Genomic DNA, 55384 nt, shown 5'->3' with positions numbered 1-55384 from the left:
AGCGACAGACTCATGCGCACCTCTCCCGTCGGCTCGCCCGTCGACCCCGACTCCGGGGCCAGCCGGTCTCTCGATCGAGCCACACTGCCCACCCTCCGGTCGGGAGCCAGCCCTGGTCCGCTGTCGGGACCGCTGCGGCTCGCTCGCTCCGCTCGCTCATTGTCGTACTACTTCCGCAGCTCGATGACGGTCTTGCCGATGCGGATCGGAGCACCCAGGGGGATCGGGGTCGGGGTGGTGAGTCGGGTCCGGTCGAGATACGTGCCGTTGGTGGACCCGAGATCCTCGACGATCCACTGGCCGTCACGGTCCGGGTAGATCCTGGCATGCCTGGAGGACGCGTAGTCGTCGTCCAGCACGATCGTTGAATCGTGGGCGCGGCCCAGCGTGATGGTCTGCCCCTGGAGGGCCACCGTGGTTCCGGTGAGGATGCCCTCGGAGACGACCAGCTTGCTCGGCGCTCCCCGGCGCTGCCTGTTTCCCCCCTGCTGCTGGCGCTGTTGCGGCGGAGCCGCGTTCTGGCGGGCCTGTTGCGGTCTGGCGTCGCTGTTGCGGCGTGAGCCGCGCTGCGTGACGCGCGTTCCGAACAGGTCGCTGCGGATGACCTGCACGGCCACGATCACGAACAGCCACAAGACGGCCAGGAAACCTAGCCGCATGACCGTCAGGGTCAGCTCTGACATTGCCCCCGCTTCACCCTTCGGCTTGCCGATAAACGATGGTGGTTTGGCCCACGACGATCCGGGAGCCGTCGCGGAGCGTAGCGCGGGTGGTGTGCTGTCCGTCTACCACGATGCCGTTGGTGGACCCGAGATCCTGGATGGTCGAGGGCGTTCCGGCCCGGATCTCGCAGTGCCGGCGCGATACGCCGGGGTCGTCGATCCGCACGTCGGCGTCGGTGCTGCGGCCGAGCACCAGGGTCGGACGGGAGATCTGATGGCGGTTGCCGTTGATCTCGATCCACCGCCGGACCTGGTTGTTCGGCAGCGCGCTCGGCGCCTGTGGCGGCGCCTGCCGGCCGGCCGCGGGCGGCTGGTGGCGGGCGCCGGGCGGCGGGGCCGCCGGCATGGGCGGAGCGGACGGCACGGCGCTGGGCGGATAGCCGTAACCGCCGGGAGCACCGGCCTGCGGAGCAGCGGGGCCGCCGGGGCCGCCGCCGGGTCCTGCCTGCGACGTGCTCGATGCGAGGGTGCGGCTGCGCACCCGGTAGAGCCCGGTGTCGAGGTCGTCGGCCTTCTCCAGATTGACCTTGATCGTGCCCATGAAGGTGTAGCGCTGCTGCTTCGCGTAGTCGCGCACCAGACCGGCCAGTTCGTCGCCGAGCTGGCCGGAGTACGGGCTGAGGCGCTCGTAGTCGGGCGTGCTCAGCTCGACGATGAAGTCGTTCGGTACGACGGTCCGCTCGCGGTTCCAGATCGTTGCGTTGTTGTCGCATTCGCGTTGCAGTGCGCCGGCGATCTCGACCGGCTGGACCTCGGACTTGAACACCTTCGCGAAGGTGCCGTTGACCAGACCTTCGAGGCGTTGCTCGAACTTCTTCAGGACTCCCATGAGGCACCTCCTCGGTAGTTCTCGGCGTCGGTGGCCGGATCGGCGTCGACGCTGTCGCTGTCGTGCTTACTGATCGTATCCACGCGTCGGGAAATCGGCTGGTTCCCCTTGTCTGCCCCGTCGATGAGTGTCACCTCTCACACGGATCGTAGAGGGGGCCTCCTGACAGTGTCCCGCACCCCGGGTGCACTCAGGAGGAGTGGGGGGCGACGGCTCTCCGTTCCCTGTTCCGTGTGCGGACTGCTCAAACAATTGGATGTGAACCCACCCTCCGCTGCGTGCTAATCTTCTCGATGTCGCCAGGAGCGCACACCGGCAAGACCGCAGGTGAAGCACCGGACGGCACACCCAATGCGCGGGTGGCGGAATAGGCAGACGCGCTGGATTCAGGTTCCAGTGCCCGAAAGGGCGTGGGGGTTCAACTCCCCCCTCGCGCACAGATGGAAGCCCCGTAGGTCATCGACCTACGGGGCTTCCTCGTGTTCCGGATCAGGCGTCGCGCGCGATCAGGTGTCGTGCGCGATTCAGGATGTCGCTCGCGATCAGGCGGCGAGGCGGGAGGCGAGGGCCTTGGCCTTCGTCTCGGCGTCCTCGCGGGCCTTGGCGCGGGAGGCCTCGGCGAGCGGGATCAGCTCGGTCATCGCGGGCACGGTGTGGGCCAGCGTCAGCTCGGGGACGATGAACTCCAGGTCGGTGACGCCGAACATGCCGGTCAGGACCTTCTCCAGGTAGTTCTGGACGAACTCGAAGTCCTCGCGCGGGGTGCCGGGGGCGTACGAGCCGCCGCGGCTGGCGACGACGGTGAAGGGGGTGCCGGCGACCGGGCTGTTCTCCCCGGCGTTGTGGCCGTTGATGATGACCAGGTCGAGCCATGCCTTCAGGGTGGAGGCGATCGTGAAGTTGTACATCGGGGCGCCGATCAGCACCGCGTCGGCGGCGGCCAGCTCGTCGGCCAGCTCGGCGCGCAGGGCATGGCCCGCGCCGGCCGAGGCGGCGGCGACGTCGAGGTGGGGCAGCGGGGAAGCGGCGAGGTCGCGGTAGACGACCTTGCCTTCGGGGTGCTGCTCCAGCCAGCTCTTGACGAACACCGAGGTGATGTCACGGGAGGCGGAACCCTCGGGGAAGACGGCGGAGTCGATGTGCAGCAGCGTGGCCATGGGGATCTCCATACGTATGGGAACGGGGGTGGAACGGGATGGAACGGGGGTTGAGCAGTGAGCGGATTTTCCGTTCGTACCTATGGATAACATAGTCGCTTACTTTTTTTCATCCCGGGTCGGGGGACCAGTACTCTGTGGACATGACGGAGCACAGCGAGGGCGCGTGCAAGAAGGTCGACGTAGGGATCTCCCGCGTCTTCGAGCTGTTCGGCAAGCGCTGGACCGGCCCGATCGTCTCCGTCCTCATGCAGCGCGCGGTCCACTTCGCCGAGCTGCGGCGGGCGATCCCGGGCATCAGCGAGCGCATGCTCTCCGACCGGCTGACCGAGCTGGGGGCGGCGGGTCTCGTGCTGCGCGAGGTGGACGAGGGGCCGCCGCTGCGGGTCTCGTACCGGCTGACGGAGGCGGGGTCCGCGATGGAGCCCGCGCTGAAGGAACTCTCGACGTGGGCGCAGTCATATCTGCGCGAGCCGCCGCAGTCGCCCTGCTAGGCCCTGTCCGGCCGGACAGGGCCCAGGCGCGGAGCCGGCGGAGGGCCGGCGGGCTGTGGACAACCGTCTCGACCGGGTTATCCACAGGGGGCGACGGCTGTCCTTGACCGACGGTACGGTCAGGGGCAGTTGATGTTGGTCCGGCGCAGGCCGGCCGAGTACGGGGGAGGCGGCGCGCCATGGGCGAGGTCGAATCGGCGGTGTCCGGGCAGCTGACGGCCGAGCCGCGTGGGTCCGAGCGGCCGACGGCGGGGACGGCGACCGGGACCGGGCGGATCCCGGTGGTGCCCGGTTTCGCACCGCCCACGGCGTCCGGCTCGCCCAAGGCGGCGGGGCGCGAGCTGCGCAGCAGGGTGCCCCGCTCCTCGCACGACTCGGTGGTGTTCGCCGCGGCCCGGCCCGACGCCGTGCGCGCCGTCGAGGAGTCGAGCAGGGGCCGGGTGCCCGGGCTCGCGCCGCTGCGGGTCGGCAGGATGGCGGCGTCGCCCTTCGCCTTTCTGCGCGGCGCGGCGGGGCTGATGGCCCATGATCTGGTCGGCACCCCGGTCACCGGGGTCGCCGCGCAGATCTGCGGTGACGCGCATGCGGCCAACTTCGGCCTGTACGGCGATTCGCGCGGCCATCTGGTGATGGACCTCAACGACTTCGACGAGACCGTGGCGGGTCCGTGGGAGTGGGACGTCAAACGTCTCGCCGCCTCCCTGGTGCTGGCCGGGCGTGAGGCGGGCGCGGACGAGGACAGCTGCCGGGGCGCCGCCCACGACGCGGTGGGGGCCTACCGGCGCACGATGCGGCTGCTGGCCAAACTGCCCGCGCTCGACGCGTGGAACGCGATCGCGGACGAGAAGCTCGTCTCGCACGCGGACGCCCGCGATCTGATGGGCACGCTGGAGCGGGTGTCCGAGAAGGCGCGGAAGAACACCAGCGCCCGGTTCGCCGCGAAGTCGACCGAGGCGGTTCCCGAGGAGGACGGTTCGCCCGGCGGGCGAGGGGCGCGGCGGCGCTTCGTGGACGCGCCGCCCGTGCTGCGCCGGGTGCCGGACGCCGAGGCGGCGGCCGTGGCCGCCTCGCTCGAGGAGTACGTGGGCACCCTCGCCGACGACCGGCTGCCGCTGCTCGCCCGGCACGCGATCCATGACGTGGCGTTCCGCGTCGTGGGCACCGGCAGCGTCGGCACCCGGTCGTACGTGGTCCTGCTGATCGACCACAGGGGCGAGCCGCTGGTGCTCCAGGTGAAGGAGGCGCGCGCCTCGGCGCTGCTGCCGTATCTGGCCGCCGCCGGTTTCCGGTCGCCCTCGGTCGCGCACGAGGGGCGCAGGGTGGTGCTCGGGCAGAAGCGGATGCAAGTCGTCAGCGACAATCTGCTGGGCTGGACCACGGTTGACGGCAGACCGTTCCAGGTACGGCAGTTCAGGAACCGCAAGGGGAGCGTGGACCCGGCGGCGCTGGCGGACGGACAGCTGGACGACTACGGCCGGATGACCGGCGCGCTGCTGGCCAGGGCCCATGCGCACAGTGTCGATCCGAGGCTGGTCGCCGGCTACACCGGCAAGAGCGACGAGCTGGACTCGGCGGTCGCCGCCTTCGCCGTCACGTACGCCGACCGTACGGAAGCGGATCACGCGGAGCTGCTGGCGGCGGTCAGGAACGGGCGGATAGCGGCCGAGCTCGGGGTGTGACCCCCGTACGGCCCCGTAGGCTGGTGCGGTGATGCAGGACGTCCCCGGGGAGCCGACGATCCGTAACGACGACAAGCAGGACGTGCCAGACGTGCCGGATGTGACGCAGCCCACGACCCCGTCGTCGGATGCCCCGCCTCGTCCTGAGGCGCGGCTGGAGAAGGCGGTGCGGGCGGCCGAGCAGGCGCTCATCGAGTTCGAGATCGCGCTGGAGACCTTCCGGGTCGAGGTGGAGAACTTCTCCCGGCTGCACCACCAGCGGCTCGGCCCGATGTACTCCAGGCTCGACGAGCTGGACGCGCTGATCGCCGAGGCGAAGGCGAAGCACTCCGGCGATCCGGAGGATCTGCGCAAGGCCCAGGAGGCCCGCGCGATGGTCCAGCCGATGCCCGGGGTCGAGGAGCTGTTCCACGACTGGCTGGACTCGGAAGGTCTGTCGCCCGAGGCGGCCGCGATGCTCACCGATCAGCCGGTCCGGCCGCCCAAGCGGGTACGGCCGAGTGACGAGGCCCGCAAGCTCTACCGCGATCTGGCCCGCAAGGCCCATCCCGACCTCGCGCAGGACGAGCCGGAGCGGGCGCGGCGTGAGGAATTCATCACACGGGTCAACGCGGCGTACGGGCGCGGCGACGAGCCGCTGCTGCGGGAGCTGGCCGAGGAGTGGGCGGCGGGCCCTGCCCCCGCCGAGCCCCGGCTGAGCGAGAGCGACGAGCTCTACGCCCGGCTGGACTGGCTCTCGCAGCGCAAGGAGCTGCTGACGCTGGTCGCCAAGGATCTTGAGGAGAGTGCGATCGGCTCCATGCTGCGGATGGCGCCCGACGACCCTGACCGGCTGCTCGAAGAGATCGCCGAGCAGCTGCTGGCGCAGGTCGCCGAGCGTGAGGCCGAGCTGGCCGCGCTGGTGGGTTAGGTTTTTTGCGGACGTTTCGTGCCGGCCGGTCCGCCCGGTCCGGTTTGGTTTTCCGTACGAGAGAAGGCACCACCCATGAACTTCGCCCCGCTGCCCTCGGTCGATGTCGCGGCGGTCCCGTCCGACGGCTTCGTGCTGGACGTCCGCGAGGACGACGAGTGGGCGGCCGGTCATGCCGAGGGCGCCCTGCATATCCCGATGAGCGACTTCGTGGCGCGCTTCGGCGAGGTCACCGAGGCGGTGTCCGACGGACGCAAGGCCTATGTCGTCTGCCGGGTCGGCGGGCGCTCGGCGCAGGTCACCCAGTATCTGGTCCAGCAGGGTGTGGACGCGGTGAACGTGGACGGCGGAATGCTCGCCTGGGACGGCGCGGGACGCCCGATGGTGACGGACGACGGCAGCCCGGCGTTCGTGCTCTGAGCGCCCGTCAGGGGCCCTTGGAACATGAACGAGAGGCCTGGGCAAGGTCGTTGGGAGCAGCCCTTGCGGACACGGCCTAGCGGTCGAAGTCCAGTTCCACCTCGGCCGTCGCCGGGTGGGACTGGCAGGCCAGTACGTAACCGGCGTCCGTCTCCTCCGGCTCCAGGGCGAAGTTGCGGTCCATCCTGACCTCGCCCGAGACGAGGAACGCCCTGCAGGTGCCGCACACGCCGCCTTTGCAGGCGTACGGGGCGTCGGCGCGGCTGCGCAGCACCGTCTCCAGCAGGGATTCGCCTTCCCTGACCGGCCAGTTGCCCGAGCGGCCGTCGAGCGTCGCGGTGAGCGTGCTGCCCTCGGGCGCGCGCGCCGCCGCGGTCGAGGGCGACTTGGCGATGGCGGTGCCGCCGGCCGTCGCCTCGTCCACGTGGAAGATCTCCTGATGGATCAGGCCCCGGGGGACGCCGAGCCCGCGCAGCGCGCGGTCAGCCCCGGCGACCAGACCGAGCGGGCCGCACAGGAACCAGCCGTCGACATCGGCCACCGGCAGCAGCGCGGGCAGCAGCCCGGTCAGCCGCTCCTGGTCGAGCCGTCCCGAGGGCAGCCCGGTCTGCTGCTCCTCCCGTGAGACGACGGTGACCAGTTGGAAGCGGTCGGGGAAGCGGTCCTTGAGGTCGGCGACCTCCTCCAGGAACATCGTCGACGCCACGGAACGGTCGGCGCGGACCAGACAGAACCGGGCCGCCGGCTCCCGCGCCAGCAGCGTGGCGGCGATCGACAGGACGGGAGTGATCCCGCTGCCGCCGACGACGGCGGCGAAATGCCCGGCGCGCGGCTCCAGGACGAACCGGCCGGTCGGCTCCATCACGTCGACCGTGTCGCCCACGGCCAGTTCCTTGAACGCGTACGTCGAGAACTCGCCGCCGTCGACCAGCCGGATCCCCACCCGCAGCACGGGCTCGGCCCCGGCGGGCGCGCAGATCGAGTACGTACGCCGGATCTCCGTGCCCGCCACCGTCCTGCGCAGGGCGACATGCTGGCCGGGGGTGTGCCGGAACGTCTCGCGCAGCGCGGGCGGTACGGCGAAGGTCACGGCCACCGCGTCGTCGGTGAGCCGCTCGACCTCGCTGACCCGGAGCGGATGGAACATCTACAACTCCTTGAAGTGGTCGAACGGTTCGCGGCAGGCCGCGCAGCGGCGCAGTGCCTTGCACGCGGTGGAGGAGAACCGGCTGAGCAGTTCCGTGTCGGTGGAGCCGCAGTGCGGGCAGCGGATGGCGAGCGAGAGCGGCACGGGGCCGGCGGCGCCCTGCGGGCGGGGTGGCGCGATGCCGGACTCGGCGAGCTTGCGGCGGCCTTCGGCGCTGATGTCGTCCGTCGACCAGGGTGGGGAGAGCACCGTGACGACGGAGACCTCCGGCATCCCGCGCGCGTGCAGCGCCTCTTCGATGTCCGCCGACATCGTCTCGATCGCCGGGCAGCCGGTGTAGGTCGGGGTCAGCTCGACCCGGACAGAGCCCGGGCCGCTGACCCGTACAGAGCGCAGGACGCCCAGCTCCTCCAGCGTGACGACGGGCAGTTCGGGGTCGGGTACGGCGCCGGCGAGCCGGCGCAGCTCGGCCTCCAGCGCTGTCGGGGCGGTCGCCGCCGCCGGGACGGTCGCCGGGGTCGGGGTCGCGGTCGGGGCTGCCGGGGGATTCACCATGACGCCCCCGGGTGGCTGCGGTGCAGATGCTGCATCTCGGCGAGCAGCCGGCCGAACGGCTCGGTGTGCAGCCCCTGCCGCCCGGCGCCCGCCGTCCAGGCCCCCGAGTCGGGTCCTGTCGGTACGGACAGGGTGGCCCGCTTCAGGACCTCCGTGACGGACTCGGTCCAACTCGCCCGCAGGGCCGCCCAGTCGACGTCGAGCGTCTCCAGCCCGGCCGCAGGCCGGAACATCTCACCGGTGAAGCGCCAGAGCGCCTCCAGGCCGCGCGTCATTCGCTCGTGGCTCTCCGCCGTGCCGTCACCGAGCCGCAGCGTCCACTGCTCGGCGTGGTCCCGGTGGTAGGTGACCTCTTTGACGGCCTTCGCGGCGAGCGGGGCCAGCTCGCCGTCCCCGGCGGCCAACTGCCCGTACAGCAGCAGTTGGTAGGTGGAGAAGTAGAACTGGCGGGCGATGGTGTGCGCGAAGTCGCCGTTCGGCTGCTCGACCAACTGCAGGTTGCGGAAGGCGCGCTCCTCCCGGAGATACGCCAGCTCGTCCTCGTCACCGACGAGGGAGAGCAGCACCCGGGCCTGGCCCAGCAGGTCGAGCGCGATGTTGGCGAGCGCCACGTCCTCTTCCAACACCGGGGCGTGGCCCGCCCACTCCCCCAGCCGGTGCGAGAGCACCAGCGCGTCGTCGCCGAGGGCGAGGGCCGCGCTCACAGGTGCTTCACCCCGTCCGGGATCTCGTAGAACGTCGGGTGCCGGTACGCCTTGTCGGCGGCCGGGGCGAAGAACGGGTCCTTCTCGTCGGGCGACGACGCCTCGATCGCGGTGGACGGCACGACCCAGATCGAGACGCCCTCGCTGCGCCGGGTGTACAGATCCCGGGCGTTGCGCAGGGCCATCTCGGCGTCCGGGGCGTGCAGGCTGCCCGCGTGGGTGTGCGAGAGCCCGCGCCGGGAGCGTACGAAGACCTCCCACAGGGGCCAGTCGGTCGAGCCGCTCATGCCGCTGCCTCTCCGCCGTGCGCCCGGGGTGCCGTGTGCTTCGCCGCGTAGGCGGCGGCGGCGTCGCGGACCCAGGCGCCCTCGTCGTGCGCCCGCCGGCGCTGGGTGAGCCGCTGCTCGTTGCAGGGGCCGTTGCCCTTCAGGACCTGCTGGAACTCCGTCCAGTCGATCGCCCCGAAGTCGTGCTTGCCCCGCTCCTCGTTCCAGCGCAGGTCCGGGTCGGGGAGCGTGAGACCGAGGGACTCGGCCTGCGGGACGGCGATGTCCACGAACCGCTGGCGCAGCTCGTCGTTGGAATGCCGCTTGATGCGCCAGGCCATGGACTGCGCCGAGTGCGCCGAGGCGTCGTCGGGCGGGCCGAACATCATCAGCGACGGCCACCACCAGCGGTCCACCGCGTCCTGCGCCATCGCGTGCTGGGCGGGGGTGCCCTTGCTCAGCGCCAGCAGCAGCTCGTAGCCCTGCCGCTGGTGGAAGGACTCCTCCTTGCAGATCCGGACCATCGCGCGGGCGTACGGCCCGTAGGAGCAGCGGCAGAGCGGGACCTGGTTGGTGATCGCGGCGCCGTCCACCAGCCAGCCGATCGCACCGACGTCCGCCCAGGTCAGAGTCGGATAGTTGAAGATCGACGAGTACTTCTGGCGGCCGGAGTGCAGCTTGTCCAGCAGCTCGTCACGGCTCGTGCCGAGCGTCTCCGCCGCGCTGTAGAGGTAGAGGCCGTGGCCCGCCTCGTCCTGGACCTTGGCCATCAGGATCGCCTTGCGGCGCAGCGAGGGCGCGCGGGTGATCCAGTTGGCCTCCGGCTGCATGCCGATGATTTCCGAATGGGCGTGCTGCGCCATCTGGCGGACCAGCGAGGCGCGGTACGCGTCCGGCATCCAGTCGCGCGGCTCGATGCGCTCCTCGGCGGCCACGGCCGCGTCGAACGCGGCCTCGAACGCCTCCGCCACTCCCGCCGTCGTTTCCGGCGCGGCCTCTGCCGTCATCAGGACTCCTACCGACCGATCGTTCGGTTCATGGACTTCAATGGTGGGTCGGCGGCCCGTAGGGTGTCAACCCTTGGATGGCTCGCGGGGGGCGCGACGGCGATCGGGGCGGGATGGTTTCGTACGACGACGAGGGTGCGCGGGAGACGCCGCCCCCGCCAGGCCCCGGTATCGCGGGGCTCTCCTTCCCCTTCCAGGTGGCCGCCGCCGTCGCGCTCGCCGTCGTCGGACTGCTCGGCTGCGCGCATCTGGCCATGGTGTTCCTCTACGTCGCCCCCTCGAACACGGTGACCAAGGAACACGGCAAGGCCGTCGCCGAGTGGGTCAATCCCGAGTTCGAGCAGAACTGGAAGCTGTTCGCCCCCAACCCCCTCCAGCAGAACATCCACGTCGAGGCGCGTGCCGAGGTCGAGACCGCGGCGGGGGAGCGCACGCTCAGCCGCTGGATCGACCTCTCCGCCGAGGACGGCGCGGTGATACGGGGCAATCCCCTGCCCAGCCATGTCGACCAGAACGAACTGCGCCGCGCCTGGGACTTCTACACCGGCTCCCACGACGACAAGGACCGTCCGGTCGGCACGCGCGGCCAGCTCTCCGAGGGCTATGTCCGGCGCATCGTGATGCTGCGGCTAACGGGACACGACCTCGGCGGGTCCGTGGCCCGCGTCCAGCTCAGGTCGTCCACCAGCACCGTGCCGGCCCCGCCGTGGAGCGACGAGAAGATCAACACCCGGCCCGTCCTGCACACCTACTCCTGGTGGACGGTGAACTCCGCCGACCTGCCGGCCGGCGCGGGCGGCGTCCGTACGAGGACGGCGCGGTGAACGCGGCACGCGCGGTCCAGCGGATCACCGGCGCCGCCCTCGGCCCGTACCAGAGCGCGGTCGTCCGGATCGGCTTCGCCGGCACCTGGCTGGTCTTCCTGCTGCGCGAGCTGCCGCACCGCCGCGAGCTGTACGGACCCGACGCGCCGTGGAGCTGGGACATGGCGAGCCAGCTCATCGCGGGCAACGGCGCCTTCAGCACGCTCATGTGGTCGCGGAGCACGGTGTGGTTCGAGATCGTCTACGCCGTCGCCGTCGTGTCAGGGCTGCTGCTGATGCTCGGCTGGCGCACCCGCGCCATGTCCGTGGTGTTCATGCTCGGCGTGCTGTCGCTGCAGAACCGCAGCGTCTTCGTCGGCGACGGCGGCGACAACGTGATCCACGTGATCGCGATCTACCTCGTCTTCACGCGCTGCGGCCAGGTCTGGTCGCTGGACGCCCGTCGGGCGGCGCGAGCCGCGCGTGCCGGGGAGGAGCGGGGCGGGCAGGAGCGCGCCGCGGACCGGGCGGGGCCCGTGCTGTGGGCGGTCCTCGGGGCCGTCCTCCTCGGCGCCACGCTGCTGGGCCGGGTCCAGGGGGAGGGCTGGCTGCGGGTCCTGCTCTGGGGGCTGTGGGGCACGGCGGCCCTCTGGTGGGCGCTGAACCGCTACGCGCCCGGCGGCCAGCCGCGCGCCCTGCTGGACGTCCTCGCCAACATCCTCCACAACACGGCCCTCGCCGTGATCATGGGCCAGGTCTGTCTCGTCTACGCCACGGCCGGCTGGTACAAGATCCAGGGCTCCCGCTGGGGCGACGGCACGGCCCTGTACTACCCGCTGAAGCTCGACTACTTCACGCCTTGGCCCGCCCTCTCCGACCTGCTCGCCGCCAACGGCACGATGGTGATGCTGGTGAGCTACGGCACCGTCATCGTGCAGGTGGCCTTCCCGTTCACGCTGTTCAACCGGCGCGTCAAGAACGTGCTGCTGGTCGCGATGATGCTGGAGCACGCGGGCATCGCCGTCCTGCTGGGGCTGCCGTTCTTCTCCCTCGCGATGATCGCCGCCGACGCGGTGTTCCTGCCGACGGGCTTCCTGCGCAGGCTCGGCGGCCGGGCCGAGACCGGCCGTGGCCGGCTGCTGACCCGGGGCAGAGCCGTACTGCCCGGTCAGCGCGACGGCAGCGACGAACAGCCCCGCGCGCTCGCCGACGAGCGGCCCGTAGGCTGAGGCGATGAACGACGCCGACGCCGCCGCCCGTGCCGTACGGCAGTGGCGGGAGGCAGGCCCCGAGCTGGTCGTGCTCGACGGCTTCCACGCACTCAAGCACGCGCTGCGCTTCGGCGCCGACGTACGGTCGGCCGTCACGAGCGACAAGGCGGCGGCCCTGGCGCTGGCCGCCGAACTCGCCGACGACCTGACCGAGCAGATCGGCGACTCCCTCGTGGAGGTGCCGGCCCAGGTCCTGAAGGAACTGGTGCCCCGGGTCCACGCCACCCGGATCGCCGCCCTGGCGGTCCGGCGCGAGCGCCGCGTCAATCTGGCCGAGCTGTCCGCGCTGCCCCGCCCGTCCCCCGTGGTCGTCCTGGACAACCCGCGCAATCTGGGGAACGTCGGCGCCGTCGTACGGCTCGCCGCCGGTTTCGGGGCGACCGGGGTGGTCACCACCGGCGATCTGGACCCCTGGCACGCCAACGCCGTACGGGCGGGCGCGGGGCTGCACTTCGCCACCGCCGTCGAACAGCTGCCCCTCGACGACTTCCCTCCGGGCCCGCTGTACGCGCTCGACCCGGAGGGGGCCGACATCAGGTCCGTCACCCTGCCGGACGACGCCCTGCTCGCCTTCGGCTCCGAGCGGCACGGGCTCTCGGCCGAGGTGCGGGGCAGGGCGGCCGGACTGCTGTCGCTGCCGATGCGACCGCAGGTGTCCAGCTACAACCTCGCGACCAGTGTGGCCATGACGCTGTTCCACTGGACGGGCCCGAAGGCCTGACGGCGGCGCCGCCGTCAGGCCTGGCGGCGGACCTCCACCACCCGGAAGCGGTTCGCCACGAACGCCGCGTCGCACAGCGCCGCGTTGGCCGCGGGATTGCCGCCCGAGCCGTGGAAGTCCGAGAACGCCGCTGTCTGGTTCACATAGACGCCGCTGGTGAGATTGAGCGAGAGCTGCGCGCGCTCCTCCAGACAGACGTCCTCGATCGCGCGCTCCGCCTCCTCCGAGGTCGTGTACGCGCCGACCGTCATCGCGCCCCGGTCGCGGACCGTGCGCCGCAGCAGCTCCACCGCGTCCTCCGTGGAGTCCACGGCCACGGCGAACGACACCGGGCCGAAGCACTCAGCGAGATACGGGACGTCGTCCCCGCTCTCCCACACCTTGCGCGCGCCGTCGCTCTTCACGATCACCGGCGTACGGACCACGGCGTCGGGGAAGTCCGGGTGGGCGATCTCACGGGACGCAAGCGCCACCTCGCCGAGCCCGGCCGCCGCTTCCAGCCTGGCCTTCACGTCGGGGTTGACGAGGGCGCCCAGCAGGGCGTTGGCCCGCGCGTCGTCGCCGAGCAGGCCGTCGACCGCCGCGGCGATGTCGGCCACCACCTCGTCGTACGACTTCTCGCCCGCGTCCGTCGTGATCCCGTTGCGCGGAATGAGCAGGTTCTGCGGGGTGGTGCACATCTGGCCGCTGTAGAGCGACAGCGAGAAGGCGAGGTTGGCGAGCATGCCCCGGTAGTCGTCGGTCGAGTCGATGACGACGGTGTTGACGCCCGCCTTCTCCGTGTAGACCTGCGCCTGCCGGGCGTGGGTCTCCAGCCAGTCGCCGAAGGCCGTCGAGCCCGTGTAGTCGATGATCCGGATCTCGGGGCGCACGGCGAGCGTCTTGGCGATGCCCTCGCCGGGCCGCTCCACGGCGAGCGCCACCAGATTCGCGTCGAAACCGGCCTCGGTGAGCACCTCGCGGGCCACCCGGACCGTGAGCGCGAGGGGCAGCACGGCGCGAGGGTGCGGCTTGACCAGCACCGGGTTGCCGGTGGCCAGGGAGGCGAACAGGCCCGGGTAGCTGTTCCACGTCGGGAAGGTGTTGCAGCCGATCAGCAGGGCGATGCCGCGCGGGACGGCCGTGAAGGACTTCCGCAGCTCCAGCGGGCCGCGCTTGCCCTGCGGCTTGGACCAGTCGGCCACGGCGGGCGTCCTGGTCTGCTCCTGGTACGCGTACGCCACGGCCTCCATGCCGCGGTCCTGCGCGTGCGGTCCGCCGGCCTGGAACGCCATCATGAACGCCTGGCCGCTGGTGTGCATGACCGCCTGCGCGAACTCATGCGTCCTGGCGCTGATCCGCGACAGGATCTCCAGGCAGACCAGCGCGCGCGTCTCGGGCCCCGCCTGCCGCCAGGCAGCGCCGCCCGCGCGCATCGCGGGCAGCAGCACGTCGATGTCGGCATGCGGGTACTCGATGCCGAGCGCGGGTCCGTACGGCGAGATCTCGCCACCCGCCCAGCCGTCGGTCCCCGGCTGGTCCAGCTCGAAGCGGGTGTCGCGCAGCGAGTCGAAGGCGGCGAGCCCGTCGGCGGGGGCGCTCTCGCCGTACGCCTTCGGGTGCTCGGGGTGGGGGGACCAGTAGGCGCGGCTGCGGATCGCGTCGAGCGCCTGGTCGAGCGTGGGCCGGTGGGCCTCGGCGAGCTTCTGGGGGGTGAGCTGAGCGGCCATGACGGACCAACTCCTCATCGAGCTGGGGCAGGGACACGAGCAGAGACACGTACGGAAGGACAGGGTTAGAGTAACCGAACGATCGGTCGGTGCCAGGGGGCCCGCAGAATCTGTGGACAACTCACCTGTGGATCAGGCATGCGAGAGGATCGCGACCATGACAGCTATCGAGACCTCGCGGACCGTCGCGGTCGTCGGGGCGGGCACCATGGGCCAGGGCATAGCCCAGGTGGCGCTGGTGGCGGGCCATCCCGTACGGCTCCACGACACCGCACCGGGCCGCGCAGAGCAGGCGGCGGCCGCCATCGTGGGCCGCCTCGACCGGCTCGTCGACAAGGGCAGGCTGACCGGGCAGGCGCGGGACGCCGCACGGGACCGGCTGCGGCCGGCCGCCGACGTCGCCGAGCTGGCCGACGCCGCGCTCGTCGTGGAGGCCGTCGTGGAACACCTCCCCGCCAAACAGGAGCTGTTCGCGGCCCTGGAGGCCGTTGTCGCCGACGACTGCCTGCTCGCCACCAACACCTCGTCCCTGTCCGTCACGGCCGTCGCCGGCGCGCTACGCCTGCCGGGGCGGCTGGTGGGACTGCACTTCTTCAACCCGGCGCCGCTGCTCCCCCTGGTCGAGGTCGTCAGCGGGTTCGCGACGGACGAGGCGGCGGCGGACAGCGCGTACGCGACAGCGGCCGCGTGGGGCAAGACACCGGTGCGCTGCGCCGACACCCCAGGCTTCATCGTCAACAGGATCGCCCGGCCCTTCTACGCCGAGGCGTTCCGGCTGTACGAGGAGCGGGCCGCCGATCCCGCCACCATCGACGCCGTGCTGCGCGAGGGCGCCGGTTTCCGGATGGGCCCCTTCGAGCTGACCGACCTGATCGGCCAGGACGTCAACGAGGCCGTGACGCGCAGCGTGTGGGACTCCTTCTTCCACGACCCGAAGTTCACCCCCTCGCTGGCCCAGCGCCGGCTCGTCGAGTCGGGCCGGCTCGGCCGTAAGACGGGCCACGGCTGGTACCCGTACGGCGAAGGCGCCCCTGCCCCCGAACCCCACACGGCCGAGCCCTGCGACCCCCCGGCGGCCGTGGGGATCCGGGGCGATCTCGGACCCGCCGCCGCGCTGCCCGGGATGATCGGGGAAGCCGGCATCAAGGTCAGTGACGACGAGCGGGAGTACGGGCCGGACAGCCTGATCGTGCTCCCCGGCGGTACGTATCTCGGCCTCGCCTCCGGCGCCGCCGCCTCGGACGGCGCCGACGGCACGTACATCCACTTCGACCTCGCCCTGGACTACCGCTCCTGCACTCGGGTGGCGCTCGCCCCCGGCGCGGGCGTCGACCCCGCGGACCTGCGGGCCGCCATCGGCCTCTTCCAGCGGCTCGGCAAGAAGGTCAGCGTCATCGAGGACGTCCCCGGCATGATCGTCGCCCGTACGGTCGCCATGCTGATCGACTTCGCCGCCGACGCCGAGGGGCGCGCGGTCGCGAGCGCCGATGACATCGACACCGCCATGACGCTCGGCGTGAACTACCCGGGCGGCCCCGGAGAGTGGTCCCGGCGGCTCGGCGCGCACTGGGCGGAGGACTTCCTCACCGAACTCGCGCAGATGTATCCGGGGGGCCGCTACAGCCCCTCCCGGGCCCTGGTCAGGCTCGGCGGGAACCGGCGGCAGGGCGGTGGGCGGTCATGACCACGGCGCGGCGCGACACGTACACGCCGGAGACCCTGCTGACGGTCGCCGTGCGGGTCTTCAACGAGCGCGGCTACGACGGCACGTCGATGGAGCATCTCTCCAAGGCGGCCGGGATCTCCAAGTCGTCGATCTACCACCATGTCGTCGGCAAGGAGGAGCTGCTGCGGCGGGCGGTCAGCCGCGCCCTGGACGGCCTGTTCGGGATCCTCGACGACGAGGGGGCGACGAAGGGGCGGGCGGTGGCGCGCGTCGAGTACGTCACCCGCCGCATGGTCGAGGTGCTGATCGCGGAGCTGCCGTACGTGACGCTGCTGCTGCGGGTGCGGGGCAACACCGAGACCGAGCGCTGGGCCATGGAGCGGCGGCGCGAGTTCGACCAGCGGGTGGCCGAGCTGCTGAAGGCGGCGGCGGCCGAGGGCGATCTCCGTGACGACCTGGACAGCAGACTGGCGACCCGGCTGCTGTTCGGCATGGTCAACTCGCTGGTGGAGTGGTACCGGCCGCACGCGCCGGGCGGCTACGAGGGCCGGCAGGTCGCCGACACGGTCGTACGGCTGGCCTTCGACGGCCTGCGCAAGCCGTAAGGCTCACACACCGAGACTGGTCAGAGCGCGGGACCCGGGTCCAGGTCCGTCTCCTCGAAGACCAGCAGCGTGCGGGTCGAGAGCACTTCCGGCATGGACTGCAGCCGGGTCAGGACCAGCTCGCGCAGGGTTCGGTTGTCCGGGGTGTGCACCAGCAGCAGGACGTCGAAGTCGCCGCTGACCAGCGCGATGTGCGCGGCGCCCGGCAGCTCCTGGAGCTGTTCGCGCACCGTGCGCCAGGAATTCTGGACGATCTTCAGGGTGATGTAGGCCGAGGCGCCCTGACCCGCCCGCTCATGGTTGATCCGGGCGCTGAAGCTGCTGATCACGCCGTCGTCGAGCAGCCGGTTGATCCGGGCGTACGCGTTGGCGCGCGAGACGTGGACGCGCTCGGCGACGGACCGTATCGAGGCGCGCCCGTCCGTCTGCAGGATGCGCAGGATGTCGCGGTCGATGTCGTCCAGCGGGCGCGGCGGCTGCGCCGGCTCGGCTCTTTCGCCGCGTGCCCCGCCGTCGCCTTCGGCCATTTGTTCAGCTGCCATGTCCCCCTGCCTCTCCGCCGTGGACGCCCTGTGTCCATCCCAAGCTGTGCAGAACCGTTTGTCCACAGGCTGGCGGCCCATGTAGCCAAAATGCGCCCGCGACCGAACAATCGGTAGGTGAGACGTGCCACATCCCGGCACTGCCCTCGCCCACTCCCAAGAGGAGGTGCACGCGTGAAGAAGAGCAGTACGCCGGTCCAGGAACCGCCCGCCACTGCCGCGTCCCGCCGGCCCACCCCGCCCCCGGCGTGGCAGCCCCGTACCGCCGCCGCGCCGCTGCTGCCGGACACCGAGCCGTACCGCGTGCTGGGCACGCCGGCCGCCGCAGCGGCCGATCCCGCGCTGCTGCTGCGCCTCTACGGCGAGCTGGTGCGCGGCCGCAGGTTCAACGCGCAGGCCACGGCCCTGACCAAGCAGGGCAGGCTCGCCGTCTACCCGTCGAGCACCGGCCAGGAGGCCTGCGAGATCGCCGCCGCGCAGGTCCTGCGCGAGCAGGACTGGCTCTTCCCCAGCTACCGCGACTCGCTGGCGGCGGTGGCCCGCGGCCTCGACCCCGTCGAGGTGCTCTCCCTGCTGCGCGGCGACCGGCACACCGGCTACGACCCGTACGAGCACCGCGTCGCCCCGCTGTCGACGCCGCTCGCCACCCAGCTCCCGCATGCCGTGGGCCTCGCGCACGCCGCCCGGCTCAAGGGCGACGACGTGGTCGCGCTCGCCCTCGTCGGCGACGGCGGGACCAGCGAGGGCGACTTCCACGAGGCGATGAACTTCGCCGCCGTATGGCAGGCGCCGGTCGTCTTCCTCGTCCAGAACAACGGCTTCGCGATCTCCGTACCGCTCGCCAAGCAGACCGCGGCGCCCTCCCTGGCCCACAAGGCCGTCGGGTACGGGATGCCGGGCAGGCTGGTCGACGGGAACGACGTACTGGCGGTGCACACGGTGCTCGGCGAGGCCGTGGAGCGCGCCAGGCGCGGCGGCGGACCGACCCTGGTCGAGGCCGTCACGTACCGCATGGAGGCGCACACGAACGCCGACGACGCGACGCGCTACCGCGACGACAGCGAGGTGGCGGCCTGGCGCGCGCACGATCCGGTCCGGCTGCTCGAACGAGAGCTGAGGGAGCGCGGAGTGCTCGACGACGAAGGTGCGGGCAAGGCGGCGCAGGCCGCCGACGAGATGGCGGCGGGGCTGCGCGAGCGGATGAACGCCGATCCGGTGCTGGACCCGATGGACCTCTTCGCACATGTCTACGCCGAGCAGACCAGCCAGCTCCGCGAGCAGGCCGAGATGCTGCGCGCCGAGCTGGACGCCGCGGGTGAGCCGCGATGACCACGGCAGCGGTAAAGCCGGCGCTGAAGCCCGCCACGATGGCGCAGGCGCTGCAGCGCGCCCTGCGCGACGCGATGGCCGACGACCCGTCCGTGCATGTCCTCGGTGAGGACGTGGGCACCCTCGGCGGGGTCTTCCGGATCACCGACGGTCTCGCCGCCGAGTTCGGCGACGACCGCTGCACGGACACCCCGCTCGCCGAGGCGGGCATCCTGGGGACGGCCGTCGGGATGGCGATGTACGGGCTGCGGCCCGTCGTGGAGATGCAGTTCGACGCCTTCGCCTATCCGTCGTTCGAGCAGCTGATCAGCCATGTGGCGAAGATGCGCAACCGCACCAGGGGCGCGATGCCGCTGCCGATCACGGTGCGGGTGCCCTACGGCGGCGGGATCGGCGGCGTCGAGCACCACAGCGACTCGTCCGAGGCGTACTACATGGCGACTCCGGGGCTCCATGTCGTGACGCCCGCGACGGTCGACGACGCGTACGGCCTGCTGCGTGCCGCCATCGCCTCCGACGATCCGGTGGTCTTCCTGGAGCCGAAGCGGCTCTACTGGTCGAAGGCGTCCTGGTCGCCGGACGCGCCGTCGGCGGTCGAGCCGATCGGCCGGGCCGTCGTGCGGCGTCCTGGCAGCAGCGCCACCCTCATCACCTACGGGCCCAGCGTCCCGGTCTGTCTGGAGGCCGCCGAGGCGGCTCGGGCCGAGGGCTGGGACCTGGAGGTCGTCGACCTGCGCTCGCTGGTGCCGTTCGACGACGAGACGGTCGCCGAGTCCGTACGGCGTACGGGCCGGGCGGTCGTCGTGCACGAGTCCAACGGGTTCGGCGGGCCCGGCGGTGAGATCGCCGCCCGGGTCACCGAGCGCTGCTTCCACCATCTGGAGGCGCCGGTGCTGCGGGTGGCGGGGTTCGACATCCCGTATCCGCCGCCGATGCTGGAGAAACACCATCTGCCGGGTGTCGACCGGGTGCTGGACGCGGTCGCGCGGCTCCAGTGGGAGGCGGACAGCTGATGCCCCAGGTGTTCGAATTCAAGCTGCCCGACCTCGGCGAGGGACTGACCGAGGCGGAGATCGTGCGCTGGCTGGTGTCGGTGGGCGATGTCGTCGCCGTCGACCAGCCGGTGGTCGAGGTCGAGACGGCCAAGGCGACGGTCGAGGTGCCCTGCCCGTACGGCGGCGTCGTGACGGCGCGGTTCGGCGAGGAGGGCAGTGAACTGCCCGTCGGCGCCGCCCTGATGACGGTGGCGGTGGGCACGCCGGACGGCGCCGCCGCCGAGCCGCCCGACGCCGAAGGTGACACGTCGGGCAATGTGCTGGTCGGATACGGCACGGGCGCACCGGCCCCCCGCAGGCGCCGGGTCACCCGCGAGCCGATCGGCGCCGCGAGCCGCGTCGCCGCGCGCCCCACACCCGCACCCGCACCCGCGTCTCCGCCCGCGTCCGTGCCTGCCGTGAACGGTACGGCGGTCGGCGCTGCGCCCTCGGGGCCCGTCGCGGTCATCTCGCCGCTCGTGCGGCGGCTCGCCCGGCAGAACGGGCTCGATCTGCGCGCGCTGACCGGCTCGGGCCGCGAGGGACTGATCCTGCGCTCCGACGTCGAGCAGGCGATCGTCCGGGCCGCCGAGGTGCCGCGGGCGCCGCAGCCGGCCGCCCCTGCGGCCGGCCAGGTCCGGATCCCGCTGCGCGGGGTGCGCGGCGCGGTCGCCGAGAAGCTCTCCCGCAGCCGGCGGGAGATCCCCGAGGCGACCTGCTGGGTCGACGCCGACGCCACGGAGCTGATGGCGGCCCGTACGGCCATGAACGCGGCCGGCGGTCCGAAGGTCTCGCTCCTGGCGCTGCTCGCCCGGATTTGCACGGCGGCGCTGGCCCGGTACCCGGAGCTCAACTCGTCGGTGGACATGGCGGCGGGGGAGATCGTCCGGTTCTCCGAGGTGCATCTCGGCTTCGCCGCCCAGACCGAGCGCGGCCTCGTCGTCCCCGTCGTCCGTGACGCGCACACCCGCTCCACCGACGCGCTGAGCGCCGAGTTCGGACGGCTGACGGAGGCGGGCCGGTCGGGCACGCTGACCCCGGCCGATCTCACCGGCGGCACGTTCACGCTGAACAACTACGGCGTGTTCGGGGTCGACGGCTCGACGCCGATCATCAACCACCCCGAGGCGGCGATGCTCGGGGTCGGCCGGATCATCCCCAAACCGTGGGTGCACGAGGGCGAGTTGGCGGTCCGTCAGGTCGTCCAGCTCTCGCTCACCTTCGACCACCGCGTCTGCGACGGCGGTACGGCGGGCGGCTTCCTGCGCTTCGTGGCGGACTGCGTCGAACAACCGGCGGTGCTGCTGCGCACGCTGTGACAGGACCATACTTCGGTCATGACCGCGTATGACGCCATCGTGCTGGCCGGAGGGGCCGCCAAGCGGCTCGGCGGCGCCGACAAGCCAGGGGTACGGGTCGGTGGCCGGGCACTGCTCGACCGGGTGCTCGGCGCCTGCGCCGGCGCCGGCCGTACCGTCGTCGTCGGCGGCAGACGGCCCACCGTACGGCCGGTGAGCTGGGCCCGTGAGGAGCCGCCGGGCGGCGGTCCGCTCGCCGCGCTCGAAGCGGGCGTACGGCATGTCGAGGCACCGGCCGTGCTGGTGCTCTCGGCGGATCTCCCGTTCCTCCGGACGGCGACCGTGGATCGGCTGATCGGTGCCCTCGCCGCGGGCGACGCAGAGGCGGCGCTGCTGACGGATGCCGAAGGCCGCGACCAGCCGCTGGTCGCCGCATACCGCACCGAGCCGCTGCGCCGCGAGATCGCGCTGCTGCACACCGAGTACGGCAGCCTCGCCGGGCTGCCACTTCGCCTGCTTCCACCCGAACTTGACCTGGTACGCGTCGAAGCGGGACCGCTGGCCTCGTTCGACTGCGACACCTGGGAGGACATCTCGGCGGCCCGCGCCCGGATCAGGGAGCATGGGACCGTGCTGGACGAATGGATCACCGCAGTCAAGGACGAACTCGGCATCGAGCTGGACGTCGACACGGGCGTACTGCTCGACCTCGCCCGCGACGCCGCGCACGGCGTCGCCCGGCCCGCCGCTCCGCTGACGACCTTTCTGGTCGGTTACGCGGCGGGGCAGGCGAGCGGGGACGGACCGCAGGCGGTCGCCGAGGCCGCCCGTAAGGCGACGGCGCTCGCGCTGCGCTGGGCGCAAGAGGGCGAGGGGGCCGACGGCGCCAAGGGGGACGAATCCGGATGACCGCTCCGGACCGCGGGACGGGGGCCGCGGCCAGGCCCGAGACGGACGGGGTCGAGGAGGCGCTGGCCCTGGTCGGCAGGCGACCACCGGAAGGGCGATCACGGGACGGAAGCGGCTCCGACCCGGAGCGGCGTATCGCCCTCCCCTGGGCGGCGGCCCGCGCCGTCGCGCAGCGCTCCGGCCGGCAGGGCGCCGCGCCGGACGCGCGGGCCCGCCGGGTGCCGCTCGACCGGGCCATCGGGGAGGTGCTTGCCGAGCCGTTGGCCGCGCTCACCGACCTGCCGTCCTTCGACACCTCCGCCATGGACGGCTGGGCGGTCTCGGGTCCCGGCCCCTGGTCGGTGATCGGCCCCCTCGGCGGCGACAACGACAGCCGTGAGGGCCGTACCGGGCGCGACGGCATCCTCGCCGGGCGCGGCGCGTGCGAGCCGCTTCCCGACGGCCTGGCGGTACGGATCGCCACCGGCGCCCGGGTCCCGCCCGAGGCGACCGCCGTCATCCGCAGCGAACATGCCCGCACGGACGCCAACGGCCATCTCCACGCCCAAGGCGATGTGGTGCAGGGTCAGGACATCCGGCCGCGCGGCCAGGAGTGCCGCTCCGGCGACCAACTGCTGCCCGCGGGAACGCCGGTGACCCCGGCGGTCCTGGGTCTCGCCGCGGCGGCGGGCTACGACGAACTGCTGACCGTCCCCCGGCCCCGCGTCGAGGTGCTGGTCCTCGGCGACGAACTGCTCATCGAAGGCCGCCCGCACGACGGACTCATCCGCGACGCCCTCGGCCCGATGATCGGCCCCTGGCTGCGGACCCTCGGCGCCGAGATCGTCGCCACCCGCCGGATCGCCGACGACGCGGGCGCCCTGTACCGCGCGGTCACGCGCTCCACCGCCGATCTCGTCATCACCACCGGCGGTACGGCGTCAGGGCCCGTCGACCATGTGCATCCCGTGCTCCACAAGGCGGGCGCCGAACTGCTGGTGGACGGCGTCACGGTCCGGCCCGGCCACCCCATGCTGCTCGCCGGACTGGCCCCCGGACGCCATCTGGTGGGACTGCCGGGCAATCCGCTCGCCGCCGTCTCCGGGCTGCTCACCCTCGCCGAGCCGCTGCTGCGCGCCCTGGCGGGACGGCGGACACCGCAGCCGTACCGGGTGCCGGTTCGGGACGAGATCCCGGGGCATCCGTCCGACACGCGCCTTGTACCCTTCGTCCACCGGGCCGAGCGGCTCGTACCCCTGCACTTCAGCGGTCCGGCGATGCTGCGCGGTATCGCCGCCGCGGACGGTCTCGCCGTTGTTCCGCCGGGCGGCGCGCTGCCGGGCGCCGAGCTGGAGGTTCTTGATTTGCCCTGGACGGCCGCAGTCGAGGGCGGGTGTTTCACGTGAAACTTCCCGGCCATGACGCGATGGCGCGGAACGCGGACGAGCATCTGGTCACCGCCCGGGTCGAACTGCCCCGCCGCCAGATCAACAGGCCGCTGGTCCAGGTCACCCGACGGCTGGTGATGGCACTGGCGGTCCTGTTCGTGACGGTCTTCATCGTCTGGATCGACAACAGCGGCTACCACGACAACTCCGACAACAACGTCGACTTCCTCGACGCCGTCTACTACGCGACCGTCACGCTCTCCACCACGGGCTACGGCGACATCGTCCCGTACAGCGACTCGGCGCGGCTGGTCAATGTGCTGCTGGTGACCCCGCTGCGGGTGCTCTTTCTCATCATCCTGGTCGGTACGACCCTTGAGGTCCTCACGGAGCGCACCCGGGAGGAATGGCGGCTGAACCGCTGGAGGTCCAACTTGCGTGATCACACCGTCATCGTCGGCTTCGGTACGAAGGGCCGGTCGGCGATGCAGACCCTGTGTGCCACGGGCCTCAAGAAGGACCAGATCGTGGTCGTCGACCCCTCGGTCAAGGTGATCGAGGCGGCCAACGCCGAAGGATTCGTCGGAGTCGTCGGTGACGCGACCCGCAGCGAGGTACTGCTGCGGGCCGAGGTGCAGCGGGCCCGGCAGATCGTCATCGCGACCCAGCGCGACGACACGGCCGTCCTGGTCACGCTGACCGCGCGCCAGCTCAACCGCCCCGCCAAGATCGTCGCCGCGGTGCGCGAGGAGGAGAACGCGCCGCTGCTGCGCCAGTCGGGCGCCGATGCCGTGATCACCAGTGCCAGCGCGGCAGGACGGCTGCTCGGCATGTCCGTCCTCAGCCCCACGGCGGGCTCGGTGATGGAGGACCTGATCCAGCAGGGCAGCGGCCTCGACCTCGTGGAGCGCCCGGTGATAAAGGCCGAAGTCGGCCTGGGGGTACGGGAGACGGACGATCTGGTGGTGAGCGTGCTGCGCGGCCACCGGCTGATGGGCTACGACGACCCGCAGGCGAGCCCGCTCCAGCTGACCGACCGGCTGATCACCATCGTGCGGGCGGAGAACCCGGTGACGCCCGACGCGACGAGCTGAGCCGGCCCGAGGCGGCGGCAGGGGCCGCCGCCGGTCAGGAGGCGTCGAACAGCGCGCTGACCGACTCGCCGTTGTGGATCCGCCGTACCGCCTCGGCCAGCGCCGGGGCGATCGACAGGACCCGCAGCTTCTCCGTGTGCTCCTCGATCGGTATCGGCACGGTGTTGGTGCAGACGATCTCCAGCACGTCCGGCTGCTCGGACAGCCGCTTCAGCGCGCCCGCGGCGAACAGCCCGTGCGTACAGGCCACCCGGATGGAGCGCGGGCCCCGCTCGCGCAGCCGGTCGAGGAGTTCCAGGACGGTACTGCCCTTGGCGATCTCGTCGTCCAGGACGATCACGTCCCGGTCGGTGATGTCACCGATCACGGTGCTGATGGAGACCCGGTCGTCGGCGAACCGCTGTTTGGCGCCGGCCGCGACCTGCGCCCCCAGCATGCGCGCGAACGTGGCCGCCTCCTTGGCGTTGCCCAGGTCGGGCGAGACGACCGTGGTCCGCGACAGGTCGTAGCCGTGGAAGTGGTCGGCCAGCTCACGCAGTGCGTGCAGATGGTCGACGGGCACCGAGAAGAAGCCGTGCACCTGCGGCGAGTGCAGCGTCATCGCCAGCACCCTGCTGGCGCCCGAGGTCACCAGCAGATCGGCCACCAGCCGGCCGCCGATGGAGATACGCGGCGCGTCCTTCTTGTCCGAGCGGGCGTACGCGTAGTGCGGCATCACGACGGTGATCCGGCCGGCCGAGGCGCCGCGCGCCGCGTCGCACATCAGCAGCAGCTCGACAAGGTTCTCCTGCACCGGCGTGACCAGCGGCTGGATGATGAAGACGTCCCGCTCCCGGCAGTTGGCCTGGAGCTGGACCTCAAGACAGTCGTTGGCGAAGCGGCTGACCCGCGTGGGACTGAGCGGAACCCCCAGATGCGCACACACCTCCGCCGCCAACGCAGGGTGAGCACTACCGCTGAATACAGCGATATCTCGCACGAATCCGCTCCTCGGCTGGCCGATCAGGGCGTATCTCACACTAGTAGCCCGGCCACGGGCCCGCTGCGGCGAGGTCCTCGTGCGGGCGGGAACGGGTGAGCGCGGTACCGGCCGGGGTACGTTCGGGCGTATGAAGGCAATCACGATCACCGAACCGGGTGGGCCCGACGTACTGGTGTGGTCCACCGTGCCGGATGCCGAGGCAGGTCCGGGGGAGGTACTCGTCGAGGTGGCGGCCTCGGCCGTCAACCGGGCGGATCTGCTCCAGCGGCAGGGCCACTACGAGCCGCCGCCCGGTGCCTCCCCCTACCCGGGGCTCGAATGCGCGGGCCGGGTCGTCGCGCTCGGGCCGGGGGTGGCCGGCTGGGCCGTCGGGGACGAGGTGTGCGCGCTGCTGGCCGGCGGCGGTTACGCCGAGAAGGTCGCCGTACCGGTGGGGCAGCTGCTGCCGGTGCCCGCAGGACTCGATCTGACATCGGCGGCGGGGCTGCCCGAGGTCGCCGCGACCGTGTGGTCGAACGTGTTCATGATTTCCCACCTGCGGCCCGGCGAGACGCTGCTGGTGCACGGCGGCGCGAGCGGCATCGGCACGATGGCGATCCAGCTGGCCAAGGCGGTCGGCGCGCGGGTCGCGGTCACCGCGGGCGGCCCTGAGAAGCTGGCGCGCTGCGCCGAACTCGGCGCCGACATCCTGATCGACTACCGCGAACAGGACTTCGTCGAGGAGATCCGCAAGGCCACGGACGGCGCGGGCGCCGATGTCATCCTCGACATCGTCGGCGCGAAGTATCTGGAGCGGAACGTGCGGGCCCTGGCCGTGAACGGCCGGCTCGCCGTGATCGGGATGCAGGGCGGTATGAAGGCCGAGCTGAACCTCGGCACACTCCTCGGCAAGCGGGCCGCCATCACGGCGACCTCGCTGCGCGCCCGCCCGGAGAGCGAGAAGGCGGCGATCATCGCCGCTGTGCAGGAGCATGTGTGGCCGCTGATCGCCGACGGGCAGGTCCGGCCGATCATCGACCAGAAGCTGCCCATGGCCGACGCGGCGGGCGCCCATCGCGCCCTGGAGGCCGGTTCGCACATCGGCAAGATCCTGCTGGTGGCGGGCTGACGCCCGGATCCGGCGACGAATACGTGGTGTGCCCCCTTCGGCGAGGGGGCACACCACGCCGGGTCCGGCAGGTGCGAGACAATGGGCACATGGATAAGCCGAGGAACGAACGTTCGCAGGAGAGCCCCCACGTGCTCGTGGTGGGACAGGACGGGATGGCGCTCGGCGGCGGCGACGCCGACAGCGAGCCGCGCGAGATCCCGGTGACGGAAATGGTCGAGCAGCCGGCGAAGGTCATGCGGATCGGCAGCATGATCAAACAGCTGCTGGAGGAGGTACGGGCGGCCCCTCTGGACGAGGCGAGCCGGGTCCGGCTGAAGGAGATCCACGCCGGTTCGGTGAAGGAGCTGGAGGACGGGCTCGCCCCCGAACTCGTCGAGGAACTGGAGCGGTTGTCGCTCCCCTTCACCGACGAGGCCATTCCCTCGGAGGCCGAGCTGCGTATCGCACAGGCTCAGCTCGTGGGCTGGCTCGAAGGGCTCTTCCACGGCATCCAGACGGCGCTGTTCGCCCAGCAGATGGCGGCCAGGGCGCAGCTGGAGCAGATGCGGCGGGCACTGCCGCCGGGCTCGATCCCCGAGGACGACGAAGACCAGAGCGGCCACGGCGCGCTCCGCTCGGGCCCGTACCTGTAAGCGAGCGGTATCCGTACACGAGCGGACTCGTACGACGACGGCCCGGCGCACCTCGCGGTGTGCCGGGCCGTCCGCGTGTCCGCCTCCGTTACGTCGCGGCCCTGCGGGACAGCGCCCCGCGCGAGCGGGTCACCAGCGCCGCCAGTACCGCGGCGCCCAGCGGGACGGCGATCAGGAGCAGCCCCAGCGTCTCCCAGGGGATGACGATCGGGATGTGCGGCACGGGCATCCTGCCCGACCCCGCGTCGATGGACTCCTGGTAGTTGGCCAGCGCGGACCGTTTCTCGGTCAGCCGCAGCCCTATCGCAGGCAGCACCCCGGACGCCGTGCCGAGCAGCACCCCCATCGCGGCCACCACCCCGCACTGGAAGCCGCTGAGCGTCCTGCGGACCCGGGAGGGCGCTCCGACGGCTGCGAGCGTCTTCAGATCGGCCTCGGCGTCGGCCTGGGCGAGGCCGGTGGCGATGCCGGCGGCGCCGATGGTGACCAGACCCGCGAAGATGCTCAGCGACAGCAGCACGATGCTGTTCTTGCTGACGTAGCCCTTCTCGACCTGGAGATCGACGGAGCTGCCGCTCTTGGCGAGTTCGGAGTCCAGCTTCTGCTGCTGGGCGCTGCTCGGCATCGAGGTGGTCGAGAAGTAGGCACCGAGCGGCACGGTGCTGATTCCCGCCGCCTTGGCGGCGGCCGGCGGAATCAGCATCTCCAGGCCGTAGGCGTTCGTGCCGGCGGGAACCTGGTGCGTCGTGAACTTCTTGACGGTGCCCGGCGGGTCCTCGCCCTTGGCACTGGCCTCGTCGGCGGCGGTCGGGTCGGTGATCAGCCGGATGCCCGCCTTGCCGTCCTTGCCGAGGTTCAGCTTGTTGAACGAGACCACATGGCCCGCGTCCAGCGCCTTGACGGCCGCCGGATCGTCGATGCCGAGGACGCTGAGCACCTTCGCGTCACCGACCGCCACACCGCCGTCGATGCCGCTGTACACGGTTGACTGGACGCAGCGCGGGTCGTCCGCGAGCTTGCGGCGCTCGGCCTTGGAGAACTTGGGCGTCTCGCCGTTGGCGTCGTTCTCCCAGAGCGGGCAGTTGTTGGCCGGGGGGACGACGACCTCGTAGCGCCCGCAGCCTTCGGCGTCGCTGTACGGGGAGCAGCCGGGCTTGCCGACGGAGATGCGGGCGATGTCCGCCTCCACGTCGACCGGGGTCGTCTTCGCGACCGCCTGGCGTGCGGTCGCCACGTCACGGCCGGCGTCCTCGGTGATCATCATGGAGATGGCGCCCCTGGGCAGGGACGGCTCGTACGCCGCCCTGTTCTCGGCGTCGCTGCTCGCCGCGTACGTGGACACGGCGACCGTACCGGCCACGGCGGCGAGTACGGCGGCCACGGCGGGCGCCGTACGGCCACGGTTGCGTACGGCGTCGCGCAGCGCGAGCCGCGGGGAGAGCGACATCCAGCGGCCCGCCTTGCCGAACAGCCCCACCAGAGCCGGGGTCAGCGCGACGACACCCAGCTCGGCGATGGCGCTGCCGCCGGCGACGACGGCGTACTGCTTGGTCATCGTCGACCCGTACAGGGCGAGCGCCCCGCCCAGCAGGAACGCGATCAGCCCGAGCGTCGGGAGCACCCTGCTGGTCCTGCGGACGCCGCGGCGGCCGGTGAGGGACGCCAGGACGGTCTGCCGGGACGCGGTGACCGCCGGGACGATCGCCGCCAGCAGACCGGTGAGTACGGCGAGCAGGGCGATGCCGAGCAGTTCCAGCGGCCGGACGTTGAAGCTGCCGAACCGCTGGCCCAGGACGTTCTCAAGGACGGGCTGCAGGGCGAGGGTCAGGCCGACACCCAGCACCGTACCGACGACGGCCGAGGCCACGCCGATGACCAGGCCGCCGGAGAGCACGATGGCCCGGATGTGCCGGCGGTCGCCGCCGTTGGCGCCGACGAGGCCGAGCTGCCGGCGCGAGCGCCGGGCGCCGACGGCGAAGGCGGGTCCTGCCAGCAGGCAGATTTCCAGCATCGCGAGGCCCACGACGGTCGCGGCAGCGGCGAGTTGTTCCGTGGCGGCGGAGGATTCCTGGTAGTTGTTCCAGTCCTTCGACTGGAACAGGGGGACATCGGCGTCGGCCGGCGGGTGCAGCATGACCGCTCGCGAGAGCACCGTTATGCCGCTTTTATTGGTGTTTTGCACCATGTTCCACGTGAAACCACCGGGCACGCTGACCAGCTGTGTGGAGGACTGGTAGCCGACTTCGAGTCCCTGCGCCTTGATGGCCTTTCCGAGCGGCGCGAGCAGCGCGCCGGGCAGGGCGTTGACCTGTTCGGCCTTCAGATCGCTCGGCAGTTCGTAGGCACCGACGATGCGGTAGTCGACGGCGAGCCCGCGTGCGGTGACCTTCGAGCCGATGTGCAGCCCGCTGTTCTTCAGGAACTGCGTGGTCGCCGCGACCTCGTTGATGTTCCGGGGGAACCGGCCTTTGGTGAGCCGGGCGATGCCCTTGGTCATCGGGTCCGTGGTGGTCAACTCGCGCACCTGGGTGGACAGCAGACCGTGGGTGGTGCGCAGCTTCGCCGAACCGACGGTGTCGGTCAGGGTCTTGGCGCCCGGCGGCAGGGCCTTGCGTATGTCGCCGTGGCCGTCGGGGTACGGCTTGTCGTCGAAGTCGCCGACCGGGCTGTACTGCTCGGCGTTCGGGGACTGGAGCAGGGGCGTGCCGCCGAGATCGGGATCGGTGAACCGCGCGTCGGCCGCGCCTATCTCCCGCTGCAGATTCTGCTCGGTGGACAGTTCGGCGCTGCGGATCGTCAGATCGGCGGCGCTCACCCCGAGGATGGGCAGCGCGATCATGGCGAGGACGAGGAAGCTGCGTCCCTTGAAGCGCCAGGCGTCGCGCCTGGCGATCCGGATCGCGGCACGCCAGGAGTGGTAACCGGTCATCACAGCTGGGCCGCCTGGCCGGTGAGCAGGGAGTCCGCCTCGCTGCGGATGGTCTGGTCGACGACGGCGCCGTCCCGCAGGAAGACCACCCGGTCCGCCCAGGCGGCGAACCGCGGTTCGTGTGTGACGAGGATGCCGGCCGCGCCCGCGTCGCAGCGGTTGCGCAGCAGGGCGAGCACCGATTCGCCGGTCTCGGAGTCCAGGGCGCCGGTCGGCTCGTCGGCGAGCACCAGCCGGCGGTCACCGACGAGGGCGCGGGCGATGGCCACCCGCTGCTGCTGGCCGCCCGACATCTCGTCGGGGAACCGGTCCGCCAGGGCTTCGAGCCCCATCTCGGTGAGTGAGGCGAGCGCTTCGACCCGGCTCTTGCGCGCGGAGACCCCGTCCAGTTCGCGCGGCAGGGCGATGTTCTCGGCCGCCGTGAGGGCGGGGATGAGGTTGTAGTCCTGGAAGACGTAGCCGATGCTGCGGCGGCGCAGCGCCGCTATCGTCTTGCGGTCGGCGGTGGTGATGTCCGTGTCCTCGACGATCACCCGGCCCGATGTGGGCATGTCGAGTCCGCCGGCGATGGTGAGCAGCGTGGACTTGCCGGAGCCCGAGGGACCCATGACGGCGACGAGTTCGCCGGGGAAGACATCGAGGTTGATGCCGCGCAGGGCGTGCACCTCGGTGGCCCCGCTGCCGTGGACGCGGGTCAGCTGCTGGAGCTGGAGCACCGGACGCTGTGCGCTCCGCGCGTCCGCCGAACTCTGTGACTCATGCGGCTGTTGTGGCTGCTGGGGCTGTTGTGACTGAGCAGGCATGTGGGGTCCCCCTTTGGGCGTACGTGTGGCGTATGTGTGGCGTGCGAATGGCGTTGTCGTCGGTGGCGGGACCGGCCGCGGGGGCCAGTCCCGGGTCAGCGCTGCTCGGCCGGCTGTCCGGTGGCCGCCTCGGTCACCGGCGCGGCCGGCTCGGGGGCTGCCGTGGCGTCCTGGTCGGCCGGCAGCATCGAGAGCCGCACCAGCCGGGCTTCGCAGTGGTCGAGCCACCTCGCCTCGGCCTCCGTCTGGAAGATCAGCTGTTCGAGTACGAGCAGCCAGGCCACCTCGTCCCGGTTCACCGGTTCGGTCCCGAGCGCGCGGGCCTTGAGCCGGGTGTAGTCCTGCATCGCCTGGACGGTGTGGTGGCGCTGCGACTGGATGACCTCCCGGATATCGACACCGGGCGCGCCCACCGCCATGGCGAGCTTGATCGCCAGTTCGTCACGCGGCGGGTTGCTGCGGTCGACGGGGGTGCGGAACCAGGAGTTCAGCTCCGCGCGTCCGGGGTCGGTGATCGCGTACAGCGCGTGCCCCGACCCGTCCTCCCCGTCCTGCTCGACCATCCCGTCCCGTTCGAGCCGGCTGAGGGTCGTATAGACCTGGCCGACGTTGAGCGGCCAGGTGGCACCCGTGCGGCTCTCGAACTCCGTACGCAGCTGGGAGCCGTAGCGCGGACCGCGTTCCAGGAGGGCGAGTAGCCCGTGGCGAATCGACATACTCAGTATGTATACCGAGTATGTCGTCGTCCGCAAGCGACCTGAGAGGGAGCTGTGCGGGTAGTACTCAAGGGGGACGGACGCGGTCAGCGGCGGCGCAGTCGCAGTCCGAGAAAGCCGAGACCCAGGCCGAACAGGGTGATTCCGGCTCCCAGGGTGAGCACGGGCACCGGCCGTTCGGATGACTTCCCCACCGCTTGAGGGTCCGGCCGGCGGGCCGCGTCGGGCAGCGGGACATCGGGAAGCGGCACGACGGGCGCGACCGACTGCGTGACCGGGGCCGAGGGGGACGGCGTCCCGGCCGAGGAGGACGCGTCGGCCGGAGGGGTGTCCTCGGGGCGGGAGACCTCGGGCCCCGTCGTCCTGCCGGGCCGCTCACGGCCCTCCCCCGCCGGCCGCCCGGCCAGCGAGGCACCCGCGTCGGGGGACGGGGGCGGCGACTCTTCGGCGTGCGCGACGACGGGCGGTACGGCGAGCAGCAGAGAGGCCGCAGCCGGCACCCAGCGGGCGCTGATTCGAAGCCGTGAAGTCACCGACTCAGCGTCACATGTGACTACACACCCGGCATCTCGGGCGCTCGGCGGGCTACTCCGGGTTGCCCGACGAGATCGTCAGCTCGAACTGGGTGCCCTTGGCGTCCATGGGGGAGCCGGCCGACGGGTACTGCTTGATCACCGCGTCCTGCGGGTACTGGGCGGTGTCGACGACGTCCTGCGGGTCCTTCCAGGTCCAGCCGGCGGCCCGCAGACACGCCTTGACCGAGAGCAGGTCCTTGTACCGCAGGTCGGGGGCTTCCACCTTCGTGGGGTCGCTGCCGTCCTCGATCGGGTCCTTGCACTTGTCGCTGTCGATCGTGCGGCTGCGGTCGGGACCCAGATGGCCGGCGACTGGGGCCGAGGACTTGTCATCGGTGGCGTTCTTGTCGTCGTCCCCGCCGGCCCGCATCGACAGCGCGATCCCGCCGCCGATCACCACCAGCGCGACCACGATCGAACCGACGATCACCGGCATGTTCCGCTTGCGGCCGCCTGTGCCGCCCGTGGCCGTCGGGTGCGGCGACATCGAGTACGGCGGCGGCGTCTGCTGCCCCGGCAGCTGGTAGCCGCCCGAATGCGGATAGCCGTAGCCCTGCACCGGCTGGTGCATCGGCTGCTGGTGCAGGGGCTGGGGTGTCGGCGCGCCGTACGGGCCCGGCTGCTGCGGGTACGGCGTCTGCAGGCTCTGCGGCGGCGGCGCCTGCAGCGACTGGTCGACCGGCGGGAAGACCGCCGAGGCGACCCCGGCCCCGCTGTTCGTCGGAGCGCCCTGGATGATCACCGGCGCACCGGTCTGATGCCCCGAGGGCAGGACGCGCATGCACTCGTCGCGCATCGCCTCCGCGCTCGGGAAACGCTCGTTCGGGTTCTTCTTCAGCGCCCGCGCGACGAGCGCGTCCATCGCCGGGGTGACCGTGCGGTTGATGCTGGACGGCGGGACCGGCTCCTCCTGCACGTGCGCGTACGCGATCGCCAGCGGCGAGTCCGCGTCGAACGGCAGCCGGCCCGTGAGGAGCTGGAAGAGCATGATGCCGACCGAGTACAGGTCGGAGCGCGCGTCCACGCCGCGCCCCAGGGCCTGTTCGGGCGACAGGTACTGCGGGGTGCCGACGACCATGCCGGTCTGCGTCATCGACGTGACGCCCGACTGCATGGCGCGCGCGATGCCGAAGTCCATCACCTTGACCACGCCGCGCTTGGTGATCATCACATTGCCCGGCTTGATGTCGCGGTGGACCAGACCCATCTCGTGGCTGGTCTCCAGCGCGGCGAGCACGTCGGCCGTCACCTTGAGCGCCTTGTCGGCCGGCATCGCGCCGTACTGCGCGATGTCCGTCTGGAGGACCGAGCCGAGAGGCTGCCCCTCCACGTACTCCATGACGATGTACGGCATCAGCGAGCCGCCCAGATCGTCTTCTCCGGTGTCGAAGACCGAGACGATGTTGGTGTGCGACAGTTTGGCGACGGCCTGCGCCTCACGCCGGAACCGCTCGCGGAACGACTGCTCGCGGCCCAGCTCCGTGTGCAGGGTCTTGATCGCGACCTGCCGGTCCAGCGCCGAGTCGTACGCCAGATATACGGACGCCATGCCGCCTTCGCCGAGCAGGTCACGAAGCTGGTACCGGCCGCCCGCGACCGAACCGCCCGCGTAGCGGCCGTGTGCGCCGTCCTGACTCATGACTGTGCTTCCCCCTAGGCCGCGACGATGCGCGAAGATCCCCCTATTTACAGGGCAAGTCTGCCGCAGGCCCCTCAGACGTCAAGCGAGGTGCCCGTTCCGTGACCGTACGCACAGCAAGCGTCTCGGAAGCGTTACAAGAACCTCAAGGAATTTGCATGCCTGCCACGGCACCGGGTTTGATGACCGGTCTCAGTGCCGGACCGGCGTGTCACCGGAAGGCTGTAGCGTGACGTGGCATAGCACCCTTGGGACATACCGATAACACCGCGGTCCGCGCATGTGGACAGAACCCCCATGCCGACAGACGCGGACAGAAACGACGGCGAGGACTGATGTCACCCGAACCCGAAGCAGGCGGCGGCGGCGTGCCGGATGCTGCGGACTCCTGGGGCGTCGGCGGGCTGGTCGGCGACGGCCGCTACCGGATGACTTACCGCCTGGGCCGCGGCGGCATGGCGGAGGTGTTCGCAGCCGAAGACGTACGGCTCGGCCGTACCGTCGCCGTCAAGCTGCTCCGCTCCGATCTCGCCGAGGACCCGGTCTCCAAGGCCCGCTTCACGCGCGAGGCCCAGTCGGTCGCCGGGCTCAACCACCACGCGGTGGTCGCGGTCTACGACTCCGGCGAGGACACCGTGGGCGGCCAGACCGTCCCGTACATCGTGATGGAGCTGGTCGAGGGCCGCACCATCCGTGACCTGCTGGTCAACGCCGAGGCGCCGCCGCCCGAGCAGGCGCTGATCATCGTCTCCGGGGTGCTGGAGGCGCTGGCGTACTCGCACCAGCACGGCATCGTGCACCGCGACATCAAGCCGGCGAACGTGATCATCACGGACGCCGGCGCGGTCAAGGTGATGGACTTCGGCATCGCGCGCGCCCTGCACGGCGTGCAGTCGACGATGACCCAGACCGGCATGGTCATGGGCACGCCGCAGTACCTGTCCCCCGAGCAGGCGCTCGGCAAGGCCGTCGACCACCGCAGCGACCTGTACGCGACGGGCTGCCTGCTCTACGAACTGCTCGCGCTGCGGCCCCCGTTCATCGGTGAGACGCCGCTCTCCGTCGTCTACCAGCACGTCCAGGACGCGCCCGTGCCGCCGTCCGAGGTCTCGGACGTGGCGCCGCCGGAGCTGGACGGTCTGGTGATGCGCTCCCTCGCGAAGGAGCCCGACGACCGGTTCCAGAGCGCCGAGGAGATGCGCGGCCTCGTCCAGTACGGGCTGCAGATGCTCCAGCAGCAGGGCAGCCACACCGGCACCTGGAACACCGGACCTGTGGACGCGCTGGGCGGCGCCGGCGCCATGGGCGGTACGGCGACGACGGCGGCGCTGGGCCACCCGCCGCACAGCGACACCGCCCAGCGCCCGCTCCTGCCGCCGGTCAATCCGGAGGACGGGGCGTACGCGTACGACGGCGGCAGGGGCGGTGGCGGCGGGCGCAACAAGATGTGGCTGTTCGTCGCGCTCGCGCTGGTCGCGATCGTGGCGGGCGCGGCGTACGCGGTGCAGAGCATCGGCGGCGACAACAAGAAGGAGACCCCCTCCGACAAGCCGTCGGCGACCGTCTCGCAGACGAAGGACACCGCTGAGCCGACGCCTTCGGACGACGAGGGCGACCAGCAGTCCACGGACCCCGACTACACCTCGGGCGACAACGACCAGCCGGACTACACCCCGAGCGCTCCCGAGGCCCCGGCGCCCTCCCACTCGCCGAAGCCGTCCGACGATCCGTCGGCTTCGAACACCGGGTCGGCGGACGGCGGTACGGACGCGGGCGGCACCGACGGCGATCCCTCGGGTCCCCCGGTCAGCGACCCGCCGACCGGCGGCGGCGACGACGGCGGCGGCACGCCGGGCACCAACGCCGGCGGCGACGACGGCGGCGCCGGCGACGGAGGCGACCCGGGCGGCGACCCGGTAGGCCAGGTCACCGGCGGCTGACGGTTCGCCGTCCGGCGGTGTCGCCGTCCGGCGGGGGCGGCCGGGTCCGGTGGTTGCGGTTGTCGTCGTCCGTGCCGGTGTCCGGGTCCTGCGGAGGGGGGTGTCCGGACTGCTTGTCGCATGAGCTCCTTCGCTTTACGTCCGGACACCCCCCTCCTCCGGCCCCGGCCCCCTCCCCCCGGCGGTCGGCCACACCGCCCGCGTCAGCGCGGGTGAGCGGTGCTGTGCGGGCCGGGGTGTTGCCGTCCCGATGGGGCGGGGGCTGAAGGGGGTCGTGCAGGGGTGGTGTCCGGAGCGTAGAGCGTGATTTGTGGCGCATCTTGGCGGTGGCTCCGCGTCTCGGGAGTACGCGCCGTAAATCATGCAGCGCAGGACGCCTCCCCGGAACGGCACCCGGCAACCACCGCAACCAAGAACCCGCACCACGGACCCGCACCACGGACCCGCAACCAAGACCCGCAACCACGACCGGGCCTGACGTTCAGTCCGCGAACGCCTCGCGTACCGCCTCGTACTCCCGGGTCCACCAGACCGCCAGGGCCGACACCGCAGCGAACTGCGGGTCGGCCCTGCGGTCGTTCCGCAGATAGCGCCAGCGCAATATCCAGAAGTCGTTGAGCCGCTCCCACCACACCCGGTGCACGGCGGCGGCCAGTTCGGCGCCGTCCGCGCCTGACGCCCCCCGGTAGGCCCGCGCGTACGCCCGTACCTTCGCCAGCTCCAGCGCGCCCGTCGGCAGGACGAAGAAGATGGCGGCTGCCCGTACGGCCTCCTCGGCGCGCGGCTGCACCGCGAGCCGGTCCCAGTCGACGATCGCGGCCGGCTCGGCGCCCCGGTAGAGCACGTTCAGCGGGTGGAAGTCGCCGTGCACCCACCCGGCGGCCGGCTCGGCCCCCGGCGGCGGCCTGCGGTGCGCGTGCCGCTCCAGCAGGGCGCGGCGCTCGGCGAGCCGGTGCAGGGCCAGCTCGTCGAAGGCGTTGCGCCGGGCGCGGCCCCGGGCGAGGCCGATCAGCTCGTCGATGACGGCGGAGGTGTCCGCGGGGTCGGCGCTGTCGTGCGCGAGGGCGGCGGGCCGCGCGTCCATCACCTGCTCAAGACAGACGTGGACGAGCCCGAGGAGACCGCCCAGCCGGTGCGAGGCGAAGGCGGTCAGCTGGCCGCCGTCGCGGTGGCGGCCCTCGATCCAGGGGTGCAGGGCGTAGCAGCGGCCGCCGATCACGGCGACGGTCTCGCCCCGCGCGTTCTCGACGGGCGGCGCGACCGGCACGCCGAGCGTCTGGAGCCGCCGGACGGCCCGGTGCTGGCGCGTGATGGCCTCCTGGTCGCCGTCCAGGTGGTGCTTGAGGAAGTAGGCGCCCCGGGTCGTGGCGAGCCGGTAGCCGCGGTTCAGCAGGCCCTGGGCGACGGGTACGCAGGAGATCGGCTCGCCGGCGTCCGGGTAGCGGCGCAGCAGCGCGCCGACCGGTGGCAGCGCTTCGGGCGGCGGGGCGGGGGCCGGTAAGACCAGAGCGGGGGCGGATAACGCCAGAGGAGTCAGAGTGTCAGATGAGCGCGGCACTCTTCAGATGATAGTTGACGCTGCGTGTCGGACCTGTCGCTCAACCGCGTAATCGAGCGTGTGTACGATCACGAACTGCGGGACCAGTCGCAGATAGACCGGCTCGAACGGCTCGCTGTCCACCTGGAGCGGCTGCGGCTCGGCCTCGAAGAGCGCGGTCTCGCGCGGTGTCGGCGCGGTGAGCTGGGCCGTCCCCGTGCACTGGACGGACCAGAGGTTCCGCTCGCCCGAGCCGAAGTTGTCCGCGGAGTACGTGACGACGCTGCCGCCGCACGCCCGGTGGTAGCCGAGCCCCTTGTGCATGCGCAGCACCACCGAGTCGGCGCCGACGAAATGCCGGGCCGGGGCCACGAACGGCATGGCCCGCATGCTCGTCGTGACACGGCCGAAGGGGACGCTGGTCAGCAGTTGGAGGGCGCGGTCATCATCGGTGGGCATGTTCTCCACTGTCCGTCACCGAAACGCCCGCCAACAGGGGAGACGGCCCCGGATCACCCGGGACGTTGGTCCCTGACCCGGCGTGCTGCTCGGCCTTCCGGCGGTCCCTGCCCCGCCGCCGAACGGCCCGTTCAGCGCTGCTCGGCCTGGAGTCTGGCCACGTAGGCGGCCGCCTGCGAGCGCCGCTCCATGCCCAGTTTGGAGAGCAGGCTGGAGACGTAGTTCTTGATCGTCTTCTCCGCCAGATGCAGCTGTTCGCCGATGGCCCGGTTCGTCATGCCCTCGCCGATCAGATCGAGGATCTTGCGCTCCTGGTCGGTGAGGCCCGACAGCTTGTCGTTGGTCTTCGGGTTGTTGCCGTCCCGCAGCCGCTCCAGCACCCGCGCCGTCGCCTCGGGGTCCAGCAGTGAGCGGCCCGCCGCCACGTCGCGTACCGCCGTCAGCAGCTCGCTGCCCCGGATCGCCTTGAGCACGTAACCCGAGGCCCCGGCCATGATCGCGTCGAAGAGCGCCTCGTCGTCGGCGAAGGAGGTGAGCATCAGGCAGTGGATGTCCTCGTTCTGCGAGCGGATCTCCCGGCAGACCTCGACCCCGCTGCCGTCCGGCAGCCGTACGTCCAGCACGGCCACGTCCGGGCGCGTCGCCGGAATCCGGACGAGCGCGTCGGCGGCGGTGCCTGCCTCGCCGACGACCTCGATGTCGTCCTCCACGGACAGCAGCTCGTAGACGCCCCGGCGGACCACTTCGTGATCATCCAGTAGGAATACGGTAATTTTTCCCTTTTCATCCACCTTCGCAGTCTCACACACTCGCCTCTTCCCTGCCGCAGACGGGCGGGATAACGTGCCGTTGTCCCGACGGCCTGCAAGGCTGTGACCAGTGGTTGTTCCCGACTTTTTCGATTTACTTGGAAATCCAAGCAAAATCGCAGGTCAAAGGGGGTTTCGCAGGAATGCGGCCCACTGGGTAACGTGCCTGTGACAAGGCGCTCGCCGGGGCACCTGTCACGCCTGTTCCGACCGGTCGCACCCACCCCGTGCGCACGAAGGAGCAAGCGACCGCACTGGTACCCGGCGGATCCCGGGAGCCGGACAGACGGAGGAGCACGCACGTGACCGTGGAGAGCACTGCCGCGCGTAAACCGCGCCGCAGCAGCGGCGCCAAGCGCACCAGTAGCAGCGCCGCAGCGAAGAAGACGCCACCGGCGCAGCAGGGGAGCACCGAGCCCCAGCTCGTCCAGCTCCTCAGCACCGAGGGCGAGCGGGTCGAGAACCCCGAATACGAGGGCTACGTCGCCGACCTCACCCCCGAATCCCTCCGCGGCCTGTACCGGGACATGGTCCTGACCAGGCGCTTCGACGCGGAGGCCACCGCGCTCCAGCGCCAGGGCGAGCTGGGCCTGTGGGCCTCGCTGCTCGGCCAGGAGGCCGCCCAGATCGGCTCGGGACGCGCGCTGCGCGACGACGACTACGTTTTCCCGACCTACCGGGAGCACGGCGTCGCCTGGTGCCGGGGGGTCGACCCGACGAACCTGCTGGGCATGTTCCGCGGCGTGAACCACGGCGGCTGGGACCCCAACACCAACAACTTCCACCTGTACACGATCGTCATCGGCTCGCAGACCCTGCACGCCGTCGGCTACGCCATGGGCGTCGCCAAGGACGGCGCCGACTCGGCCGTGATCGCCTACTTCGGCGACGGCGCTTCGAGCCAGGGCGACGTGGCGGAGTCGTTCACCTTCGGCGCCGTCTACAACGCGCCGGTGGTCTTCTTCTGCCAGAACAACCAGTGGGCGATCTCCGAGCGTACGGAGAAGCAGACCCGGGTGCCGCTCTACCAGCGCGCACAGGGCTTCGGCTTCCCCGGCGTACGGGTCGACGGCAACGACGTCCTGGCCTGTCTCGCCGTGACCCGCTGGGCGCTGGAGCGGGCCCGCGCGGGCGAGGGTCCGACGCTGGTCGAGGCGTTCACGTACCGGATGGGCGCGCACACCACCTCCGACGACCCGACGAAGTACCGCGCCGACGAGGAGACGGAGTCCTGGCAGGCCAAGGACCCGATCCTGCGGCTGCGCAGGTATCTGGAGCGGACGGGCGACGCCGACGAGGCGTTCTTCGCCGCGCTGGAGGAGGAGAGCGAGACGCTCGGCAAGCGGGTGCGTGACGCGGTGCGGCAGATGCCGGACCCCGAGCACCTGGCGATCTTCGATCATGTCTATGCGGACGGGCACTCGCTCGTGGACGAGGAGCGGGCCCAGTTCGCCGCCTACCAGGCGTCGTTCGAGGACGCGGGGGAGGGCAAGTAGCCATGACGATCCAGAAGCTTCCCATCGCGAAGGCGATCAACGAATCGCTGCGGCACGCGCTCGACACCGACCCCAAGGTCCTGATCATGGGCGAGGACGTCGGCAAGCTCGGCGGCGTCTTCCGGGTCACCGACGGGCTGCTGAAGGACTTCGGCGAGGACCGGGTCATCGACACCCCGCTCGCCGAGTCCGGCATCATCGGCACGGCGATCGGCCTCGCGCTGCGCGGCTACCGCCCGGTGGCCGAGATCCAGTTCGACGGCTTCGTCTTCCCCGCGTACGACCAGATCGTCACGCAGCTCGCCAAGATGCACGCCCGCGCGCTCGGCAAGATCAAGATGCCGGTCGTCATCCGTATCCCGTACGGCGGCGGCATCGGCGCCGTCGAGCACCACAGCGAGTCGCCCGAGGCGCTGTTCGCGCACGTCGCCGGGTTGAAGGTCGTCTCGCCCTCCACGCCGGCCGACGCGTACTGGATGATGCAGCAGGCCATCCAGAGCGACGACCCGGTGATCTTCTTCGAGCCGAAGCGGCGCTACTGGGACAAGGGCGAGGTCGACACCGAGGCCATCCCGGGACCGCTGCACAAGGCACGCGTCGCGCAGACCGGCACCGACCTCACGCTGGCCGCCTACGGCCCGATGGTGAAGGTCTGCCTGGAGGCGGCGGCAGCGGCGGCCGAGGAAGGCAGGTCGCTGGAGGTCGTCGACCTGCGGTCGATGTCCCCGATCGACTTCGACACCATCCAGACGTCGGTCGAGAAGACCCGCCGGCTGGTCGTGGTGCACGAGGCGCCCGTCTTCTACGGCTCGGGCGCGGAGATCGCCGCCCGGATCACCGAGCGGTGCTTCTACCATCTGGAGGCCCCCGTCCTGCGGGTCGGCGGCTTCCACGCGCCGTACCCGCCGGCCCGCCTGGAGGACGAGTACCTCCCGGGCCTGGACCGGGTGCTCGACGCCGTCGACCGCTCGCTCGCGTACTGAGGAGTGCCGTGACCATGACTGCTGACACTTCGACCCGCTTCCGTGAGTTCAAGATGCCCGACGTGGGCGAGGGGCTCACGGAGGCGGAGATCCTGAAGTGGTACGTACAGCCGGGCGACACCGTGACCGACGGCCAGGTGGTGTGCGAGGTCGAGACGGCGAAGGCGGCCGTCGAACTGCCCATCCCCTACGACGGGGTGGTGCACGAGCTGCGGTACGAGGAGGGCACGACCGTCGACGTGGGAGCGTCGATCATCACGGTGGACGTGGCGCCGGGCACGGGCGACGCGCCCGCCGCTCCCGCGCCCGCCGCCGAACCGGAAGCCGAGCCCGCCGCACCGGCCGCCGCGACCAGGACCCCGGTCCTGGTCGGTTACGGCGTCGCTGAGGCGTCGACGAAGCGCCGGCCGCGCAGGGGCGGCCCCGAGCGGCAGGAACCGGCCGTGAACGGGCACGCGGCTCCGGTGGCCGAGCCGGTGGCTCCCGAGCCGGTCGCGCCTGTCGCGGCCGGGCGTCCGCTGGCGAAGCCGCCGGTGCGCAAGCTGGCGAAGGACCTCGGCGTCGATCTGGCGACGATCATCCCGACCGGCCCGGACGGGATCATCACGCGCGACGACATCCGCGCGGCGACCGCCGCCCCGGCACCGGTGACCGCTGTCGCGCCCCCCGCTGCTGCCGCTGCCGTGGCGGAGCCGGCACCGGCCGTCCAGCCGGGTGCCCGGGAGACCCGGGTCCCGGTCAAGGGCGTACGCAAGGCGACGGCGGCGGCGATGGTGGGCAGCGCGTTCAGCGCGCCGCATGTCACCGAGTTCATCACCGTCGACGTGACCCGCACGATGAAGCTCGTCGAAGAGCTCAAGTCGGACAAGGACATGGCGGGTCTGCGGGTCAACCCGCTGCTGCTCGTGGCCAAGGCGTTCCTGGTGGCCGTCAAGCGGCACCCGGACGTCAACGCGTCGTGGGACGAGGCCCGTCAGGAGATCGTGCTCAAGCACTACGTCAACCTGGGCATTGCTGCGGCCACGCCGCGCGGTCTGCTCGTCCCCAACATCAAGGACGCGCACGACAAGACCCTGCCCCAACTCGCCCAGTCCCTGGGCGAACTGGTGTCCACGGCCCGGGAGGGCCGTACGACGCCCGCCGCCATGCAGGGCGGTACGGTCACCATCACCAACGTCGGCGTCTTCGGCGTCGACACGGGCACGCCGATCCTCAACCCCGGCGAGTCCGCGATCCTGGCCGTCGGTGCGATCAAGCCCCAACCGTGGGTCCACAAGGGCAAGGTGAAGCCCCGTCAGGTCACCACGCTGGCACTCTCCTTCGACCACCGGCTGGTCGACGGCGAGTTGGGGTCGAAGGTGCTCGCGGACATCGCGGCGGTCCTGGAGCAGCCGAAGCGCCTGATCACCTGGGGCTGATCACCAGGGGCCGACGTCCCCGGAGCGCGACGGAGCCCCCGCCCCGACCGTACGTACCGGTCGGGGCGGGGGCTTCCGCGCTGCTGGGCGGCGGGTGTCAGTGGCGCTCGCGCCGCACGGGACGGCGGCGCGGGGCCGCGGCTTCGTCCTCGTCCCTGCGGTGGGTGCGCTTCGTCGGGGTCCCGGCCGCCGGCTTGCGCCGCCTCGCCTTTGCCGTACCGGCGATCTCGCCGGACCGCTCGGCCGTCCTCTCGCCGGTCCGCTCGGCCGTCCCGCGTACGCCGTCGGTGGCCGCCCCCGCGGACTCGGTGGCCTGCTCAGCGGTGTCGGTGGCCTGTTCCGTGGCCTGCCCGGCGGTGTCCTCGACGGTTTCGGCGGCGTCCCCGACCGCGTCCCCGGCGACGTCGCCCGCCTTGCCGACAGCGTCGCCGGCCTTCTCGCCGACGCCTTCCACCGTTTTGCCCGCGCCCTTGCCGACGCCCTCCACCGCTTCGCCTGCCCCCTTGCCGACACCTTCGACCGCGCCCCCCGCGCCCTTGCCGACGTCCTGTACGGCCTCGCCTGCGCCGCGGCCGACATCCTGGACCGCGCCCCCCGCGCCCTGCCCGACGTCCTCGACGGCGGCGCCCGCGCCATGGCCCAGTTCGCCGACGGCCTGCCGCGTACCGCTGCCGATCTCCTCGACCGCCGAACCCACCCCGCGGGTGAGCTGTTCCAGGATCTGGGGATTGCGGTCGATCGTGGTCAGCACCCGGTTGACGATCACCGCGACATGGTGCAGCCGCACCTTGAGCTGCGCCTGAGCGTCGACGCCCTTCACTGTGAGCTGCACCCGTCCGAGGTCCACGTCGGCGCCGACGTTCAGCTTGAGCAGATCGAGCACTTCGGCCTGGAGGGTGACACGGGCCCGTAGGTCCTCGACTTCAAGGTTGATCTCGTCGACATGGAGCGTGGGGACGTCGAGGAACACATCGGGAGCGCCCTGGGTGGCGGAGTTCTCGGCCATGTCGTCGTCGACAAGCTCGCCTTCGCCCTCGAACGTGTCCTCGCCCTCGTAAGCGTCCTCGGCCTCGTCGGGATCCTCGGGGGCCTCGGAGTCCTCGGCCTCGTCGTCGGCTTCGTCGGCGATCTCGGCGTCGAACTCCTCCTCCTCGTAGGGCTCTTCGGCGTTCTCTGCGTCCTCGCGCATACGAGTGCCTCCTCAGCAGTACGCTTTAAGTGCGGTTTGTTAATACTGTCACGTTTTGAGGTTGTTCACCCGAATGGCGACATCGCGCCATGCCGCGCACAGTGGGACGTGAGACCGCGAGCCGAAGCACAGCTATCAGCAGGGCAGGTGCCGCACTTATGGATCAGGAAACGAAAGTCTCGCTCGCCGCGGCGGTGGCCGGAGGCTACGTACTGGGCCGGACGAAGAAGGGTCGGCTCGCCCTCACCACGATGACGCTCCTGCTCGGCAGGCGCCTCGGTCTCGACCCACGGCAGCTGGTCACGGAGGGCGTCCGGCGGCTCGGTGAGGTACCGCAGGTGGCCGAGTTGCAGGAGCAGATAAAGACCGAGGGGCTCGACGCGGCGCGGCAGGCCGTTTCGGCCGTCGCGGGCCGTGGGGTGGGCTCCATCTCCGACGCGATCAGCAGCCGGGTGCCGGGAGTTGGCGGCGGAGAAGACAAGAACGAGGACGAGGACGAGGACGAGCCGGCCGAGGCGGAGGATTCCGAGGACACGGAAGACACCGAGGGCTCCGAGGACGACGGCGAGTACGAGAACGAAGACGAAGAAGAGGACGAAGAAGAGGAAGAGGACGAGGAAGAGGAAGAGGGCGAACCCGAGGACGAAGCCGACGAGGAGCCGGAAGAGGAACCCGAGGAGGAGCCCGAGCCGCCGAGGCGTCGCAGGCGCCAGCCCGCGAAGCCGGCCCCCGCCAGGAAGTCCGCGCCCGCGAAGAAGGCACCGGCGAAGAAGGCACCGGCCAAGAAGGCCGCTCCTGCGAAGAAGTCCGCGGCGGCGCCGAAGAAGGCGGCCAAGAAGGCTCCTGCTCAGCCGCGCTCCAACCGACGGAGGTAGCTCGCCATGGCAAGCTCAACTCTCGTCCTGCTGCGCGAGGAACTCACGAAGTACGTCGGCTCCCAGGTGGGGAAGCTGGCCGAGAAGGCCGGCGACAAGCTGACGGGTGTCACCACGCAGCTAACCGATGTCGCCGAGAACGGCGGGAAACTCCCCGCGATCGGCGGCCCGGTGAAGGCGTTCGCGGCCGACAAGGCGAAAGGCGTGAAGGACAACGTCGTGGACAAGGCCAAGAGCGCCGTGGGCAGGGGCGACAGCGACCGGAAGGCCGGCGACGTCAAGGTGACGAGCATGATCGAGACCTTGGACGTCGGCGTCCCGCTGCGCATCGCCTATGACAGCTGGACCGAGTACGAGCAGTTCGGCAGCTTCACCAAGGGTGTCCAGACGGTCTCGAAGAACGACGACGTGACGTCCGAATGGAAGGCGAAGGTCGGCCCGTCGAGCCGCAGTTTCACCGCCACGGTCGAGGAGCAGGTGCCGGACGAGCGCATCATCTGGAAGTCGGAGGGCGCCAAGGGCACGACCAAGGGCGCCGTCACCTTCCACGAACTGGCCCCGTCCCTGACCCGCATCGTGCTCGTGGTCGAGTACTACCCGGCCGGCTTCTTCGAGAAGACCGGCAACCTGTGGCGCGCCCAAGGCAGGCGGCTGCGGCTGGACTTCAAGAACTTCCAGCGCTACGTCACGCTCACGGACGAGGAGCCGGAGGGCTGGCGCGGCGAGATCCGCGACGGCGAGGTCGTCGTCACCCACGAGGAAGCGCTCGAAGCCGAGGACGAGGCCGACGAGGACCAGGACGACGACGGCGAGTACGAGGACGAAGACGAAGAAGACGAAGAAGACGAAGAAGAGGACCCCGAGGCCGAAGACGCGGACGACGACACCGAGTGGGAGGAGGACGAGGAAGAGGAAGAGCCGCGCAAGGCGAGCTGATCCGCGACGGCGGTCGGCGTGAGCGTCCCGTTCAGCGACGGCGTTGGCGGGACGCTTCGTACAGCAGGACCGTCGCCGCGTTCGACGCGTTGAGGGAGCTGGCCGAGCCGGTCATCGGGATGTGGACCACGTGGTCGCACAACTCCCGCCAGGCCGTGCTCAGGCCGGCCGTCTCGTTGCCGATCAGCAGCAGCACCGGCTGGGTGAGGTCGAAGTCCGAGGCCTCCGCCTCGCCGTTCTCGTCCGTGCCGACCACCGTCACCGCGTGGCCGCGGGCCCGCTCCTTGGTCAGCCACTCCGTCACCTCGTGGTGCGAGGGCGTGCGGACCACGGGCAGCGCGAAGAGTGAACCCGTCGTGGCCCGGACGGACTTGGGGTCGTACACGTCAGCGGCGTGGCCCGTGACGATCAGGCCGTCGGCGCCGAAGGCGTCCGCCGAGCGGACGATGCTGCCGATGTTGCCCGGCTGGGTCGGGCGGTCGAAGAGGACGCCGAGGAAGGCGTCGTGCACGGGGATGCGCGTCAGGTCGTCCGGGCGCATCTCGACGACGGCCAGCACCTCCGGCGCCCCTTCCGTACGCTCGCTCAGCTCGGCCAGCAACTCGGGCGCCATCGCGACGCGTTCGGTGCTGATGCCGCGCAGCAGCTCCTCCGCCCAGCGCGACAGCGGGCGGCTCGCGTCGTACAGCAGGGCCCGTACGGTCCAGCCGTGCTCGACGGCCATCGTGATCGGCCGTACGCCCTGGACCAGGAACTCGTTCTGGCGCTTGCGCTTGTTGCGGTTGCCGAGCAGCGCGTGCCATTGCTGGAAACGGGCATTGCGGGTCGTGATCCGCTGAACGGCCACCCGTCCTCCGATGCCGTGCGATCCGTCGTGTGAGGTGTGTCCGTAATCCTAGGCATACGCGGCGGCCTTCCCCGGCCGCAGTCCCGGCGCCAACACCAAGGTGACGGCCACGGAGACGGCGGCCATGGCCGTCATCGCCGCCGCGGGCGAGGTGAGTTGGGCGACGCCGCCGGCGAGCGCCGCGCCCACGCCCTGCATGGCGAGCATCCCGGAAGAGCTGAGCCCCAGGGCGTGGCCGCTCAACTCGTGCGGGGTCAGGGCCATCAGGCGCTCCTGGAGCAGCAGGCTCGCCGAGTAGCCGACCGACGCGAGGACGACGGCGGCGACCGCGACCGGCAGCGCAGGGTGCAGTGCGAAGACCAGGTAGGGGGCGGCGAGCAGCAGCCGCAGCGGCGGGCCGAGCCGGGTGCGCCACAGCGGGGTGACGAACCGGCCGGTCAGCGTGTCCCCCGCGAGCATGCCGAGCGCCGCGCAGGCGAAGAGGAGTCCCGCGTGGTGGGGCGCGTAGGGGACGTACAGGGATTCACAGCCGACGATCAGCCCGTTGGGCACCCAGAGCGCGAGATACACGTACCGGCGCGACCGGGCCGACCACAGCAGCGCGTTCGTCCGCCAGGTCTCGGCGACGGACGGCCGCCCCGCCGCACGGGCCGGCCGGGCGGCGAGGCCGAGCCGGGCGACCAGCGCGGCGGCGAGGTACAGGCCGGCGCCGGTGAGCAGCGTGCCGCGCGGCGACAGGGCGGTGACGAGCAGGGCGCCGGTGGCGTACCCGCAGATCTGCATCGTGCCGGACGACATGTTGAGCACCGAACGGCCCAGCAGATAGCCCTCCTTGCTGAGGATCTCGTTGAGCAGCCCGTACCGCACCCCGCCGCCGACCGACGCGAGCAGCCCCTGCGCCAGCAGGATGGTGAACGCCGCCCACACGGGCAGTCCTGGGACGGCCTGCGCCGCCGTGCCGAGGCCGAAGAGCAGGGCGAGGCCGGCGGTCGCGGCGCGCGGCGGCAGCCGGTCGGCCGCGGACAGGAGCGTGGTCGCGCCGAGCAGTTGGGCGAGCGACGGGCCGAACATGGCAAGCGCGGACAGCAGCGGTGACCCGGTCGCCCCGTAGATCAGCGTGCCGAGGGCCAGGCCGCTCACGGTCTGGGCGGCGACCTGGACGGAGGAGGTCAGGAAGAAGGGGGTGAACTCCGGTGTCCGGAAGACCTCTCGGTAGGTGCGCATGGACCGGAGTCTCGGCCGCCCGGACGGCGGACCGTTAGAGTTTCGCGTGGAGGCGAAACAATGGGCTGGTGGCTGGTCAACGCGGACACGCTCGCGGGCGGCAGGTTCGTGGTGTCCCCGCTGGCGGAGGTCACGGCGAGCCTGAAGACCCTGGAGCGCGGATCGGCCGCGCACCCCGGCGAGCGCGCGTGGCTCGACACGTACCGCCCCGCCTACCGCGCGCGGCTGGCCGCCGACCCGGCAGCGCCGCTGCTCGTACGGATCGGTCTCTGCCGCTCCTGGAACGCAGACTTCCTCACGCCCACCCCCGCCGGTGACGGCGGACAGTCCTTCGAGGAGGAGCTGGCGTGGATCCGCCGGACGCCCCCGGCGGCGGCCCGCGCGGATCTGGCCTTCTCGCTGGGCGGCGGCCCGCTCCCCGCCGAACTCGAAAGGGACGATCTGCCGCGCCTCGCCGCCGAGTTGCTGGAGTGGGTGTGGACCGAGACGGTGCTGCCCGAGTGGCCGCGCCGCCGGCGCGTCATCGAGGCCGACATCGTCGCGCGGACCGAACAGCTCGGCAGGGGCGGCTGGGCGGCGGCCCTGGACACGCTGAGGCCGGAGATGCGCTGGCTGGGCGAGGGCCGGCTACAGATCAACGCGCACGACCACCCGCCGCGCGAGATCTCCGGCGCCCGGCTGCTGTTCGTACCGGTCACGCCGCGCACCGGCTGGGTCTCCTGGGACGAACCGCACCGCTACGCCGCCGTGTACCCCTGCGCGGGCGCGCTGGCCGAACCGGCGGCGGCGCAGGTCCCCGAGGCGCTGGGCGCCCTGCTGGGACCCGTACGGGCCACCGTCCTCGTCCTGCTCGACACCCCGAAGAGCACGACACAGCTCGTGGCCCTGACCGGCCAGGCCCTCGGCTCGGTCGGCCGCCACCTGAAGATCCTCCTCGACGCCCGCCTGATCCACCGCCGCCGCGCGGGCCGTTCGGTGCTGTACTACCGGACGGACGCGGGCGAGGCCCTGGTCGGCGCGCAGCGCGAGTGACGGGGCGGCGGGTCAACGGGTGGGTCAACGGGTGAACGGCCTCAGGAGGCACGTTCCTTCGCGCTGCGCACCACGCAGAACTCGTTGCCCTCCGGGTCCGTCAGGGTCAGCCAGCCCGAGCCGTCAGGGCGGCGGTGGTCGGCGGCGAGGCTGGCGCCGAGGGTGTAGAGGCGGTCGGCCTCCTCGTCGCGGGTGCGGTCCTGGGGCTGGATGTCGAGGTGGATCCTGTTCTTGGTCTCCTTGGCGTCCGGCACCGAGACGAACAGCAGGCTCGCGCCCGCCGAGGTGACCTGCGCCTCCGGATCCCCGGCGAAGTCGTCGTCCGCCAGGGAGCCTTCGAGGGCTTCGGCCCAGAAGCCGGCCAGGGTGTAGGGGTCGGAGCAGTCGATCACGATGTGGTGTACCAGAGAGGACATGCGCGCCACTGTGTGAGACGCGGCCCGTGCTTGTCCAGCGAGAAACGCCCCGCCGTTCGGCGCCCCGCCCGTTGTGGTCAGAGCCCGGTGAGGTCAGCGGTCTGCGTCGTCAGCGGCCGGTGCCTCAGCGGCCCGTGTGGACGAGCTCCCGCTGCCAAGCGGTACGCGGCTGGGTGTGCAGCCGCCAGTAGTGCTCGGCGATGTCGTCCGGATCGAAGTCCGTGCCGGGGGCGACGGCTCCGGCCACCGTCACCGAAGCGGCGTGCACGCCCGACGGGCCGTACCGGAGGTCGAGCAGCTCCACCAGGGTCCGCACGCCCGCCTTGCCGAGCGAGAGGCTCACGTACTCCGCCTTCGGCTCGGGCATGCCGCCCGTCACGATGAACGAGCCGCTGCCGCGCCGCGCCATCGCGGGCGCCACCCGCGCCGCCGTGGTCAGCGCGCCGCCCACGTTGACCGCCCAGGCGTCCAACTGGCCGCGCGCCGACAGGTCGCCGGGTGCGTCCGGCCTGATGACCGCCGCGTTGTAGACCACGGCGTCCGGTACGCCGAACGCTTCCGACGCGGCGTCCAGGGCCGCCCCCAGCGCGTCCTCGTCGGTGACGTCGGCCGACAGCGCCAGCACCTCGGCGCCCGTGGGAGCCACGGCGTCGGCCGCCGCGCGCAGCGACTTCTCCGTACGGGCCACCAGCGTGACCGGCAGCCCCTCCTGTCCGAAGCGGCGCGCCACCGACGCGCCGATCCCCGGGCCGGCTCCGACAATCACTGCCCCCGACATCGCTGCCTCCACGGTCGTTCGTCCCCGGCCCCGGTTCAGGGCCGTCGGTCGTGGGTGGGAACATCCCCGTCGCGCTCCCGCATTCCGGCCGCCCGCCGCCGGTCCATATCCCGGACGGCGATGCTGATGCACCTCTGTTGTATCTAAGCTGTGCGCATGCTGAAGCAGCCCGTCAAGCAACCCCCCGCCGCAGAGCGCGTCTACAGCCATGTCAAAGAGGCCGTACTCGACCGCAGCTACGAAGGCGGCACCCTCCTCACCGAGGGGGAGCTGGCCGAGGCCGTCGGGGTGTCCCGCACCCCCGTACGCGAGGCGCTGCTCAAGCTGGAGGTCGAGGGGCTGATCAAGCTCTACCCGAAGAAGGGCGCGCTGGTCCTCGCCGTGTCGGCGCAGGAGATCGCCGACGTCGTCGAGACACGCCTGCTGGTCGAGGAGTTCGCCGTACGCAAGGCCGTGCCCGCTTCGGCGCGGCTGATCGAGCGGCTGGCGGAACTGCTCGACGAGCAGCGGCTGCACGCCGCCGCGGGCGATCTGACCGCCGTGTCCGTCAGCGACCGGTGTTTCCACGCCGAGATCGTGCGGCACGCCGGCAACCAGATCCTGTCGAAGCTCTACGACCAGCTCAGGGACCGGCAGTTGCGGATGGGCCGCGCCATCATCGAGGCGCACCCCGACCGTGTCGCCAAGAACCTCACCGAGCACACCGAGCTGTTCGAGGCGATCAAGGCGGGTGACGTCGAGGGCGCGGCGCAGTGCGTGCGCCGCCACGTCGGCCGGGTCAAGGTGCTGGTCAGGGGTGACGTGCCGTGAGCGCGGCCAGTGCGAGCGGCGCGGGGAACGGGAGCAGTGCCGGTTCTTCGACGCTGCCCGGCGATCCGCCCGGCGGCCGGCGCGCCGCCTGGGTGTGGGGCATCGGCATCGCCGTCTACTTCGTCGCCGTCATCTTCCGTACCAGCCTGGGCGTCGCGGGACTGGACGCGGCCGACCGCTTCCACATCGACGCGTCCGCGCTCTCCACCTTCTCCATCCTGCAACTGCTCGTCTACGCGGGCATGCAGATACCCGTGGGGCTGCTGGTCGACCGGCTCGGTACGAAGAAGGTGCTGACGCTCGGCGTCGTCCTGTTCACCGTCGGACAGCTCGGCTTCGCCCTCTCCCCCTCGTACGGCGCCGCGCTGGCGTCACGCGCCCTGCTCGGCTGCGGCGACGCGATGACGTTCATCAGCGTCCTGCGGCTGGGCGCCCGCTGGTTCCCCGCCCGGCGCGGGCCGCTCATCACGCAGGTCGCCGCGCTGTTCGGGATGGCGGGCAACCTCGTCTCCACGCTGGTCATCGCGCGCACCCTGCACAGCCTCGGCTGGACGGCGACGTTCGCGGGCAGCGCCATGGCCGGCGTCGTCGTCCTGGTCCTGATGCTGCTGTTCCTGAAGGACCACCCCGAGGGGTACGAGCCGCCGCCCGTCGAACACGCCGGCGTCAGTTACGTACGCAAGCAGATCGCCGCCGCCTGGCGGGAGCCCGGCACCCGGCTCGGTCTGTGGGTGCACTTCACCACCGGCTTCCCCGCGATGTTCTTCCTGCTGCTGTGGGGGCTGCCGTTCCTGGTCGAGGCGCAGGGCCTGTCCCGGTCGACTGCGGGCGAACTGCTCACGCTGATCGTGCTGTCCAACATGGTGATCGGGCTCGTCTACGGACAGATCATCGGCCGGCACCACGCGGCGCGGCTGCCGCTGGTGCTCGGTACGGTCGGGACGACGACACTGCTCTGGGCCGTCACCCTCGCGTATCCCGGCGACCGGGCCGGGCATGCGCCGATGTGGCTGCTGATCGTCCTGTGCGCCACGCTCGGCGCCTGCGGACCCGCCTCCATGATCGGCTTCGACTTCGCGCGGCCGGCCAACCCGCCCGAGCGTCAGGGCACGGCCTCGGGAATCGTCAACATGGGCGGTTTCGTGGCCTCGATGACGACGCTGCTCGCGGTCGGCGTCCTGCTGGACGCGACCGGCGACAACTACCGGATCGCCTTCTCGTCCATCTTCGTGCTCGAAGCGGTCGGGATCACCCAGATCCTGCGGCTGCGGGCGCGTGCGGTACGCAGGGAGCGGGAACGGCTCGTGGCCAGCCGGGTGGAGGCCGTGCACGTGCCCGCGTGAGACGGAGCGTGAGACGGAGCGTGCGGCGCGCGCAGGCCGGCGGGGATCAGCCCGGGGCCCGGCCGGCGGAGATCAGCGCGTGACCGCGAACTCCCGCAGGATCGCCTCTGCCAGGTCGTAGTCGCCGTCGATCTTGACCCGGTCCACCACCGAGGCGAGCCGGACCCGGCCGCAGGCCAGTCGGAAGTACGTCTCCCAGTCCATCGCCAGCGTCACGGCGGGACCGAGCGAGGGCGCGCCGTCGATCGTCCCGCGCCCTTCCGCGTCGACCCGGATCGTACGGAGGAACTCCACCGGTCCGTGCACGTCGAGGACGACAGCCGAACTCGGCGGGGCGCCCGCGTCCTTGGCGACCACCTTCGGCAGCGCGGCCAGCAGCGCGTCGCGCGCCACCAGCGCACCGGGCGAGTCGAGGTTCCCCGGCTTGTTCAGCGCGGTCCGCAGATCCTGTTCGTGCACCCAGATGTCGAACGCCCGGTCGCGCATGGCGGTTTCGAGGGTCTGTTCCGTGCCGAGCGGTGCGCGGACCATCGCGTCGGGCTGGCGCGTCTCGTTACGCAGCTGACGGTTGCGCCGGATGACCGTGTACTCCAGCTCGGAGGTCATCTCCGGAGCCGTGTGGTGCCGGCGCACGTCGACCTGCATCTCCATGTAGCGGGAGATCTCGCTCTTCACGTGGTAGAGATCACGCGGCAGGGTGTGGATCGGTCGCGGGTCCCCGAGCATCTCGCACTCCATGCCGATGACATGGGAGATGATGTCGCGGACCGACCAGCCGGGACACGGCGTGCGCCGGTTCCACTCGCCCTCGCCGAGTGGCTGTACCAACTCGGCTATCGCTTCCACTGAGTGGGTCCAGGCATCGACGTAGGTTTGAAGGCTGGGATGGACGGTCACGGGACCCCTCGGCGGTTCTGCGGTACGCGGGCTGGCTTGCTGGGTGGCTGGCTGGCTGCGGGCTGCGTGGGAGGTTCGGCAGCCTAAGTTACGCTGCCCGGTGGCACCCCGGCAGTGCTTTCGTGTGACGATCGTAGGCCCGTGTTGACGGCTCGAATGCCAGGACGGTGGTAGTGTGCGCGCCTCGCTCATCCAGATCGCAGTAGACCCGGACGAAACGGTCAATGCGCGCAGGCGGCGCGCGGCATCGCTGGTACGCGAGCAGCGCGGCGCTGACCTGGTGGTCCTTCCCGAGCTGTGGCCGGTGGGCGCGTTCGCGTACGAATCCTTCGCCGAAGAGGCCGAACCGGTCGAAGGACCGACGTTCGAGGCGATGTCGAAGGCGGCGGCCGACGCCGGGGTCTGGCTGCACGCCGGGTCGGTGGTCGAGGGCGCCGCCGACGGCGTCCTCTACAACACCTCGCTGCTCATCTCCCCCTCGGGCGAACTCGCCCGTACGTACCGGAAGATCCACCGCTTCGGCTTCGACAAGGGCGAGGCGACGCTGATGGGCGCGGGGGACGAACTCGTCACCTTCGAGCTGTCCGGCCTGACGCTGGGCCTCGCCACCTGCTACGACCTGCGCTTCCCCGAGCTGTTCCGGGGCCTTGTCGACGCGGGCGCCGAGGCGTTCGTCGTCCCCGCAGGCTGGCCTGCCCGCCGCCGCGCGCACTGGACGCTGCTCGCCCAGGCCCGCGCCGTGGAGAACCAGGCGTACGTCCTGGCCTGTGCCACCGCGGGCACCCACGCCGGGGTCGAGCAGTCGGGCCACAGCATCGTCGTGGACCCCTGGGGCGAGGTGCTCGCCGAGGCGGGCACCGGCGAGGAAGTCCTGACGGTCGACCTCGACCCGGCGAAGGTGGCGAAGACCCGCCTACAGTTCCCGGCGCTCAAGGACCGGCGGCTGGGCCTGCAGAAGCCGTCCGCGCAGCCCGAGCCTTCCGAGTAGGGCATCGCGACAGGGCGTCAAAATCCATGTGCGCGGCGGCGGTCACCGTCCCTCAGTGGTCGTCGCCCTCGCGTTCCTTCTCCGCCATCCGGATCACGCACACCGCGACCGCGAGCAGCAGTGAGTGGTCGGTGTCCTCCCGTACGACATCGACGCCGTAGGTCTCGCGCACCCGCAGCCAGCGGCGGGAGATGTCGGCCAGCAGTTCGCCCTCGTACTCGATGGCGAACTCGCGGTCCAGGATCTTGCCGCTCACGTCGAGTTCGGTGCCCTCGACCAGGGTGACCCGGTAGTGGTTGCGCAGCAGCGAGAGCCGCTTCTTGCGGACGGTCGCCAGCGGCTGCTCGTCGCGCTCGATGGTCATCGTGTCCCGCAGGCTGAGCATCTTCTCGCGCAGCGTGATCAGGACGGCCCCCGAGGGGTCCTTGAGTTCCAGGGTGTCACGCAGCCGCAGCGCCTTGCCGTCGACGAGGAAGGCCTTGCGGCCGTGCTCGTCCTCGATCCAGTAGTCGTCGCCGATCGCGAAGATTTTGTCGCGTACGAGGTATTTCATGAAGGACGGGTACCCCCGCCGTACGAGCCGATGACCGACAGGGCGTAGGTGCACGCGTTCGGGTGGGGCGTACGCCGTCACGGACGCGTGCAGCGGAGCACGTGCAGCCGGATCCGCCCGGCCGACGCGCTCAGCGGCCCTGCTCGCTCCGGATCGCGAGCACCTGCGCCACCGCCTCGTCCACCAGGCCCAGCTCCCGCTCGCTCATCGTCGGGTTCGCCAGCCGGCGGGCCCGTACGGCGTCGAGGTGCCCGGGGTCCACGTCGCCGTGCGCCAGCAGCTCGGCGAGACCCACCCGGATCGGCTCGGGCGGCAGCTCGCCGGCCACCATCACCTGCGCGAGGATCAGCGCCGACATCGCCCAGTCGAGCCCCGGCGGCCCTTCCTCGGTGTTGGTCCAGTCGATCACCATGGGGCCGCTCGGCGTGAGGATCACATTCTCCGGATGCAGATCGAGATGCAGGATCCGGTCGGCCGGATCGTCCCCGGTCATCGGCGGCACCGCGTGCAGCCGGTGCAGCAGCCGGGCGAGCATCAGCCCGCCTTCCTGCGGCGTCGTGGTGCCCTGCAGCAGCGACTGGACCATCGTCGGCCCGGACAGCCGCCGCATCACCAGCTCGGTCCGCGCGCCTGCTCCGGGACCCGTGTCCGCGGGCAGCCGCACCTGCGGCACCGGATACCCGTGCTCCCACAGATACGCCATCACGACGGCTTCGTCGGTCACGTCGAGGCCGTCCCTGGTGCGCCGCAGCACCCACTCGTCGTCTATCGCGTACACGTCCGCGCTCCGGCCCGAGCCGAGCAGTTCCCCAGTCCCCATGCGGGGAATCTACTCGGCGCGAAACGCGTGGGGGCGGGGTGGCACCCTTGAACCATGAACAGTGCGACTTCCTCCCCGCGGCGCGTCCGCGTCCGTGCCCCCGAGCTGACCGGCAAGGGCGGCTGGCTCAACACGGGCGACATCTCGTACACCCTCGCCGACCTGCGCGGACGGATCGTCGTACTGGATTTCTGGACGTTCTGCTGCATCAACTGTCTGCACGTGCTGGACGAGCTGCGTGAGCTGGAGGAGAAGCACCGGGACACGCTGGTGATCATCGGCGTCCACTCGCCGAAGTTCGTGCACGAGGCCGAGCATCAGGCCGTCGTGGACGCCGTGGAGCGCTACGAGGTGCACCACCCCGTCCTGGACGATCCCGAGCTGGCGACCTGGAAGCAGTACGCGGTGC

The 55384-nt window shown here is 71.4% G+C and carries 56 protein-coding genes and 1 tRNA gene (2 of these 57 cut by a window edge); 29 read left to right on the top strand and 28 right to left on the bottom strand.

Annotated elements, in window-relative coordinates:
* The 3 genes from OHS57_RS19070 to OHS57_RS19060 form a co-directional block, all read right to left on the bottom strand.
* A protein-coding gene (locus OHS57_RS19070; protein ID WP_041987462.1) for a Stp1/IreP family PP2C-type Ser/Thr phosphatase crosses the window boundary here: on the bottom strand, positions 1–14 show its 5' portion. It extends 1519 nt beyond the left edge of the window; only the first 14 of its 1533 coding nucleotides appear in the window; it begins with the start codon at positions 12–14; its stop codon lies off the left edge, out of view.
* A gap of 153 nt (positions 15–167) precedes the next feature.
* The gene (locus OHS57_RS19065; RefSeq protein WP_041987466.1) at positions 168–683 is read right to left on the bottom strand and encodes an FHA domain-containing protein FhaB/FipA; all 516 of its coding nucleotides are present in this window, start codon (positions 681–683) and stop codon (positions 168–170) included.
* Between the two features lie 10 nt (positions 684–693).
* Positions 694–1551, bottom strand: coding sequence for a DUF3662 and FHA domain-containing protein (locus OHS57_RS19060; protein ID WP_328582779.1), 858 nt, complete (start codon positions 1549–1551; stop codon positions 694–696).
* Positions 1552–1904: 353 nt separating this feature from the next.
* Here OHS57_RS19060 and OHS57_RS19055 point away from each other — a divergent pair.
* Positions 1905–1988, top strand: a tRNA-Leu gene (locus tag OHS57_RS19055).
* 105 nt (positions 1989–2093) lie between these two features.
* Here OHS57_RS19055 and OHS57_RS19050 read toward each other — a convergent pair.
* Positions 2094–2708: an FMN-dependent NADH-azoreductase gene (locus OHS57_RS19050; RefSeq protein ID WP_328582778.1), complete on the bottom strand. Its 615-nt coding sequence runs from the start codon at positions 2706–2708 to the stop codon at positions 2094–2096.
* A 143-nt stretch (positions 2709–2851) separates the two neighbouring features.
* Between OHS57_RS19050 and OHS57_RS19045 the strand changes: the two genes are divergently transcribed.
* The 4 genes from OHS57_RS19045 (at position 2852) to OHS57_RS19030 (ending at position 6211) form a co-directional block, all read left to right on the top strand.
* Positions 2852–3202: a winged helix-turn-helix transcriptional regulator gene (locus tag OHS57_RS19045; protein ID WP_041987472.1), complete on the top strand. Its 351-nt coding sequence runs from the start codon at positions 2852–2854 to the stop codon at positions 3200–3202.
* A 179-nt stretch (positions 3203–3381) separates the two neighbouring features.
* A complete protein-coding gene (locus tag OHS57_RS19040; protein WP_328582777.1) occupies positions 3382–4881 on the top strand; it encodes a DUF2252 domain-containing protein in 1500 nt (499 codons plus the stop codon).
* A gap of 31 nt (positions 4882–4912) precedes the next feature.
* A complete protein-coding gene (locus OHS57_RS19035; protein ID WP_443043078.1) occupies positions 4913–5791 on the top strand; it encodes a J domain-containing protein in 879 nt (292 codons plus the stop codon).
* 75 nt (positions 5792–5866) lie between these two features.
* Positions 5867–6211 carry a rhodanese-like domain-containing protein gene (locus OHS57_RS19030; RefSeq protein ID WP_041987474.1) on the top strand — a complete coding sequence of 115 codons (345 nt, stop codon included), beginning with the start codon at positions 5867–5869 and terminating at the stop codon, positions 6209–6211.
* A gap of 76 nt (positions 6212–6287) precedes the next feature.
* Here OHS57_RS19030 and OHS57_RS19025 read toward each other — a convergent pair whose 3' ends face one another.
* From OHS57_RS19025 to paaA, 5 genes are read right to left on the bottom strand one after another with little or no spacing between them, the layout of a single operon-like run.
* Positions 6288–7358 carry a 2Fe-2S iron-sulfur cluster-binding protein gene (locus OHS57_RS19025; protein ID WP_328582775.1) on the bottom strand — a complete coding sequence of 357 codons (1071 nt, stop codon included), beginning with the start codon at positions 7356–7358 and terminating at the stop codon, positions 6288–6290.
* Positions 7359–7913, bottom strand: coding sequence for a 1,2-phenylacetyl-CoA epoxidase subunit PaaD (gene paaD / locus OHS57_RS19020; protein ID WP_328582774.1), 555 nt, complete (start codon positions 7911–7913; stop codon positions 7359–7361). It lies immediately after the preceding gene.
* The gene (gene paaC / locus OHS57_RS19015) at positions 7907–8617 is read right to left on the bottom strand and encodes a 1,2-phenylacetyl-CoA epoxidase subunit PaaC (protein ID WP_328582773.1); all 711 of its coding nucleotides are present in this window, start codon (positions 8615–8617) and stop codon (positions 7907–7909) included. The genes paaD and paaC overlap by 7 nt, the downstream gene beginning before the upstream one ends.
* On the bottom strand, positions 8614–8904 hold the full coding sequence (gene paaB / locus OHS57_RS19010; RefSeq protein ID WP_041987486.1) for a 1,2-phenylacetyl-CoA epoxidase subunit PaaB: 291 nt from the start codon (positions 8902–8904) through the stop codon (positions 8614–8616). The genes paaC and paaB overlap by 4 nt, the downstream gene beginning before the upstream one ends.
* Positions 8901–9890, bottom strand: coding sequence for a 1,2-phenylacetyl-CoA epoxidase subunit PaaA (gene paaA / locus OHS57_RS19005; protein WP_328582772.1), 990 nt, complete (start codon positions 9888–9890; stop codon positions 8901–8903). The genes paaB and paaA overlap by 4 nt, the downstream gene beginning before the upstream one ends.
* 113 nt (positions 9891–10003) lie before the next feature.
* Between paaA and OHS57_RS19000 the strand changes: the two genes are divergently transcribed.
* From OHS57_RS19000 to OHS57_RS18990, 3 genes are read left to right on the top strand one after another with little or no spacing between them, the layout of a single operon-like run.
* Positions 10004–10714 carry a DUF5819 family protein gene (locus tag OHS57_RS19000; RefSeq protein WP_328582771.1) on the top strand — a complete coding sequence of 237 codons (711 nt, stop codon included), beginning with the start codon at positions 10004–10006 and terminating at the stop codon, positions 10712–10714.
* Positions 10711–11922, top strand: coding sequence for an HTTM domain-containing protein (locus tag OHS57_RS18995; protein ID WP_328582770.1), 1212 nt, complete (start codon positions 10711–10713; stop codon positions 11920–11922). The genes OHS57_RS19000 and OHS57_RS18995 overlap by 4 nt, the downstream gene beginning before the upstream one ends.
* 4 nt (positions 11923–11926) lie before the next feature.
* The gene (locus tag OHS57_RS18990) at positions 11927–12685 is read left to right on the top strand and encodes a TrmH family RNA methyltransferase (protein WP_328582769.1); all 759 of its coding nucleotides are present in this window, start codon (positions 11927–11929) and stop codon (positions 12683–12685) included.
* 14 nt (positions 12686–12699) lie between these two features.
* On the opposite strand, the gene paaN is transcribed toward OHS57_RS18990, so the two are convergent.
* Positions 12700–14394 (bottom strand): phenylacetic acid degradation protein PaaN, encoded by a 1695-nt coding sequence (gene paaN / locus OHS57_RS18985; protein ID WP_328582768.1) that lies wholly within the window; start codon positions 14392–14394, stop codon positions 12700–12702.
* Positions 14395–14551: 157 nt separating this feature from the next.
* Between paaN and OHS57_RS18980 the strand changes: the two genes are divergently transcribed.
* Positions 14552–16078, top strand: a complete 1527-nt coding sequence (locus OHS57_RS18980) for a 3-hydroxyacyl-CoA dehydrogenase (RefSeq protein WP_328582767.1) — start codon at positions 14552–14554, stop codon at positions 16076–16078.
* Positions 16075–16665 carry a TetR/AcrR family transcriptional regulator gene (locus OHS57_RS18975; protein WP_041987503.1) on the top strand — a complete coding sequence of 197 codons (591 nt, stop codon included), beginning with the start codon at positions 16075–16077 and terminating at the stop codon, positions 16663–16665. The genes OHS57_RS18980 and OHS57_RS18975 overlap by 4 nt, the downstream gene beginning before the upstream one ends.
* Positions 16666–16685: 20 nt before the next feature.
* Here the strand turns inward: OHS57_RS18975 and OHS57_RS18970 are convergent, their stop codons facing one another.
* Complete coding sequence (locus OHS57_RS18970) at positions 16686–17192, bottom strand: Lrp/AsnC family transcriptional regulator (RefSeq protein ID WP_328585105.1); 507 nt, start codon at positions 17190–17192, stop codon at positions 16686–16688.
* Positions 17193–17381: 189 nt separating this feature from the next.
* Here OHS57_RS18970 and pdhA (OHS57_RS18965) point away from each other — a divergent pair, with 189 nt between their 5' ends.
* The 6 genes from pdhA (OHS57_RS18965) to OHS57_RS18940 are packed head-to-tail and all read left to right on the top strand — an operon-like array spanning position 17382 to position 24238.
* Positions 17382–18536, top strand: coding sequence for a pyruvate dehydrogenase (acetyl-transferring) E1 component subunit alpha (gene pdhA / locus OHS57_RS18965; protein WP_328582766.1), 1155 nt, complete (start codon positions 17382–17384; stop codon positions 18534–18536).
* Complete coding sequence (locus tag OHS57_RS18960; protein WP_041987509.1) at positions 18533–19549, top strand: alpha-ketoacid dehydrogenase subunit beta; 1017 nt, start codon at positions 18533–18535, stop codon at positions 19547–19549. The genes pdhA (OHS57_RS18965) and OHS57_RS18960 overlap by 4 nt, the downstream gene beginning before the upstream one ends.
* The gene (locus OHS57_RS18955) at positions 19549–20889 is read left to right on the top strand and encodes a dihydrolipoamide acetyltransferase family protein (protein WP_328582765.1); all 1341 of its coding nucleotides are present in this window, start codon (positions 19549–19551) and stop codon (positions 20887–20889) included. The genes OHS57_RS18960 and OHS57_RS18955 overlap by 1 nt, the downstream gene beginning before the upstream one ends.
* Before the next feature lie 18 nt (positions 20890–20907).
* The gene (locus OHS57_RS18950) at positions 20908–21777 is read left to right on the top strand and encodes an NTP transferase domain-containing protein (RefSeq protein ID WP_328582764.1); all 870 of its coding nucleotides are present in this window, start codon (positions 20908–20910) and stop codon (positions 21775–21777) included.
* Positions 21774–23162 (top strand): molybdopterin molybdotransferase MoeA, encoded by a 1389-nt coding sequence (locus OHS57_RS18945; RefSeq protein WP_328582763.1) that lies wholly within the window; start codon positions 21774–21776, stop codon positions 23160–23162. Before OHS57_RS18950 ends, OHS57_RS18945 begins: the two co-directional genes overlap by 4 nt.
* Before the next feature lie 20 nt (positions 23163–23182).
* A complete protein-coding gene (locus tag OHS57_RS18940) occupies positions 23183–24238 on the top strand; it encodes a potassium channel family protein (protein ID WP_041987517.1) in 1056 nt (351 codons plus the stop codon).
* A 34-nt stretch (positions 24239–24272) separates the two neighbouring features.
* On the opposite strand, the gene OHS57_RS18935 is transcribed toward OHS57_RS18940, so the two are convergent.
* The gene (locus tag OHS57_RS18935; RefSeq protein ID WP_041987520.1) at positions 24273–25217 is read right to left on the bottom strand and encodes a ribose-phosphate diphosphokinase; all 945 of its coding nucleotides are present in this window, start codon (positions 25215–25217) and stop codon (positions 24273–24275) included.
* A 130-nt stretch (positions 25218–25347) separates the two neighbouring features.
* Between OHS57_RS18935 and OHS57_RS18930 the strand changes: the two genes are divergently transcribed.
* Entirely contained in the window at positions 25348–26328 is a 981-nt protein-coding gene (locus tag OHS57_RS18930) for an NAD(P)H-quinone oxidoreductase (RefSeq protein WP_328582762.1), read from the top strand.
* An 89-nt stretch (positions 26329–26417) separates the two neighbouring features.
* The gene (locus tag OHS57_RS18925) at positions 26418–26963 is read left to right on the top strand and encodes a bacterial proteasome activator family protein (RefSeq protein ID WP_328582761.1); all 546 of its coding nucleotides are present in this window, start codon (positions 26418–26420) and stop codon (positions 26961–26963) included.
* A gap of 88 nt (positions 26964–27051) precedes the next feature.
* Here OHS57_RS18925 and OHS57_RS18920 read toward each other — a convergent pair whose 3' ends face one another.
* The 5 genes from OHS57_RS18920 to OHS57_RS18900 form a co-directional block, all read right to left on the bottom strand.
* Complete coding sequence (locus tag OHS57_RS18920) at positions 27052–29895, bottom strand: ABC transporter permease (RefSeq protein WP_328582760.1); 2844 nt, start codon at positions 29893–29895, stop codon at positions 27052–27054.
* On the bottom strand, positions 29892–30695 hold the full coding sequence (locus OHS57_RS18915; RefSeq protein ID WP_443042919.1) for an ABC transporter ATP-binding protein: 804 nt from the start codon (positions 30693–30695) through the stop codon (positions 29892–29894). Before OHS57_RS18915 ends, OHS57_RS18920 begins: the two co-directional genes overlap by 4 nt.
* A gap of 95 nt (positions 30696–30790) precedes the next feature.
* Positions 30791–31411, bottom strand: a complete 621-nt coding sequence (locus OHS57_RS18910; protein WP_328582759.1) for a PadR family transcriptional regulator — start codon at positions 31409–31411, stop codon at positions 30791–30793.
* 86 nt (positions 31412–31497) lie between these two features.
* Positions 31498–31944 carry a hypothetical protein gene (locus tag OHS57_RS18905; protein ID WP_328582758.1) on the bottom strand — a complete coding sequence of 149 codons (447 nt, stop codon included), beginning with the start codon at positions 31942–31944 and terminating at the stop codon, positions 31498–31500.
* Positions 31945–31996: 52 nt separating this feature from the next.
* Positions 31997–33625: a protein kinase domain-containing protein gene (locus OHS57_RS18900; RefSeq protein WP_328582757.1), complete on the bottom strand. Its 1629-nt coding sequence runs from the start codon at positions 33623–33625 to the stop codon at positions 31997–31999.
* Positions 33626–33960: 335 nt separating this feature from the next.
* Here OHS57_RS18900 and OHS57_RS18895 point away from each other — a divergent pair, with 335 nt between their 5' ends.
* Positions 33961–35565, top strand: coding sequence for a protein kinase domain-containing protein (locus OHS57_RS18895; protein WP_328582756.1), 1605 nt, complete (start codon positions 33961–33963; stop codon positions 35563–35565).
* A 481-nt stretch (positions 35566–36046) separates the two neighbouring features.
* Here the strand turns inward: OHS57_RS18895 and OHS57_RS18890 are convergent, their stop codons facing one another.
* The 3 genes from OHS57_RS18890 to OHS57_RS18880 form a co-directional block, all read right to left on the bottom strand.
* Positions 36047–37072, bottom strand: a complete 1026-nt coding sequence (locus OHS57_RS18890) for a phosphotransferase (RefSeq protein WP_328585104.1) — start codon at positions 37070–37072, stop codon at positions 36047–36049.
* Between the two features lie 54 nt (positions 37073–37126).
* Positions 37127–37561: a pyridoxamine 5'-phosphate oxidase family protein gene (locus OHS57_RS18885; RefSeq protein WP_328582755.1), complete on the bottom strand. Its 435-nt coding sequence runs from the start codon at positions 37559–37561 to the stop codon at positions 37127–37129.
* Positions 37562–37692: 131 nt separating this feature from the next.
* A complete protein-coding gene (locus OHS57_RS18880; protein ID WP_041987537.1) occupies positions 37693–38352 on the bottom strand; it encodes a response regulator in 660 nt (219 codons plus the stop codon).
* Positions 38353–38672: 320 nt separating this feature from the next.
* Between OHS57_RS18880 and pdhA (OHS57_RS18875) the strand changes: the two genes are divergently transcribed.
* From pdhA (OHS57_RS18875) to OHS57_RS18865, 3 genes are read left to right on the top strand one after another with little or no spacing between them, the layout of a single operon-like run.
* Positions 38673–39866 (top strand): pyruvate dehydrogenase (acetyl-transferring) E1 component subunit alpha, encoded by a 1194-nt coding sequence (pdhA, locus tag OHS57_RS18875; protein ID WP_041987540.1) that lies wholly within the window; start codon positions 38673–38675, stop codon positions 39864–39866.
* A gap of 2 nt (positions 39867–39868) precedes the next feature.
* On the top strand, positions 39869–40849 hold the full coding sequence (locus tag OHS57_RS18870; RefSeq protein WP_041987543.1) for an alpha-ketoacid dehydrogenase subunit beta: 981 nt from the start codon (positions 39869–39871) through the stop codon (positions 40847–40849).
* A gap of 14 nt (positions 40850–40863) precedes the next feature.
* The gene (locus tag OHS57_RS18865; protein ID WP_328582754.1) at positions 40864–42267 is read left to right on the top strand and encodes a dihydrolipoamide acetyltransferase family protein; all 1404 of its coding nucleotides are present in this window, start codon (positions 40864–40866) and stop codon (positions 42265–42267) included.
* A 97-nt stretch (positions 42268–42364) separates the two neighbouring features.
* On the opposite strand, the gene OHS57_RS18860 is transcribed toward OHS57_RS18865, so the two are convergent.
* On the bottom strand, positions 42365–43456 hold the full coding sequence (locus OHS57_RS18860) for a hypothetical protein (protein WP_443042917.1): 1092 nt from the start codon (positions 43454–43456) through the stop codon (positions 42365–42367).
* A gap of 158 nt (positions 43457–43614) precedes the next feature.
* Here OHS57_RS18860 and OHS57_RS18855 point away from each other — a divergent pair, with 158 nt between their 5' ends.
* Entirely contained in the window at positions 43615–44331 is a 717-nt protein-coding gene (locus OHS57_RS18855; RefSeq protein ID WP_328582753.1) for a histone protein, read from the top strand.
* A 6-nt stretch (positions 44332–44337) separates the two neighbouring features.
* Complete coding sequence (locus tag OHS57_RS18850; RefSeq protein ID WP_328582752.1) at positions 44338–45267, top strand: SRPBCC family protein; 930 nt, start codon at positions 44338–44340, stop codon at positions 45265–45267.
* Positions 45268–45298: 31 nt separating this feature from the next.
* Here the strand turns inward: OHS57_RS18850 and OHS57_RS18845 are convergent, their stop codons facing one another.
* Entirely contained in the window at positions 45299–46114 is an 816-nt protein-coding gene (locus OHS57_RS18845; RefSeq protein WP_328582751.1) for an RNA methyltransferase, read from the bottom strand.
* Between the two features lie 48 nt (positions 46115–46162).
* Positions 46163–47338 (bottom strand): MFS transporter, encoded by a 1176-nt coding sequence (locus tag OHS57_RS18840; RefSeq protein WP_328582750.1) that lies wholly within the window; start codon positions 47336–47338, stop codon positions 46163–46165.
* Positions 47339–47398: 60 nt separating this feature from the next.
* On the opposite strand from OHS57_RS18840, the gene OHS57_RS18835 reads away from it, so the two are divergent.
* Complete coding sequence (locus tag OHS57_RS18835) at positions 47399–48370, top strand: ArsR/SmtB family transcription factor (RefSeq protein WP_328582749.1); 972 nt, start codon at positions 47399–47401, stop codon at positions 48368–48370.
* A gap of 41 nt (positions 48371–48411) precedes the next feature.
* Here OHS57_RS18835 and OHS57_RS18830 read toward each other — a convergent pair whose 3' ends face one another.
* Both OHS57_RS18830 and OHS57_RS18825 read right to left on the bottom strand, forming a co-directional pair.
* Positions 48412–48786, bottom strand: a complete 375-nt coding sequence (locus tag OHS57_RS18830; RefSeq protein ID WP_041987553.1) for a VOC family protein — start codon at positions 48784–48786, stop codon at positions 48412–48414.
* Positions 48787–48910: 124 nt separating this feature from the next.
* Positions 48911–49564, bottom strand: coding sequence for an SDR family NAD(P)-dependent oxidoreductase (locus OHS57_RS18825; protein WP_328582748.1), 654 nt, complete (start codon positions 49562–49564; stop codon positions 48911–48913).
* A 156-nt stretch (positions 49565–49720) separates the two neighbouring features.
* Between OHS57_RS18825 and OHS57_RS18820 the strand changes: the two genes are divergently transcribed.
* Complete coding sequence (locus OHS57_RS18820) at positions 49721–50374, top strand: GntR family transcriptional regulator (protein ID WP_198533253.1); 654 nt, start codon at positions 49721–49723, stop codon at positions 50372–50374.
* Positions 50371–51717 (top strand): MFS transporter, encoded by a 1347-nt coding sequence (locus OHS57_RS18815; protein WP_328582747.1) that lies wholly within the window; start codon positions 50371–50373, stop codon positions 51715–51717. The genes OHS57_RS18820 and OHS57_RS18815 overlap by 4 nt, the downstream gene beginning before the upstream one ends.
* Before the next feature lie 72 nt (positions 51718–51789).
* Here OHS57_RS18815 and OHS57_RS18810 read toward each other — a convergent pair whose 3' ends face one another.
* Entirely contained in the window at positions 51790–52614 is an 825-nt protein-coding gene (locus tag OHS57_RS18810; RefSeq protein WP_328582746.1) for a maleylpyruvate isomerase family mycothiol-dependent enzyme, read from the bottom strand.
* Between the two features lie 175 nt (positions 52615–52789).
* Between OHS57_RS18810 and OHS57_RS18805 the strand changes: the two genes are divergently transcribed.
* A complete protein-coding gene (locus tag OHS57_RS18805) occupies positions 52790–53602 on the top strand; it encodes a carbon-nitrogen family hydrolase (RefSeq protein WP_328582745.1) in 813 nt (270 codons plus the stop codon).
* 52 nt (positions 53603–53654) lie between these two features.
* On the opposite strand, the gene OHS57_RS18800 is transcribed toward OHS57_RS18805, so the two are convergent.
* Both OHS57_RS18800 and OHS57_RS18795 read right to left on the bottom strand, forming a co-directional pair.
* Positions 53655–54155 (bottom strand): LURP-one-related/scramblase family protein, encoded by a 501-nt coding sequence (locus OHS57_RS18800; protein WP_041987567.1) that lies wholly within the window; start codon positions 54153–54155, stop codon positions 53655–53657.
* 130 nt (positions 54156–54285) lie between these two features.
* Entirely contained in the window at positions 54286–54975 is a 690-nt protein-coding gene (locus tag OHS57_RS18795) for a phosphotransferase family protein (RefSeq protein ID WP_328582744.1), read from the bottom strand.
* A gap of 54 nt (positions 54976–55029) precedes the next feature.
* Between OHS57_RS18795 and OHS57_RS18790 the strand changes: the two genes are divergently transcribed.
* Positions 55030–55384: the 5' portion of an NHL domain-containing thioredoxin family protein gene (locus tag OHS57_RS18790; protein ID WP_328582743.1), read on the top strand. It continues 1559 nt past the right edge of the window; only the first 355 of its 1914 coding nucleotides appear in the window; it begins with the start codon at positions 55030–55032; the stop codon falls past the right edge of the window.

This window comes from Streptomyces sp. NBC_00370 (assembly GCF_036084755.1).
Taxonomy (GTDB): Bacteria; Actinomycetota; Actinomycetes; order Streptomycetales; family Streptomycetaceae; genus Streptomyces.
This window is presented reverse-complemented; position numbering and strand designations above follow the sequence as displayed.

Bases quoted from the DNA above. Each gene is read 5' to 3' on its own strand.
- OHS57_RS19065 (WP_041987466.1), bottom strand. From the start codon at position 683: ATGTCAGAGCTGACCCTGACGGTCATGCGGCTAGGTTTCCTGGCCGTC.
- OHS57_RS19060 (WP_328582779.1), bottom strand. From the start codon at position 1,551: ATGGGAGTCCTGAAGAAGTTCGAGCAACGCCTCGAAGGTCTGGTCAAC.
- OHS57_RS19050 (WP_328582778.1), bottom strand. From the start codon at position 2,708: ATGGCCACGCTGCTGCACATCGACTCCGCCGTCTTCCCCGAGGGTTCC.
- OHS57_RS19045 (WP_041987472.1), top strand. From the start codon at position 2,852: ATGACGGAGCACAGCGAGGGCGCGTGCAAGAAGGTCGACGTAGGGATC.
- OHS57_RS19040 (WP_328582777.1), top strand. From the start codon at position 3,382: ATGGGCGAGGTCGAATCGGCGGTGTCCGGGCAGCTGACGGCCGAGCCG.
- OHS57_RS19035 (WP_443043078.1), top strand. From the start codon at position 4,913: ATGCAGGACGTCCCCGGGGAGCCGACGATCCGTAACGACGACAAGCAG.
- OHS57_RS19030 (WP_041987474.1), top strand. From the start codon at position 5,867: ATGAACTTCGCCCCGCTGCCCTCGGTCGATGTCGCGGCGGTCCCGTCC.
- OHS57_RS19025 (WP_328582775.1), bottom strand. From the start codon at position 7,358: ATGTTCCATCCGCTCCGGGTCAGCGAGGTCGAGCGGCTCACCGACGAC.
- paaD (WP_328582774.1), bottom strand. From the start codon at position 7,913: ATGGTGAATCCCCCGGCAGCCCCGACCGCGACCCCGACCCCGGCGACC.
- paaB (WP_041987486.1), bottom strand. From the start codon at position 8,904: ATGAGCGGCTCGACCGACTGGCCCCTGTGGGAGGTCTTCGTACGCTCC.
- paaA (WP_328582772.1), bottom strand. From the start codon at position 9,890: ATGACGGCAGAGGCCGCGCCGGAAACGACGGCGGGAGTGGCGGAGGCG.
- OHS57_RS19000 (WP_328582771.1), top strand. From the start codon at position 10,004: ATGGTTTCGTACGACGACGAGGGTGCGCGGGAGACGCCGCCCCCGCCA.
- OHS57_RS18990 (WP_328582769.1), top strand. From the start codon at position 11,927: ATGAACGACGCCGACGCCGCCGCCCGTGCCGTACGGCAGTGGCGGGAG.
- paaN (WP_328582768.1), bottom strand. From the start codon at position 14,394: ATGGCCGCTCAGCTCACCCCCCAGAAGCTCGCCGAGGCCCACCGGCCC.
- OHS57_RS18980 (WP_328582767.1), top strand. From the start codon at position 14,552: ATGACAGCTATCGAGACCTCGCGGACCGTCGCGGTCGTCGGGGCGGGC.
- OHS57_RS18975 (WP_041987503.1), top strand. From the start codon at position 16,075: ATGACCACGGCGCGGCGCGACACGTACACGCCGGAGACCCTGCTGACG.
- OHS57_RS18970 (WP_328585105.1), bottom strand. From the start codon at position 17,192: ATGGCCGAAGGCGACGGCGGGGCACGCGGCGAAAGAGCCGAGCCGGCG.
- OHS57_RS18960 (WP_041987509.1), top strand. From the start codon at position 18,533: ATGACCACGGCAGCGGTAAAGCCGGCGCTGAAGCCCGCCACGATGGCG.
- OHS57_RS18955 (WP_328582765.1), top strand. From the start codon at position 19,549: ATGCCCCAGGTGTTCGAATTCAAGCTGCCCGACCTCGGCGAGGGACTG.
- OHS57_RS18950 (WP_328582764.1), top strand. From the start codon at position 20,908: ATGACCGCGTATGACGCCATCGTGCTGGCCGGAGGGGCCGCCAAGCGG.
- OHS57_RS18945 (WP_328582763.1), top strand. From the start codon at position 21,774: ATGACCGCTCCGGACCGCGGGACGGGGGCCGCGGCCAGGCCCGAGACG.
- OHS57_RS18940 (WP_041987517.1), top strand. From the start codon at position 23,183: ATGGCGCGGAACGCGGACGAGCATCTGGTCACCGCCCGGGTCGAACTG.
- OHS57_RS18930 (WP_328582762.1), top strand. From the start codon at position 25,348: ATGAAGGCAATCACGATCACCGAACCGGGTGGGCCCGACGTACTGGTG.
- OHS57_RS18925 (WP_328582761.1), top strand. From the start codon at position 26,418: ATGGATAAGCCGAGGAACGAACGTTCGCAGGAGAGCCCCCACGTGCTC.
- OHS57_RS18915 (WP_443042919.1), bottom strand. From the start codon at position 30,695: ATGCCTGCTCAGTCACAACAGCCCCAGCAGCCACAACAGCCGCATGAG.
- OHS57_RS18910 (WP_328582759.1), bottom strand. From the start codon at position 31,411: ATGTCGATTCGCCACGGGCTACTCGCCCTCCTGGAACGCGGTCCGCGC.
- OHS57_RS18900 (WP_328582757.1), bottom strand. From the start codon at position 33,625: ATGAGTCAGGACGGCGCACACGGCCGCTACGCGGGCGGTTCGGTCGCG.
- OHS57_RS18895 (WP_328582756.1), top strand. From the start codon at position 33,961: ATGTCACCCGAACCCGAAGCAGGCGGCGGCGGCGTGCCGGATGCTGCG.
- OHS57_RS18885 (WP_328582755.1), bottom strand. From the start codon at position 37,561: ATGCCCACCGATGATGACCGCGCCCTCCAACTGCTGACCAGCGTCCCC.
- OHS57_RS18870 (WP_041987543.1), top strand. From the start codon at position 39,869: ATGACGATCCAGAAGCTTCCCATCGCGAAGGCGATCAACGAATCGCTG.
- OHS57_RS18865 (WP_328582754.1), top strand. From the start codon at position 40,864: ATGACTGCTGACACTTCGACCCGCTTCCGTGAGTTCAAGATGCCCGAC.
- OHS57_RS18860 (WP_443042917.1), bottom strand. From the start codon at position 43,456: ATGCGCGAGGACGCAGAGAACGCCGAAGAGCCCTACGAGGAGGAGGAG.
- OHS57_RS18855 (WP_328582753.1), top strand. From the start codon at position 43,615: ATGGATCAGGAAACGAAAGTCTCGCTCGCCGCGGCGGTGGCCGGAGGC.
- OHS57_RS18850 (WP_328582752.1), top strand. From the start codon at position 44,338: ATGGCAAGCTCAACTCTCGTCCTGCTGCGCGAGGAACTCACGAAGTAC.
- OHS57_RS18840 (WP_328582750.1), bottom strand. From the start codon at position 47,338: ATGCGCACCTACCGAGAGGTCTTCCGGACACCGGAGTTCACCCCCTTC.
- OHS57_RS18835 (WP_328582749.1), top strand. From the start codon at position 47,399: ATGGGCTGGTGGCTGGTCAACGCGGACACGCTCGCGGGCGGCAGGTTC.
- OHS57_RS18830 (WP_041987553.1), bottom strand. From the start codon at position 48,786: ATGTCCTCTCTGGTACACCACATCGTGATCGACTGCTCCGACCCCTAC.
- OHS57_RS18825 (WP_328582748.1), bottom strand. From the start codon at position 49,564: ATGTCGGGGGCAGTGATTGTCGGAGCCGGCCCGGGGATCGGCGCGTCG.
- OHS57_RS18820 (WP_198533253.1), top strand. From the start codon at position 49,721: ATGCTGAAGCAGCCCGTCAAGCAACCCCCCGCCGCAGAGCGCGTCTAC.
- OHS57_RS18800 (WP_041987567.1), bottom strand. From the start codon at position 54,155: ATGAAATACCTCGTACGCGACAAAATCTTCGCGATCGGCGACGACTAC.
- OHS57_RS18795 (WP_328582744.1), bottom strand. From the start codon at position 54,975: ATGGGGACTGGGGAACTGCTCGGCTCGGGCCGGAGCGCGGACGTGTAC.